Below are 57,001 nucleotides of genomic sequence, written 5' to 3'. Positions count from 1 at the left end.
CGATCACCCTGGACGAGTTCAACATCTCCGAGATCCCGATCAAGGTGCAGCTGCAGCAGACGGTGTGCTACCCGTGGTACGAGTACCCGTTCTACCGGTGCTCGACGGTGACCACGACGGTCTACAACGACAGCATCGGCGGCTGGACGATCAGCCCTACCACGCTGCTCTCGGAAACCGAGATAGCCGAAACCTTCGGCCAGACCTTCGATTTCCCGGGCAGCGGCACAATTGGCCCCTACACCTTCGGCTTTGCCTACCAACAGAATCCGGGCTATTTCAACACCTCGACGGACCCGTCGTCAGGATTCTTCAACTCCGGCGGTGGGGGTGCATCGGGCTTCTTCAACTCCGCCGACGGCGCGGCGTCCGGCTTGTTCAATGACTTCGCGGACACCTCAGGACTCAGCAACGACGGAGGACCGGGGAACTCGGGCTACCTGAACGACGGCCGACTGGCGTCGGGCATGGTCAATATCGGCGACACCCTTTCCGGTGTCGGGAACGTGGGCACCGAGCTGTCCGGATTCTTCAACAACTTCTTCTCGCGGTGAGCCGTGGACCTGTCTGATCCGGGTTTCACCGGAGCGAATTGGCGCCAGGCCGTTGTACATTTCGCAAAGGCAGTGTGCGCGGCTACGTTAGGTGACCCCATGAGAAGCCCAGATATCGAGCAGGTCCTGCGCAGACAGCGGTTGCGGTCATTACAGGGCTCATCACTGCTTCGTGTCGGTGTTCTCGTCATCATGATCGTCGCGATGCTGATCGCCGGCGATCCCGCCCGGCTGCCGGCCAAGGCGGTGTTGCTGAGCATGTACGGCGTGGTCACCGTGGCCGCGCTGTTGGTCGCATTCCTCGGTCCTCATCATTTCGAAGACGACACCGCCTTGATGACACTGGGCCTGGCCGACGTCGCCACCGTCTTCGGTTTCAAATTGCTGTCGCCCGGCGGCTACATGCCGCTGCTGATCATGGCTCTGTTGCCGCGCCTGGTGGCCGCCGAGTTGTCGCTGCGGCGCGCCGGAGCCGTATTGGCCGCCAGCCTCGCGGTGTTCACCGCGTCGCTGCTGCAGGACCCGGTGATCATGCCGCGGGTCGGCGCCTGGGAAGTGGCGCTGATCGTGATGATGTACGGGTTCGTTTGTGCCACAGCATTTTTGATGGTCATCTTCCGACTGCGCAACGTCGACGAGATGGCCCTGCTCACGACCTCCCGGGAAGAGTTGCTGGCTCAGACGATGACCGCCTCGCAGTCCGAGCGTCGCCAGATCTCGGAGTTCATCCACGACGGACCGCTGCAGGACGTGCTGGCGGCCCGTCGTGACCTCGCCGGGTTCCTCAAGGTCGCCCCGGACGCGCCGCTGGAAGAGGCCCTGGACAGTCTGCGGGAAGCGTCACAGTTGCTGCGCGAAGCCACCTTTGAATTGCACCCGGCACTGCTGGAACAGGTGGGTCTGGCTGCGGCGGTGGACAAGCTGGTCTCGGTTGCCGCGGCCCGCTCCGGCATCGCGATCTCGACCGACATCGACTACCCGGACCCCGATCCGGTCGACCCGATCCTGTTCGGGGTCATCCGTGAACTGGTGTCCAATGTGGCCCGTCATTCGCAGGCCAGTTCGGCGACGGTCAAACTGGCCGTGCACAGTGGCGTCGCGCGCGTCGACGTGGTGGACGACGGGATCGGGATCGCCAGCGACATCGCCGCCCGCCGTTTCGCCGAGGGGCACATCGGTCTGGCCTCGCACCGGGCGCGGGTTCAGGCCGCCGGCGGAGCTCTGACAGTCCTCGACGAACCCGGCGGCGCGCACCTGCGGGTGGAACTACCGCTGCGGGCCAGTGTCGCGCCGGAACGGGTGTCCGCCTGACCGCCTATTCCAGCAATCGACGCCGCATCGCCTCTGCGACGGCGGCACCACGGTCGGAAACGCCGAGTTTCTCGTAGAGGGTCTGCACGTGCGTCTTGATTGTGCTGCGCGCCAGATGAAGTCGCTCGGCGATCTGCGGCACCGACATGCCGTCGGCCATCATCGTGATCACCTGGGTCTCCCGCTCGGTCAGCGAGGTGGTCGCTCCCCTGCCGCGCCGTCTGACTTCCCCGGCCAGGCCACCCGCCACCCCGGCCGGTAGGTACGACTCCCCGCCGGCACACCGGAGCACGGCGTTCACGATCTCGTCGGCGTCCGATTCCTTCGTCAGAAAACCCGATGCTCCCTCGGCCAGAGCCTTGAAGACGACTGGACTGTCATCGAAAGCCGTCAGCAGCACCACGCTGGTGGGCACGCCGTCGCGGGCGATCGCGTGGGTCACCTCGAGGCCGTCCAGGCCCGGCATCTTGTAGTCGAGAAGTGCGACCGTCGGCCGGAACTTCCTGATGGCGTCCAATGCCGCACGCCCGTCGCCGACCTGCGCGACCACGTCGACCCGGCCGCTGGCCTTGAGCGCCCGCACGACGCCTTGTCGCATTACCGGGTGATCGTCGGCTACGACGACGGTGACGCGGTCGGTGGTGGTCATCGGCACTCCATGCGCTCTCGACGAAGCTCCTCGGTCCCCGCCCAGCCGCCGACGGGCACGGACGGGCGCCTCCTCATTGTTGCTGCCCAGACCGTCCGTGGCGATGATTTCCGGCTACCGAATCGGCGACGAAATCGGCCGTGCGGCCGTGCCATTGACGCCAGTGGCGAACCATGGCATGTCCCGCACCCGCGACACCCACCCACTCGGCGTCCAGCCCGCGCCGGCCGGCCCGCCGTGTCTGTTCGTAGGAAACGCGGGGGTCCGTCCTGGTGTCAGCGGTGCCGTGCAGTACCAGTAGCCGGGTGCCCTGCGGAATCAGATCGCCCTTGTCCCCCGCCCACCACGGTGCCAGGGCCACCACCGCAGCGATGCCTCCCTGGGCCGCGAGCTGCGCGGCCACCCGCCCACCCATCGAATGCCCAACCAGCACAACGATTTCCGGCTGCCACTCCCGCCGGCAGGCGCGCAGCGCGGCGTCGGCATCGAGCACCGGATCCCGCCGCGGGCTGTTCCATCCCCGCAACCGGTACTGGACCCGTCGCACCACGCCCTCCGACCCGAGCCGGCGCCGCAGGGCGCGTGCCAGCAACATCATCCGGAGGTTGGCCGGCTGCCACCAGCGCGACGGCTCCTCACTGCGCACCTTGCCGCCGGGCAGGACGAGCACGCACGCGCGCACGGGTTGGTGGCTTACGTCTGCTCGTATGTCGCGTGGATGACCGCCCGGGCGATCGCGTGCTGAAACAGGTTGAAGCCCAGGTAGGCGGGCGTGGCGTCCTCCGGCAGATCCAGTTTGTCGACATCGACCGCATGCACGGCGATGTAATAGCGGTGCGCACCGTGGCCCGGGGGCGGTGCGGCCCCGATGTAGCGGCGCTGCCCGGCGTCGTTGGCCAGGGTGAGCGCGCCACCGGGCAACTCGCTGCCGTCGCCGGCGCCGGCCGCCAGCTCGGTGACGTCGGCGGGCAGATTGGCCACCGCCCAGTGCCAGAATCCGGATGCCGTCGGGGCGTCGGGGTCATAGACGGTGACAGCGAAGCTGCGCGTCTCGGCCGGGAAGCCCGACCAGCTCAGCTGCGGGCTGACGTCCTCGCCCCCGGCGCCCATGATTCCGCTGACCTGCGAGTTGGACAGGGGTTGTCCGTCTGTGACCGACTCCGAGGTCAGGGTGAACGACGGCAGGTCGGGCAGCGCGTCGTAGGGGTTGGGCACTGTCATGGTCAGTCCTCTCGTGTCATCAGCAGTGAGTGAGAAAGTGCGCCAGCACTTCGGTGCCGAACCTCAGCGCGTCGATGGGTACCCGCTCGTCGACGCCATGGAACAGCGATGTGAAGTCCAGGTCCGGCGGCAGCCGCAGCGGGCTGAAGCCGAAGCACCGAATTCCCAGGCGCATGAACGACTTTGCGTCGGTGCCACCGGACAGCATGTAGGGCACGGTGCGGGCACCCGGGTCCAGGGCCAGTACGGCGGCGTTCATCGCGTCCACCAGCTCGCCGTCGAACGAGGTCTCATACGAGCTCAGGCTCCGGATCCATTCCCGTTGCACGTCGGGTCCGAGCAGCGCGTCCACCTCGGCTTCGAACGCCGCCAGACGGCCGGGGAGCACGCGGCAGTCGATCACCGCTTCGGCCGTGGCCGGTACCACGTTGGCCTTGTAACCCGCCTTGAGCATCGTCGGGTTCGCGGTGTCGTGCAGAACGGCCTTGAGCATCCGCGCCATCGGGCCGAGTTTGTCGATCATCCCGTCGAGGTCCGGTGAGTCGACGTCGAACGGCAGGCCGGTCTCCTCGCTGACGGCGGCCAGGAACTGGGCGACGGTGTCGGTGACCACCAGCGGGAACTGATGACGGCCGAGCCTGGCCACTGCCTCGGCAACGGCGGTGACCGCATTGTTGTCGTGCACCATCGAGCCGTGCCCCGCGCGTCCGCGCGCGGTCAGCCGCATCCACTGGATGCCCTTCTCGGCGGTCTCGATCAGGTACAGCCGCCGCTCTCCGCCGTCGCGGCGCGGCACCGTCAGTGAGAAGCCGCCGACCTCGCCGATCGCTTCGGTGACGCCGTCGAACAGATCCGGCCGGTTGTCGACCAGCCACTGCGCCCCGTACTTGCCACCGTGTTCCTCGTCGGCGACGAAGGCGAAGACCAGGTCCCGCGGTGGCACGATGCCGGTTCGCTTGAAATGCCGGGCCAGCACCAGCGTCATCCCGACCATGTCCTTCATGTCGACGGCGCCGCGGCCCCACACGTAGCCGTCCTCGATCGCGCCGGAGAACGGGTGCACACTCCAGTCGGCGGGTTCGGCCGGGACCACGTCGAGGTGTCCGTGAATCATCAGGGCGCCGCGGGTACGGTCCGCGCCGGCGAGGCGGGCGAAGACGTTGCCGCGGCCGGGGGCGCCGGACTCGACGTACTCGGTCTCGTAACCGACTTCGGCGAGCTGCTCGGCGATCCACTGCGCGCACTCGGCCTCGCCCTTGGTGGTCTCGAGTTCGCCGGTGTTACTGGTGTCGAACCGGATCAGCCGGCTCACGGTTTCGGCCACGTCGTCTGCCGGATTGAATGGGTTGTTGGGTTCAGCCGCGCTCGCACCGGTCACAGTCACCTTTCCTACCACGCCTGCGAGATGGCGGTGACGCGCAGCGGCCGGTTCCCGCGCGAGGCCGATTGGGCCGACGGGAATCGATCCGATAGCCTTAGCTGCCAACTCATGTGGTTGGTCGAGTCCGAGTGGCGGAATGGCAGACGCGCTAGCTTGAGGTGCTAGTGCCCTACTAATGGGCGTGGGGGTTCAAGTCCCCCCTCGGACACATCCGGCGACACGACTCAGGTCGGCAGTCGCCGTGACTCGCCGAAGATGCGGGTCGTAGTCGAGACGCAGGCCCAAGCTTGCGTACACCTCGGCGCGCTCAGCTCCGGTTGCCGCGCCGAGGATGACCGACAGTCCGCCTAACTCCTTAACTAACTCACTGATCTCGGCGGCACACATGGCGCGGGGCCGCTCCACTCGCTCAACGCGTGCCCTCAGCTCGTCGCGCTCGGCGGTACGTTGACGCAACGCAGCAGTTAGATCCTCAACGGCCACGCCAGACTCCACGGCGGTGATCAAGGCAGCCACTTTGGCATTCGCCTCGCTCAGCTGGCGCTGCAAGGCGGCGTAGCCAGGTCCGGCCGCCGGGTCCACGTCTTGCCCGCGTGCGAGGTCTTCTGGATCGGCCAGAGTGGCGATCCATTCGTCGAGTCGCGCTGTCACTGCGTCTTCGCGGAGATAGACGGTGCGCGGATGATCACTCAGGTCCACAGGTACAGAACGTGACTTGCCGAACTCACAACGGTAGAGGATCCGCGTTGTTTGCTTCCCCGGCCGGGCGGCGCCCTGCATTCGCCGTCCACATGCGGCGCAGAACAGCAGCCCACGCAGCGCATACGGCACTGTCGATTCTCTGCTGCACACGCGACCGGGACCACGCCGCGCCTGCATCCGGAGACGAACAGCCTGCGCCAGCTCATCAGGGATCAGCTCTTCGTGCGTGCGTCGATCGGGTGCGATCCAGTCGGCCCGATCGCGCCACCGCATGCGAGTCTCATATCCCGCGGCGACATCATCGGGGTTCAAAAGGACCTCATACTTCTCCTGCTTGCCCCAGACACGGATACCGCGGTACGCAGGGTTGTCGAGAATGGCGCGGATCGCCGAATGGGACCATCCACGTGGGTCACGATGCCGGTTCCGTGCCGGGTCGTATTGGCTCGGTGATGGCACTCCATCGTCGGTGAGCTGCTGTGCGATGAAGCGCAAGCCAGCACCATCGGCATACATGCGATAGATCCGCTCGACGGTCGGGGCGGTCTCGGGGTCAGGCTCCAGGCGGTGAAGACGCTGCCCAAGACTTGCCTTGGCGGGGTTTGGGTGCGGGCCGGCATCGACGAGTTGATAACCGTACGGTGGGCGACCGCCGAGGTATCTGGTTGTGTCCTGCGCGAGTGCCGACATCGCGGTACGCACGCGCATCTGGATTCGCGCACGTTCTCCCTTGCTCATTCCGCCAAAGAGCGTCATCACGAGGTCGTGTGCCTCGGATCCGGGATCAACCGCTCCGCCAACTTCAGGCACCCATAGGCCGACCCCGTAGTGCGTGAGCACCGGGAAGGTGAGCGCAAATTGCGGTCCGTAGAACGCGCGAGCAGGTTCCCCGATCACGACGGCATCGAAGCCACGGCCACGAGAAGTGACATCTGCGAGCAGACGTGAAGCCTCCGGCCTGCGTTTCCAGGGAAGCGACCGGCTCTGGCCTATATCGAAGTAGTCGGCGGCGAGGACGCCGCCATGCGGACTGATCAGATCGATGGCACGACGTTTCTGCCAGCTGCGGCTCGCCTCCGGATCTTGGGCGTCCTCGGTACTCACTCGGCCATAGAAGGCGAACCTGAGGCTCATGCCACTCCCCTCCCTGATCTAGGCGTCCGGTCCCGCATAGCCAGTATGACGTTTACCAGCGCGCGGTTGGCCTCGCGCGGGAGCCGATACCGGTTCGGCAGGTCAATTTCAACACCTCCCTCTGACATGTTCGGAGCATCGACTCGAACGTCACACTCGGAGCGAGCATGTGTCGTAGTCGGGCATCTTTCAGCCATCGCTTGCCCCTAGCGGATCCCATTGTTCGTTGTGGGCTTGGCGACGTGCTTCTACCAGTCCGATGAGGCGGGAGTGGATGCGTTGGAGGGCCGCGGAATAGACGAGACTGCGATCGCCGAGGCTGCCGAGGCCGGCACGTTCGAACTCCCACGCCACCAGATCATCGCGACCGGCGAAGTCACAGTTGGGATCGTATTGGTATGCAGTGCTTTTCAAGCGTTCTTCACGCGTCCAAATGGCGCGCTGTTCGCGCAGCACGGTCATGGTAGTGGAATAACGGCGGGATTTGCTGGTGATGTGGCCGCGGAATCCGAGGGTGTGCAACCACCGCCCGATGCCGGACAGTCCTTTGTCCGCGAGATCGCTGATGGTGGTCAGGATGGTCCGCACATGCTCTGACACGTCCAGGTCGGGTATGGCTTCCGTAGATAGGCGGCGCGCGCTGATTCCGAGGTCTACCAAGGATTTGGTGACATACTTGGCGAGATAGCGTGCCACCAGCCGGCCAGACATGGACCGTCCTGAGCCTGACCCTGGTTCTGGTTCTGGTTCTGGTGGAGCACTTTTCACTGGTTTTGCGGATGCGGCGAGGGGTTGGGTGTCGATCTGTGTGCCGAAACGCATCGTCCGCGCATCGGTATCAGCGGTCGGATCGTCGATGGTGAGCGTGACGGTGCGGGCGGCGTGTTGGATGATGGTGGCGAGTTCGACTGCACCGATGGGTGATTCCCAATCGGTCTGATCGGGGTCGTCTTGGGGGTCCAGGCGGATCAGGGCGTGGATGTGTGGGATGGCGCGGGCTTGCAGTTCGACGATTTTGATGAAGCTCACCCGCACCGCATCCGGATCCACACCGGTGGCTTTCAGTTCTTTGCGGAGGGTGCGCCGCATGGTGATGGTGAAGCGTCGCCACAGTTCGGGAAGATGCCAGGCGAACAGGACATGCCCGGCATAGTCGTAGCACTCCGGACAGAGCGGCTGACCGACCCGCTCGTCGCCATGATCATGGGACATGCTGCACCACAATTGTTTTCCATGCGGGCAGCGGCGGTAGCCGCCGATCCGGTGCTGGTCTCGGCATACCTGCGCTTTCTTGTCCCCCGACGTCGTGGCGGTGTGGACGGCCCCGAAGCTGGGGGCAGTCAGGGTGAGGAAAACTTGCGGATGATCGCCCACCGCGGTGGGCATGCCGTGGTGGCCTCCCGCAGCGCCGGCGTGCACGAGTTGCCAGGTGTCGCGGGCGTAGAGATCTGAACACGACGGGCAAATGTGGGCGCGACGGTTGTTGCACCGCGTCCACACCACCCGCTGACGCCCGTACTCATCGGTACCGATCAGCTGGATGGGGTGAGCGCAGAATCCGACGGATTCTGCTCGTCGCCACCAGGATTGGTATCCCATCGACGCGGCCCGGCGCACCATCTGCTCGACCACTCGGGTGGTATCAACTGTATCCGGAACACCCGGCAGGGCAAGCTGCGCCGATGTCATGGAGCTATTCACCGCTGCCCTCACCCACGGTGTGCCCGGTATCGGTGTTGTGTGGATGGTGGGTCTTGTTCGGTCGGCTCGGGGGTCGGCGGAACCGAGTGGCCAGCGCGGTGATGTCGTGGTCGGTGACGTGGAAGGCCCGCACCCGCTGGGCGTAGGCGGTGCCGTCAACCATCATGTAGCCAACACCCGGTGTCGCGTCGGGGATGCGGTCACATTCGGCGCCGGCATCGCGTGCTCCCTGTCCCAGGACCATAGTGGTTTGGGTGGCTTCAGTCAGGCGCAACCCGATCCGCACCGTGAACAGCTGCCTTAACGGCAGGGTGTCTTTGGCGGGGTCTTGCACCGCGGCGACGACGCTGATGCCGACTGCGCGGCCTTGCGAGAGCAGGAGGCCCAGGAGTTGTTCGATTTCGGTGCGGACCTTGCGGTCGGTCACATACGCACTCAGTGCTGCGATTTCATCGATCACTACCACGAACAACGGCTCCGACGTCGTGGGAGTGTGTAGTCGGGTGTGGCCGCGCAGACGATTCGCCCGGGCGTGCATCACCGTGACGAGCTGGCGTAGCAGCTCCAGGGTGGTGTCGGTGGCGTCGTGGGTGAACACGGTGAACAGGGGTGCTCCGGCACCGAGTTCCATGCCACCTTTGGGGTCGATGACACATAACCGCACCAGTCCGGTCTTCACCGCGGGGGCGATGCCGGCGATCAACGACCACAGCACTGAGCCTTTACCTGCGCCGGTTGCCCCGGCGATCAGCACATGGTGACCGAGCAGCGGCACTTGCCACCAATGCCGCGTTTCGGTGATCCCGACCCGCACCAGCGCCAGGTCCACCGGGGTTGCCGGGGCGGGCATGGGCAGGACGATCGGTTCAGCGAGCACGTCTGCCCGCATTAAAGTGATGCGCAGTTCGCCAGGCGAGGTGGCGGTGATGCTGATGCGGTCGGCGCGCCACGCGGCGGCCAGCGCGTCGGACTGTTTATGCCAATCTGCCACGGACTGGCCGGTGACGATGCGCACCGCCAGCACATCGGTGGTTTTACCGATTGTCACCGTGCGCAGGGTGGGAGTGAGGGTGCGGCCGCCGAGTGTGGCCGTCAGGCCGTGCAAGGTGCAGGTCGATTCCCAGGTGCGGGTGTAGCGCGACCACGTGAGCCAGCGCCGCCGTACCGGTTCGGTCACCCAGGCGCGAAATGACCCCGGTTGGAGCCAGGCCCAGCCCGCATACCCGGCACTGCACACGATCGCGCAGATCAGGCCCACGCGTGGGCCGTGGCTGATGGCAAGCACGAGGCTGGCGATGATGGGCACGTTGATCGCCGGGAACAGCACCGCCCACCAGAGCACATACCCGGCTGCGGTGAACAGCGACATGACCAGTTCTCCGAACCAGTCGTCATCGCCTGATCCACTGTTGGTGGTGTTCTTATTGTTCGATGTCATGAGAGATGCCCTCCGTGAGCGTGTGGTCAACAGCAATGCCCGGGGTGGCGGGGTGCGGTGATCGGTTCACCGCACCCCACACCCGCTTGGGGTTACTTCTGCGGGCGTGTCTGCTCACTCGGCGCAGCACCACTGGCGGTGGCGGGGGTGAGGGCATCAGCGCGGAACGCCACCCCGCTGCGATCACCTTGGGCCCACGGGATGGCCACCAGACCAACCACCGAAATAGACTGCGTGACTGTAACTTTGGGGTCTCCTGCCACGGTGACATTGAGTACTTCGCCGCCGGAGTCATCCAGCGCGAGGACCTGGGTGGCGTACATCGGCATCCCGGTGGCGGTGTCGACTTTCGGGGCGCCGGTTTCGAAGTTCAGCCGTGGCTCCGGAGCGCGGGTGACGATAAAACGAGTTCCAGACGTATCGATTCTCAAACGCATTGTCCTACTAGTCCTTTCGTGAGATGTTGACGCCGGTCCGGCGCTGGATTCAGTTCACGTGGACATCACGGACGTTGCGAGAGACATGTGCCGACATTTCCGACACATCCACGGGCATTTCGGACACGGCCGGACATACCCACGGACATCACACCGACACTATCGCCGCAGGGTGGCGGCAATCGCATGGCAAACTAGACACCACGCGCTGAAGGATGGATACGGACGACACGGGAAGATGTGCGCTGACACGATGGACGAGCAGGACGGCACCGAGGCCGCCATCACTCCCAACGATCGCCTCGCGCAGCGGCTACAGGCCAAAGGTCTGTCCTCGCAGCGGTTCGCCACCGCGGTGGGTGTCGATATCAAGTCGGTGCGACGCTGGCTGGCCGATAGCGACTACAGAATTCGCGAACACAACGCCCGCAGCGCCAGCGAGGTGCTCGACTGCACTCCGCATGACCTGTGGCCCAAGCAGTACCCGGCCGCTACCCCCCGTGCAGTGACAACAGCGTCTGCGGGTGGGCCATTCACCGCGACCCTGTATGCCAGCCGTACTCAGCTGCCGATCACGACGTGGCAGCAGCATTTCGCCGACGCCACCACCGGCATCGACATCCTCGTGCTCGCGGCCACGTTCCTGTTCGACACCCTCGACGGATTCCTCGACACCCTGCTCGCCGCCGCCGCCCGCGGTGTGTCGGTGCGGTTTCTCGTCGGGGATCCCGACACTGCGACCACGATCTTGCGCGGTGAGGAGGAAGGGATCGGCGAGGCTGTCATCGCCCGCTGCCGCACGTCGGTGGAGTTGCTCGCCCCTCACGCTTGTACCCCGGGGCTGGACATTCGCACCCACGACACCGCGCTCTACACGTCGATCTTTCGGGTCGATGACGCCATGATTGTCAACTTCCACATCTACGGCTCACCCGGGCGCAACAACCCTGTGCTGGTTCTGTCACGTCACCATGAGCCAAGGCTCTGGACCACCCTCGAAGACGCTTTCACCCAGGTCTGGAACCGCGCCAGACCGCTGACCGCGAAAGGCTGACCCCCGATGCGCACCGACTACTACAATGACCCCAACGCCCCGGCGCCCAACAGTGTCGTTCCGTCCGCCTCGGCCATCGTCACCGACGAACAAGGTCGTATTCTGCTGATCAAACGCCGCGACAACACCCTGTGGGCGTTACCCGGCGGCGGACACGACATCGGCGAAACCATCGCCGACACCGCCGTGCGGGAAGTCAAAGAAGAAACCGGGCTCGACGTCGAAGTCACGGGTCTGGTCGGTGTCTACACCAACCCCCACCACGTGGTCGCGTTCACCGATGGCGAAGTGCGCCAACAATTCTCGCTACTGTTCGCCACCACGGTGCTCGGCGGGACCCTCGCCATCGACCACGAAAGCACCGACATCGCCTGGACTGCCCCCGACGACATCGCTGGCCTGGATATGCATCCGTCGATGCGACTGCGCGTCGAGCACTACCTGCAACGCCGCGACAGCCCCTACCTCGGCTGACCGCTGGGCTACAGCCAGTCGCGTACTCGCCGGACCGCCGCCAACAATTCGTCGCGGCCCGCGTCGACCGCCCGGTGCACCGGGTCCTCGGATCCATAACGCGCCAACACGTCGCGTAGTCGATCTCGCGGTGATATCGGCGCCCCGTCAGGTCCAGTCGTCAGATCGCAAAAAGTCAACGCATCAAGGACATTGCTGGGCGGATCGCTGAACGCGGACAAACCCGACAAGCCCCGCTCGGCAGCCTCCGCGTGCGCTCCGGTATGAAAGGCCACCAAGGAAGCGACCAGCTCCCCGAAACCCGCCGATCGCACGAACTCCGCTCCATCAAGGGGATGAAAACCGGTCCGGCGCACCGACGGTGCGTAACCGATATCGTGCAACCACCCCGCCGCGACCAGACAGTCCGCCGTTTGAGCATCGAAACGCCGGCTCAACCGCTCGGCAGTCGTCGCGACCCCCCGGACATGCGCCAACCGCCGCGGCTGCTCAGCCAGCCGCGCCTCGGCCTCGCGCCGTGCACGCTGCGCCAAAACTACGCTCACAACCGCCAGCCTACGAGCCCCAGCACCATGCCGCAGCCCCGTCGCGGCTGATGGCGCAGATCCTGGACACCCGCGACCCGCAGGAACCGGCGGCCACCAGCAGGCTTCGCTACGCTCGCTCTGCTCCCGTCCGCTGGCGCTCCCGTCCGCGCCGCTCCCTGCGCTCCGCCCTCCGTCCGCCGCCACGCATGCATGCACCCACGACCGGCGCCGGAACTAAGTCGCAGGCCACAGCGCTGGCATCACGACGAGGCGCAGCTGCCCTCGCTGCTCGCCGCATCGAGACGCCGCGAGCGGCAGGCCGGACCAATAGCCTGACCGTCGCTGACCTGCGATGTGAGAACTTTCTTTACTGGTATCGAGACACCTGCTCGATACAGCGGCGAAGGCGTACTGGCAATGTCAACTTGACTTGGCCCCACTAGGACGGCTCGATTTGGCTCCGGCTGGTTTGGGGGGCTGGGTGGTTCGGGCGTGGGCCAGTCGGTAGGAGTGGCTGCCGGTTTCGATGATCTGGCCGGCGAAGGTGAGACGGTCGACGATGGCTGCGCAGAGTCGGGGGTCGGTGAAGGTCTTGGTCCAGGCCGAGAAGGGCTCGTTGGAGGCGATCGCGATCGCGGAGCGTTCCTCTCGCTCGGTGAGTACCTGGAACAGCAACTCGGCGCCGCGTCGGTCGAGCTGCAGGTATCCCAGTTCATCGATGAGCAGCAGGTCGACGCGGCCGTAGCGGGTGATGAGTTTGGTGAGGTGTTTGTCGTCGGCGGCTTCAACGAGTTCGTTGACCAGCTTGCTGGCCAGGGTGTAGCGGACGCGGTAGCCGGATTCGGCGGCGCGGGTGCCGAGGCCGATGAGCAGGTGGCTCTTGCCGGTGCCGGAGTCGCCGATCAGGCAGAGCGGGTAGCCGGCCTTGACCCAGTGGCAGCTGGCGAGTTGACCGATGAGGGCCGGGTTGATCGCGGGGTTAGCTTCAAAAGAGAAGTCCTCCAACCGTTTCGGGCGGGGAAACCCGGCGTCACGGGTGCGGCGTTCGGCACGGCGGTGGTCGCGGTCGTCGCATTCGGCGATGACCAGTTCAGCGAGGAACCCCAGGTAGGTGTGGTGTTCGCGTTCGGCGGTGGCGGCGATCTCGGCGAAGCGCTCACGAATGGTGGGCAGGCGCAGCACGCGGCAGCCTTGGTCGATGGCGGCGGTCGCGGCCGACTCGGTCATGCCGTGGCGTGCGGTCATGAGCTTTCCTTTCCGAGCAGGGCGTCGTATTTGTCCAGGCAAGGCAGCGCCCGGGTGTCAGCGGGCAACTCGGCGCGACGCCGGATGAGATCGACAACCACGTCGGTGTCCTGATCGTTGTGTGGGCTGGGTGTCCTGCCGCGGTGCTCGGCGGCCTTGCGGGCTTCCAGGGCCACGACGTCGGGGTTGACCGAACCCACGGCCAGGGCCGCGGTGATCCCGACCAGTACGTCGGCGTGGTCCAAGCGGCGATGCAGCAGCAGCACCTCGACCAGGGCGCGGGTCCCGGCGGCGTCGCCGTGGGCTCTGCGGGCCGCAGCCCAGAACCGGTCGTGGGTGGCAGTGAACACCCTGGCCGCCCGGGCCTGGGCCAGCGCGGTCGCTCCAGGCAGGGCGCCGGGTTTGCGCAGCAGGATTTCCAGATAGTGGTCCAGGTCAAGAACTTTGGCGCCCTTACCGATGGCCCGCTGGTGGCGGGCCACCACCTGGTTGCGGTCATAGGCGGTGACCGTGGAGGCCGACAGCTTGACCCGCAGCCGATGACCGATGAACCGGGCCGGCACCGAGTACTGGTTGCAGCGCACCATGATCTGGGCGTAGCGGTCCACCCGCGGGGTCAGGCTCAGGGCGGTATCGAACGGCTCTCTGGGCAACGGACCCAGCAGGGTTTTCTCCACCGCGAAGTCCTGGGCCACGCTGGTCGACCGGTTGCCGACCCGGCGAGCGTCATCGGCCTCATCAGCGGCGGCCAGCACAGCGTTGAGTTCGTCGATGGAGGCCACCACCGGCATCGGCACGCAATGGTTGCGGCGGAAACGCCCGCCTTCGCCCTCAACCCCGCCCTTCTCGTGGCTGCCCTCGTGGCCGGGCTGGCAGTACCAGGCCTCGAACCCGTAGTGGGAGCGAAACGCGATCCAGCGGTCGTTCTCCTGGCGGGATCGCCCGAACAGGACCGCCGTGACCGCGCTGTTGAGGTTGTCGTAGCGGATCTTGTCGGTCGGTACACCGCCGAACCGGGCGAAGGCGTATTCGTGGCCTTCCAGGAACGCCTCCTGCCCGGCGGTGATCGAGGCCCGGTGTGCTGCTCGCCCCGAGTAGGACAACCGCATCGTGAACAACGTGGTCTTGGTCTTGACTCCGGCCAGGATCACCCACAGGTCGTGGAAGTCGACCTCGGCCTGAGCGCCGGGCTCATAGGTCTGGGGCACATACCCCAACTCCAGGGGCCGACCCGCATCGGCCAGGATCTGCGGGCGGCGTTTGCGGACATGATCACGCACCGTCGAATACGACAAGCCCTGTGCGCCATGCTCATCGACCAGCCGGGCTAACACTCGCCGCGCAGTATGGCGTTGCTTCTTCGGGGCATCCAGATCGCTGAGCAACATGGCGTCGATCGCCGCCTTGAACGGCTCCAACCGAGGGGCCACCCGCGCCGCGGTCTTACGCGCCGGCGGCACCGCCGAGGCCAACGCCTGGCGCACCGTGCGCCGATGCACCCCGTGCTTGTCAGCCAACCCCCGGATCGAAAGCCCCTCGACCCGGTGATCCCGCCGGATCGCCTCGAACTGCTGCACCCGTGACACCCTTCGCACGCCTGACCTCCGCGACCGGTAATCCGGACCATCCGGACACCGACCACGCTGAGGTGGGGCCAAATCAAGCCGTCATAACCGACACGGCGTGTCACCGAAGTGGGGCCAAATCAGGCCGTCACAACAACACCCCGCGACCACCCGACCGGGGCCAAATCAAGCCGTCCCCCTGGGGCCAAATCAGACTGCCACGGCCAGGCGTACCGCCGCTAACAGGAAGAAGTGCAGGTCACGTTCAAGAGTTTGGAGTTCCACGTGGTCGGCGTGCCGCTTGTTGAAGCGTCGGTCGATGCGTCCTGATTGGAGCGCCACGGCGTTGATCCAGTTGGTTGCCTCGGTGCGAAGACGCTCGACAATGACGCCCTCTGATGGGGCATTGCGTTGACGTTCCGTTGCCCTCATTCTGTCCCTGCTGTGTGATCCATGGGGTGCGTTACACCGGGGAGGAAGTGGTGTCGGGGGCCGCTGGCCGCGTGCGGCAGAGCGATGAGGTGTGTGCCCGAAACCGCGGAGTCCGGTTGTTGGAGGTGGCTTCCGATCAGGTTGACGAGTGTGGCTGCGACCGCTACGAGGTCGGCTGCCGAGCCGTGGAATGTGGGGACCGAGCAGCCCCTGGTTGGTATAAGTTCGTCATCGCTGGGTTCTTGCCACAGCGTGTGGTAGAGCTCAAGTCCGCTGTCGCCCTGGATTGTTCGGCCAGCGTCTTGATCGATGCTGGAAACTGTCGCTGTTGCGCTTGCGGCGCACAGCACGGCTAGGCCGAGCGTGCCAGAGCGAGCGTCTGTGGCGACCTGAGCGATCAATGCCTTTCGCGTCGGCGCAGTTGCCAACGCATCGAGACAGCTCGTGATGCCGTTGTTCACTGTGGCGTCGATGATGAGATCCGCTGCCAGGCATGACGTGTGGTCTTCTGGGAGGTGCCCTTCTGCGACGGTGACCGTCAGGTCATCACGGATCGCGCGGAGCCGTCCAGCGAGTGCCTCGGCTTTGGAACGGCCAATGTCGTCTTCGACGTAGTTTTGTCGGACGAGCAAGCCGCCGGTGACGATGCCAGGGTCGCACACGGTGATCTCCGATGCTCCTGCGCGAGCGATGAATTCGGCGATCCATGATCCGAGCCCGCCGCAGCCCCAGATGTGGACAGTCTTTCGTTGAAATCCGTTCACGGGGCGGCCGTCGTCGCGGCGGGTTGTCACTTCGGGTCGTTCGTCGGACATCCTGCACCACTCAATCGGGATTTCAGTGTTGATCTTCGCGGGGTCGAGAACAACCCCCACACCCCGTTGCTGCGCGACCTCGCGGAGCGCATTCGCCGTTGGGGTGGGGAGCCGTCCGCCCAAGAGGTGGGGTGGGCCTCCAGCGGGGTGCGGCACGGCGAGGACGAAGTATTGCTCGGCGTCGTGGTGATTTCGTAACGCACTCGCCAGGAGGGCGGTGAGGAACGCCGGCGATTGCGGTGCGATCCGGGGAGCCCGTCCTTCGAGGCGGTCAAGGTAGGGGTCGTCCAGGAGAGCAAGCAGTAGCGCGAATGTGGATGCGGCACCGAACGGCAGCGCGGTGGCCAGGGTAATTACCGGTACGCGATGCCCGGCAGCTCCAGGCGAGTACGTCAGGTCGTATCGGTGCGTTGACCGGGCGATCAGGTGAGCCGTTTGGTGGCGCTTCGCCGGTCCGGGTTCTCGGGTAACGATCGTCGGTGTGTCATGTGCCTGATGCGGCACTCCGCCAACAGCGTGGTACATGGCGGTGGCGGCGTCGAAGTTTCCGGCGGCCGCGTCGACGAGCCAGTCCCAAAGGCGGGTGAGTAGGCCGGCCACACCAAGCGTCGGCTGCCATTCCCGTGAAGGATCCAAATAGATGCATAGTCGTTGACCCGCGAGCACATGGGGGTAGCCGAGAAACCGAGTGTGATCAACGTCGATAGCCGGTAGCGAGTACGAAGAGGGGCGAAGCTGAAGGATGAACTCCTCGGTCTCTTGAAGTTGCAGGCCACCCGGATGATGCGGGATGGCGGCCGTGCGTAGCGAGATGCGGAGCGACGCCTCGCCGCTAGCGTCGAGCGTGGGTCTTCCTCGGACCTGGATTTCGTTGGGACGTTGTTGCGCTAGCGCTTTGAGTTCGGCGAGGAGATGCTTCTGCCAGCCCGTCAGCGTGGGCTGGTGGCGTCTGGTCACCCTGCCCGACCAGAGCGCCCCACTGTTGAGTCCGCGGCAGAGGTGGCTGCTGGAAACTTCGCGCTAGCGGTTGTTGTGGCCGGCGCCTTGAATCCGTCGCCGAAGATGTTCTGCCACAGCTGGACACTGCGGTCTTTGTCTTTCTCCTCGTAGGCCGCTTCGATGTCGGCGGCATGCACGTGGATTCGGTCACGGAAGTAGCTGTAGGTCGCCTGAGCGCTCTCGGGGTCTGGTCCCCACCGGTGGTCGAACGTCACGCCGGAACCGGACGGGTCGGCGATGGAGGGCTTGATCGGGTTCGCTTGCAACCAGGTGTCGAGGTCTTGCACGACATGAAGAAGAGTTGTGGGGACGTTGCTGTAGTAACTCGGGTCCAGGAGCTTGCGCAAGTCTGTTACCTGCTCCCCCAGCATGGTGGTCAGCAGGACTGAACGTGTGCCGGTGAACGAATTCTTGTGATCACGAAGGTATTTCATGAGTCTGATCACTTTGCGTAAGTTCCCGCTGGCGATAGAGTCCTGTTTCTTCATCCAATCGGTGAAACCCTGCGGGTTCGTCAGCTCCCACTCGTTGTCGTCGCGGTTGACGATGACCTCTCGACCGTCGGCCAGGTTGAGGTGAGGGACGATGTCGACGTGCATGGAGTTGGCGTAGACGAGCCGCGCGCAGCGGCACTTACGTGAGTGCGGCATGGTGCCGTAGGTGCTGTGCCGATGCAGGGCTGCGTAGACCTCATCGATGTAGGTCTTGGGGTTGTCGGCCCAGTCCGGGTTCTGGCTCATGTCGAGCATGAAGTCGGCGTCGAACTCGTTGTCACCGACGGGGTTGATGATCGTGCGGTGTGCCCAGGAGCCTTGCGGCGTCTTGCCGGTGATCAGCGCACCGATTTCGACGTCGGCTTTGAGTGCCTTGTAGATGGCTTCGACGCGCTGGTTGAGTAGGTCCAGTTTGAACTGGCTGAGATTGACCGTGTCTTTCAGCAAGACGTTGAAGTGGTCAGCGAGTTGCATTGGGGGCCTCCGTGTGTGAAATGCTGCCCGGATCGTCGCGGTGTCGGCGTCCGTTCACCGGTGTGTATGCGGGCGCCTGGTGGTCAGCGAATTTCGCGGTGTAGCTAGGGCTGAGTTCTCGGCTGACTGAGGCAGCGAGGCCGGCCACGTCCTTTGGGTCCGCCGAGTCCAGTGCGTAGAGGCCGCCGGGCACTAGAGCGTCGAAGCGCGTGTAGTTGGATTTGCCGATCAAGTGTTCGGCGAGGCCCTGTCCGCCACGGCTGCTGGCGTTAAGGATCAGCGGGGCAATCGGTCTTGCCCAGTGTAAGAGTCCGCCGCGGTCCAAGCGCTTGGGGTGATCGGTCAGCTGATCAATGGTGCCGACGTTGAGGACGGTAATCGCGTCGAGAGGAACACCGAGCATGCTGACGGCCTCGGCGATCGCGACGACAGCCGGGTTGTTGGCCCATACTCCGCCGTCAATGAGCCTGTGTCCGTCGACGTACGCCGCGGGGAAGTACAGCGGCGCCGCCGAGGTCGCCAGTGCAACGTCCACCATCGGTATGCGCCAGTCGCGGGTCAGCCGTGTGTGGTGCGGAGTCTTGAAGATGTGCACGGCCCCGCGTTGTACATCCCACGCGGGAATGACGAGTCGCTTCGTGCTGTCGCCAAGGAGTCGGGCTCCGAGGACGCCGGTCAACGCTTGCCGCAGCGCCTCTGCGTCATAGATGGGCGATCTCAGCTGCCGTGGTCGGCGCCATCCTCGCCGCCTCGACGCCGGAAAGACTTTCTCGACCAGTTCTTCGTAGTGGGAGACAATCTCCTTCGGCGTGAGGCCCGCACCGAGACCCAGTGCGACGATGCCGCCCGCCGACGTGCCAGCAATGAGGTCGAAGGAATCGGTGATCCTAACGCCCAGATCCTGCTCCAGACGTGCAAGCACATGCGCAGTGAACAACGCCTTGGCGCCCCCTCCATCGAGAGCGAGGACCTGGAAGCGCTCGGGGCGCGGGCCAGCCGCCTCGCGCTCGGCTGCTGGATAGACCTGCGCGGCGAATTCGCCAGGTCCCGGCGAGGACGTACCATTATCAAGGTTGGCAGGCGTCGCGGGAACTACATCCATGTAACTAGACTACGCCGCTCCGCCGACAACGACCTAGCCGTTATTGCCACCGGCGTGGGGACCCGCGCAGCCAGCAGCCATGTCAATGCTCCGGCTCAGCATTTGCCGGCTCCGTCGAGACCGAAACCGTTTCGCTCGGCGTAGCCGCACGGAAACGAACGACTGTCTGCTGGTGCGTCATCGCGACACGATGGCGACATGGCGCCGGAGCAGCGCCCGCACTCTGGCCGGCACCCTCGTCGGCGGACTGGAGATCATCTGCGCTGCCACACGCGCAGCGTCGCCGCGCTCGCCGGCCTTTGTGATCTTGGGGTCGCCCAGGCGCCACGGCGAAGCGTGGTAATCGGGTTGTGACGCGACGATCTCCAGTAGTGTCTCGATATCCTGGAGGTCACGTTCGGAGTCGCGAACGGTACGTGCCAGCATCTTCAACACGAATGCTGCCTCGACGTCGGGAACCGGAATTTCGAACTCAACCGTGTCGCCGTCGGTGAGTCGGGCTGTGACGGCGACTTCGATCGGCGGTAGGGCGAGCGCCAACCGCAGCCCTGGCGCTCCGTCGAAGGCTCGTTCGCCGATGATCCGCTTGCCTGGTTTGGCTGCGGTGGGAACTAAGAGGTCGACCGCTTGCTCACCCCGCTCGTAGCGGTTGCCGCACTCAGCGGTGTACCCCAGTGCGGTGAGTCGATCGTGGAGGTTCCCGGTGGACGCCACGTTGACGTCGATCCCGGTGTCTGCGTCGGAGGTCAGTCGCGGTATGCCCGACACGTTGTAGACGTGCCGCAGCAGTCGCACCATGTGACCGCCGATGACGCGGTACTCGATGTCGGCAGTGACTGCGGCCACGTCACGCAGTGCACGCATTCCGTTGTCGTCGGCCACCGCAGTGCAGGCGATTTGCACCGATGCTGTTCCGGTCACCGGTGCACGATCCAGTCGCTGAGATGCTGCGGTGCACCGTCGCCAAGATCGGCACCGCCGCTGAGGTCCTGAAGCGCAATCACTGGATCCACAGTGATGATGTCGGAACGCTGCGTATCACGAACCCGCCGCCACCAGGCCGCGGTCGTCCAGACGGTCGGGTCGGCGGGAACCCGCACAGTCAAGGTCGCTTCCTCGGCGGTGGCCTCCACCAAACCGAACTCGGAGAGGTCGACCAGTTCTTTGGCATAGACCAGACCTCTGGTTGGTACCTGCCACGGTCGCAGGACGTCGGCGGCGACCTCGCCGCCAGCAAGGATCGGCACGGTGAGCTCGGCGCCGAGTCGGGTCGCACTGCGCACCTGCTCCACTACCGGATCCATTCCATACCAGTACGTTTCGACAAGTCCGCTGTCCGCAGGTACCAATGCCAGTTTCACCAGGAGCTCCCGGCGCGCAGCCTCGGTCATCGGCGTGTCCGGCAGCGGATCCTTCTCGGTCATTTTGGACACCGCCTGCTGGCTAACTCCGATGGCCGCGGCAATGTCGCGTTGGCGGAGGTGACCGCGCGTAAGCACACAGACCCGTTCAGCCGCCCGCCGCCGCCAGCTGCGCTCGCTGGCGGCGCGGGGCGGCCGTCCTGGTGTTGGCGTTCGGTAGGTTCGCCCGGAGAGCACCAGTTCGCCGGTGCTGCCGACGCTGAGATCCACGTCAGCCTGAGCCAGGAGCGCTGAACGTGCCTCATCTGAGATGGTCTCGCACACCACGAATACGCGGCGGCCTGGATGGCGGCGCACACGACTAAGGACTGCGGCCGGAGATGGCACACGTTCTGCCAGAACCAGGTCCGCTACTACGGCGCGGCCATCGATTCGGTATGTGATGCTGTGTGCATCACCAGTCACCATCCGCACGCCTGCGTCGACCAAGCGGGCAGGAATCGAAGCAGAGAGCACGTCTGTTACTCTACTCAGTGACTACTTGTCAAACAACCTATTGTCGATAAATAGCGTTCTGGTTGTTTGACTTCGACCAACCAGTGGCGTACAAACCGTCCATTGATCCGTCATACGCTGGTGGAGTTTAACGGGCCTAGCGTCGAGGAACCTGAGCAGATAGAGCTACTCTGACGTTTTCGCGGCGACGCCGGTAGCCCAGGCATCGCTGACAGCCGCTGACTCTTAATCAGCGGGTCTGGGGTTCGAAACCCTGACGGCGCACCATGCAAACGCAATGCTCAGGCAGGGTTGTTGTCGTTTCGGAGTGTTTGCTGCCTGTGACAGATGTGACCGATGTGACCGAAAGGTCTCCATATTGTCCCCGCGCTGCGGAAGCAGACCCACCACAGCAAACGGCGCGTCGGCGTGACATGTGAGACCGCCGTCCTAAGGTCGTGCCGTGTCTAATATGCCTCCCGACCCCGATGCATCTGACTCACGCGAGGACGGTGCACCTACCAAAGAGGCCTGTGCCAAGCTCTATCAGGAAGTGGGTCTGCTGCACGATCAGGTGACAATTTCGGTCACGCGGCCTGACTGGCCGTCGTGGTCATGATGGCTTCGTATTCGACGGGGGTCAACCGGCCGAGGGCGCCTTGGCGGCGACGTCGGTGGTAGGTGCGTTCGATCCAAGTGACGATGGCGATCCGCAGCTCCTCTCGGGTGGCCCAGCGGCGGCGGTCGAGGACGTTCTTCTGCAGCAGGCTGAAGAAGCTCTCCATCGCCGCGTTGTCGCCGGCCGCGCCGACACGTCCCATTGAGCCGACCATGCCGTGATGGTGCAGGGCCTGGACGAACTTTCGACTTCGAAACTGCGACCCTCTGTCCGTGTGAACCACGCAGCCGGCGACCACCCCACGGCGGCCGACCGCGTTGCGCAGCGCGGCGGTCGCCAGGCGTGACTTCATTCGGGAGTCGATCGAATAACCCACGATGCGGTTGGAGAATGCATCCTTGATCGCGCAGAGGTAGAGCTTGCCCTCGCCGGTATAATGCTCAGTTATGTCGCTGAGCCACAACATGTTTGGCGTTTCAGCGGTGAAGTCGCGCTGGACCAGATCGTCGTGCACCGGCGGTCCTGGTTTGCCGTTCTTGCCGCGCTTCTTGCCGAACACGCTCCACAACTGCTGCTGTGAGCAGATGCGCCAGGCGGTGCGCTCGGCCATCGGCTCGCCGGCCTCACGGGCCTCCTCGACGAGGTAGCGGTAGCCGAACTCGGGGTCCTCGCCGTGCGCGTCGAACAGGGCGTTGGCGCGGTATGCCTCGACGAGTTCGGCATTGGTGATGGGATTTGCCCGCCAGCGGTAGTAGGGCTGGCGGGCGAGCTTGAGTACCCGGCGCGTCACCGCGACGGGAATCCCGTCGGCGGCGAGCTCACTTACGAGCGGGTAGACCCTTTTCCCGGCAGATTGGCCTGCGACAAGTACGCCGCTGCCCGCCGTAAGACTTCATTCTCTTGTTCCAACAACCGATTTCGGCGTCGTAGCTCGCGCAGATCAGCGGAGTCATTGGTGCTCTTACCTGGCTTGGCGCCCTCGTCGACGTCGGCTTGGCGCATCCACTTGGTCAACGTCATCGGGTGCACGCCGAAATCGGTGGCGATCTGCTCGATCGTCACCCCGTCGTCGCGGTTACGGGCAACGCGGACGACGTCGTCGCGAAATTCACGGGGGTAGGGCCTAGGCACACTGACATCCTTCCAGCCCGCCCGCTTTGGGCAAGCCAACTCAGATGTCACCTATTGGTGCAGCAGACCCGATGATCGTGGGCTGGCGGGTAGCGTCGCACATGCGTACCACCATGGTGCTGGATGCGTTGGAGATGGCTCGTTGGTCACGCGGAAACACATTGCCGGGCTTGACATGTCACTCCGATGCCGGATCGCAATTCACCTCTATCCGCTATGGCGAACGGCTCGCCGAGATCGGAGCGGTCCGCTCGATCGGCACGATCGGAGACAGCTACGATAATGCCCTGGAGACGGTGAACGGCTACTACAAGGCGGAGCTGATCTACGGGCCAGTCCGCACCAGGCCGTGGAAGACCGTCGAGGACGTCGAACTCGCGACCCTGAGCTGGGTGTACTGGCACAACACCAGCCGCTTACACAGCTACCTTAATGACATCCCACCCACCGAGTTCGAAGCCGCGTTCCACGATGCACATGGGACCGACCAACCCCTGGCCGGAATCCAATAACCCGAGCCTCCGGGAAAGTCAGGGCGATTCAATCAAGTAGCTAGAGTCCGATACGTTTGGCGATGACCTCGTTCATGATTTCGTTGGTGCCGCCGCCTATTCCGAGAATTCGGCAATCTCGATAGTGTCTCTCGATCTCAGACTCACGCATGTAGCCCATCCCACCGAAGATCTGAACCGCCTCATTGACCACGTAGTCGCACGCATACACAGCGGTGTTCTTGGCCATCGACACCTCGGCAACGACATCCTCCCCCGCTAGCCACCTCTGCATGACCGCACGGGTGTAGGTGCACGCCACGTCGACCTGTCGAGCCATCTCCGCAAGCTTATGGCGAATGATCTGGCGCCCCGTCAAGGGTCTACCGAACGTTTCACGTTCCCGCGCCCAACTCTTGGCAAGGTCGAGAGCCCGACCCGCCGTCGCGTACGCCTGGACGGCGATGCCGAGCCGTTCAGCCTGAAATTGCTGCATGATCTGCAAAAACCCACTGTTCTCTGCCCCCACCAGGTTGTCAGCCGGTACGCGAACGTCGACGAAAGACAACTCGGCGGTGTCGCTACATCGCCACCCCATCTTGTCTAACCGGCGGGACACTTCGAATCCAGGCGAATTCTTGTCGATCACAAGCAATGAAACTCCACCGTAACCCGGTCCGCCGGTGCGTACCGCCGTAGTAACGAAGTCCGCTCGAACTCCGCTGGTGATGAACGTCTTTGCTCCGTTGACCACGTAGGTGTCCCCCTCGCGCACCGCGCGTGTGCGCAGATTCGCGACATCTGAGCCTGCCCCAGGCTCGGTAACGCCCAGCGAGCCGATCATCTTTCCTGCGAGCGTAGGACGGACATATCGTTGAATCAGGGCGTCGGAGCCATTGGCGGCAATGTGGGGAAGGGCAATGCCATGGGTGAACAAGGCGGCGCAGACGCCAGTGGACCCGCCTGCGGCCAGGATGGCCTCAGTGACCAGTGCAGAGTCAATCGCATTGCCGCCGCTGCCGCCGACTTCTTCCGGGAACCCGATTCTGAGAAGCCCCACCTCGGCAGCATTGAGATGCAGGTCGCGCGGAATCTCACCCACGTGCTCCCATTCCGCTAGCTTCGGCGCGATTTCACGTTCCGAGAAAGACCGCGCCATTTGGCTCAGCGCTCGTCGCTCCGGCGTGGTCCACACCTCCGGGGCGATAGCGAAACGAGCAGCCCCATCCCTGCTTGCCGTGGTCGTGCCAGCGTCCGTCATCTCAGCCTCCCAGAGAATGTGATAGATGATCGATGAGGTGTCTGATGCTTGCCGTCCTCACGACGGGAAAGAAGGACCCGACGCCAACCACCCAAGGGGCCCGGCCGCATGATCTGCAGCAACGCAAGGACATGGAGACCAGCAGTGGGCATGATGCTCTTCAGAACCGGACCAGCCCTCGGATATTTTTTCCTGAACGCATATCCTGGTAGCCCTCATTAATTTGGTCGAGGGAGTATTCGCGGGTGACCAACTCATCGAGCTTCAACAACCCAGCGGAGTACAGCTCGACCAGTCGCGGAATATCGTGCGGCGCATTGGATGAGCCATACAAAGCGCCACGAATCTGCTTCTCGTAAAGCGTCATTTCAAGCAGTGATCCTGAGATCGATGAGTCGTCGGGGTGCCCGATGGCCGTGACCACGACGCGCCCGCGCTTTCCGACCAAGGCCAGCGCTTCCGCGGTGTAGGAGGCCTCAGCCACATCGGTGGTGAGGATGCAGACATCAGCCAGCTTGCCCAGCGTCATATCGCTGACCAGCGACCAAGCTTCATCCATCGAGGCCGCGGTGTGCGTCGCACCGAACCCGCTCGCTTGCTCTCGCTTGAACTTCACCGGATCGACCGCCACAATCGCCAGCGCTCCCGCGATTCGCGCGCCCTGAATCGCATTCATTCCGATTCCGCCCGCTCCCACTACCACGACGGTGTCCCCGGCGCGCACCTCCCCAGTCCGCACCGCAGATCCGTAACCGGTCGTGACGCCGCAACCGATCAAGGCTGCCCGATCCAGGGGGATTCCGCCGTCAATCTTGACCACGGACGCCTGCGGCACCACTGTGTACTCGGAAAACGTCCCGAGCAAACACATCTGCCCGACGTCCTCGCCTCGTGCGTGAAAGCGATAGGTGCCGTCGATCTGCGGTCCCATCATGAGCGCCGCTCCCAACTCACAGAGATTGCCCATGCCGCGCGCGCAGTACGAGCAGCGCCCACACGAGGGAAGGAAGGTCAAGATGACAGAATCACCTTCGGACAGTTCCTCAACCCCTTCGCCGCACTCCACGACTGTGCCAGCACCCTCATGACCCCCCACTACCGGCAATGGGATCGGGAGGTCGCCGGTCACCAGATGTTCGTCGGAATGGCACAAGCCGGTGGCCGCCAGCCGCACGAGGACCTCCCCGGGACCTGGCGGATCCAAATCGACTTCTTCGACCTCCCACTTCTGCTCCAAGCCCCACAAAACAGCCGCACGTGTCTTCATGTTGAAGTCCCTTCTATCGAATTACGCTTCTCGAGTAGTTATCCCGACCGCGCACGGTGGTCGCGCGAACTGTCCTGGATGATCTCCGGGCACATCGCCCAGAGGCCCGCGCCGCTCACCCGGGCCCGGGCGCGGTACCGCACCGACATCACACATTGAGCAGGTCGTGACGCTTGTCGGCCTCAAGGATTGCCCGGTATTCCGGAAAGAGGTTCTTTGCCTGCGGTATGAGCTTGATCAGTTTGGTGACAGGACCTTTCGCTCGTACAGTTCCTTTCGCCATCGCCATGGTCAAGTTCACCTTCCCCAACCAGAACCTGTTGCCGGTATCCGCGGACATGAACAATTCGACATTCGGTGTAACGCCACTGTCCGCGCCGGTCTCTACGACCTTCTCCGGCATATCCACGGTTACTACCGCATCCGGATCGGTGTAGTGGATCCGTAACACCACCCCGGACCCGGCAAGTCTGTTCGCAAGGTCTTCGTTCTCCAAACCTCGTCGAAAGATGCCGGCGAGGTAGCGGTAAACCTCTTCCGCATCAGCGAAGACAGCCATCGTGATTCTCCCTTCCTATGACACAATTCAAAGCGCTCAAATAAATCTGCTGGGTCGCAACCAGTTCGGCTTGCTCCGAAGCAATCAGAACTCATAGGAGTAGATCTCCTGCCTCCCTCAGCGCCTCCGCGAGTCGACGTTCGGCTGTCGGCAATTGCGCAGCCACGGACGCGGCGCCGCTCGCTCTTCGGTGCGGATCTGCACCGCGGTCATAAGCGGCGTGCGCAACCGCGGTCCACAACTCAGATGCGGTCTTTGCAGCCTCCGCTGCTTTAAACGCAGGTTCGAAACTCAACTCTTCAGCGACGCGCCGACATCCACGTGCTTGCAGATCTCGGAACAGACCGCCTCCGGTTCCGGCTTTTTCGATGAAGGCGCTCAGCGCAAACAAGGCTCCGTCGAGGGTGTCGTCGTCAAAGATCTTCGGCCACCGCTTGAGATCCTCCACAAAAGTCGATACCCCTGGTAGCCCACGCACCTGAATTTCACAATCGGAGTCCTCGGTGATCGGCGCGCTCACACACGAACCCTGCATCGCGTCCGCGGACCTACGGAAGGCCGACCGGGCAGCATTGCCGAGATCTGGTGCCGCGCCGGGCCACTCGACTACGTAGGTGGTGTGCCGCGTGGGGACGGGAAATCCCGTCGATGCCCGCGCCTTCCGTAGATTCTCGTAAGGCACGGCTTGAGGTGTATCGCGATCGTTATCGACCACGAAGGCGAGTTCCTCGTCGTCGTCGTACCCTACGATCACGACATCGTGCCGGCTCATACTCAGACGCGTTCTCAGATAGGGCAATTCGGCGATGTCAGTCCACACCATGACCGGCGTACCGGCATCGATCTGTTCGGTCACCCATTTCCACCCGAGATCGGGGTCGTCTGTCGAACGACACTCGAAGCGCGCGCCCAACCGGGTCAAGTATTCGTCTTCGAGGTCCGCGCTGCGTCCAACGAGGTAGATCGGTGGACGTAGGTGGGCCGAGCGAACATACGAGAAGTCGAGGGCCCCGCCGAGAGCAAACACGATGCCTTCGTCCGGGGTGTCATCACCCCAACGGATCCCGGCCCATTCGGTCAAATCCCGAAGAGCCCCCGATCCGCAGTGGCCGCCCATGTCGTGGCGATACGGCACCACCATCGATGCCATCAGTCCTCCTCCTCTAGATGACTAACGTGCGGGCGGCAACTCCTCTGAGTCATAGGGAACGCGAGATGATTTCCTTCATCACCTCGTTCGTGCCGGCATAGATTTTTTGCACGCGCTGATCCACCCACAACCTCGAGATGGGGTACTCGGTCATGTAGCCATATCCGCCGTGAAGCTGCATACAGTCATCGAGTACCTTCATCGCTCGCTCAGTGGTCCACCACTTCGCCATGGCGACGGTCTGCACGTCGAGTTGACCCGCAAGGTGCAGGTCGATGCAGTAGTCGAGGAACACTCGTGCGATGCGCGTTTCTGTCGCGGCTTCAGCCAGCGTGAACTTGGTGTTCTGAAAGCCAAAGACAGGCCGACCGAACGCCTCCCGCTCACGCGTGTACTTGAGCGTCTGCTCCAGGGCAAGTTCCATCGCTGCGACAGCCCCCACCGCGACGATGAGTCGCTCTTGTGGCAGCTGCGTCATCAGCTGAATGAAGCCCTGTCCCTCAGACTGGCCCAGTAGATGCGAGCGCGGAACTCTCACTTCATCGAAGAACAACTCGGAGGTGTCCTGGCCGCGCTGGCCGATTTTGTCGAGAACCTTGCCGCGCCGGAATCCCGCCCGGTCAGCCTCGACAACGATCAAAGAGATGCCCGCAGCGCCCTGGCTCGGATCTGTCTTGGCAACAACGATGATGAGGTCGGCCTGTTGGCCGTTGGTGATGAAAGTCTTGGAGCCGGTGATCACGTACTCGTCACCGTCCAGGAGGGCTTTTGTCTTGACGCTCTGCAGATCGGACCCGGTCCCCGGTTCTGTCATGGCGATCGCCCCGATCATTTCACCGGACGCCATCTTGGGAAGCCACTGCGCGCGCAGCTCTTCAGTCGCGTACTGCAGGATGTAGTGGGCGACGATTCCGCTGTGCAGTCCCGCGCCCCATGAGCTGTCACCTATGCGGGCCTGCTCTTCAAGCACGACCGCTTCGTGCGCGAAAGTGCCACCGCCTCCGCCGTATTCCTCAGGTATAGACATGCAGAGCAGGCCCAGCTCGCCTGCTCGGTTCCACAGTTCTCGGTCGACGTGGTGCTGGTCTGCAAAGCGGTTCGCATGCGGCGCCAATTCGGCCGAGAAGAACTTCGCAGCGAGGTCACGAAGCTCGAGTAATTCGGCATTCATCCAGGGAGAGATTGGTGAGGACATGATTACCTTCCGACTGTTGGAATTCCAGGGATTTGACGTTATGACGTTTCGATTTCGATGAGGTATTCGCCGGCAGAGTGGCGCGCACGGATGACCTTTTTGTCGTACTTTCCGACGCTCGTCCTCGGAATATCGGACACGAAGCTCCATCGCTCGGGAATCCACCATTTGGCGACTTTGTCCGCAAGGAACGATCGGAGTTGGTCAATGTCAACGTCGGTTCCGGGGTGGACGACGACAAGCGCCAACGGCCTTTCCTGCCATTTATCGTCCGCGACGCCGACTACCGCCGCTTCGTACACGGCAGGGTGGCCGATCAGCGTGTTTTCCAGCTCCACCGAGGAGATCCATTCGCCACCTGACTTGATGACGTCTTTCGAGCGGTCGGTCAGTGTCAGATAGCCCTCGGCGTCGATCTTGCCCACATCACCGGTACGCAGCCATCCTTCGTCGAACTTCTCCGTATCGTTGTTTCCGAAATAGGACCCGGTGATCCAGGGACCGCGCGCCTGGATCTCCCCAACTGATTGCCCGTCCCACGGCACGTCTTTCCCGTCGTCGTCCCGCAACCGGATTTCGACACCGCAGATCGGTCGGCCCTGGGATGCGCGCAGCTCCCAGCGCCGCGTCGCGTCGGCTCTGTGAGCCGGACGTGCAACGGTCGCCAACGGAGAGGTTTCGGTCATACCCCAGGCCTGCACAATGGGCACGTCGTACTTCTCTTCGAATGCCCGCATCAACGAAAGCGGAACAGCAGACCCCCCGCACGCGACCAGCCGTAACGAAGAAATGTCCCGCTCAGGGTGCGAATCCAGATATCGGTCGACATCGTTCCAGATCGTCGGCACTGCACCGGCCAAGGTCGGTCTGGTGTCTTCGATGATCGACACCAACGGTTCGGCTTGGAGATACCGGTCAGGCAGTACCAGATCCGCACCGGACATCAACGCTGCGTAAATAAGCCCCCACGCATTGGCGTGAAACATTGGGACGATGGCCAGCACACGGTCGGCCTCGCTGACTGACAAAGCGTTAGCTGTGCAGGCGGTCAGGGAGTGAAGGTACGTCGAACGGTGGCTGTAGACGACGCCTTTGGGATCTCCGGTGGTACCGCTCGTATAACACATGGCCGCGGCGGACAGCTCGTCGAGCTCAGGCCAGTCAAATGATTCTTCTTGGCCGGCAAGCACTTCCTCGTAACGCAGAACGGTCTTCCCGCATCCCTGGAGCGGGGCAAGGTCGCCCTCTCCGGTGACGATGACGGTGTGCACCGACGCCATCGCTGGGAGCGCGCGCGCCAACAACGGGGCAACCGAAGCGTCGACTAGGACGATCTGATCGCTCGCGTGATTGGCGATGTACGCCAGTTGCTCTGGGGCCAAACGAATGTTGAGCGTGTGCAGGACCGCGCCCATGGAGGGAATCGCACAGTAGGCCTCCAGATGTTCCTGGTTGCTCCACTGGAAGGTGGCCACGCGTTGGTCTGCCGTGACGCCAAGACTGCGCAGCGCATTGGCAAGGCGAGCCACTCGCGCCAGCACAATGCGGTAAGGCGTTCTCCGATATCCATTTCCGGTCGGAGTGACGACCTCGCTGTCACCGTGTATGGCTGCCGCATGCTGGACGATCGCCGACACCGTGAGCGGAACATTTTGCATTGTGCTTTGCATCGTGTAGTGCCCTTTCAGGCGAAGAGGTCGGGACGGCTGTTCGGCTGATCGATGAATGTGCCGTAATGCGTTCTCAGTGCTTGCAGGATGTCTGCTAGGGGTAGATCGTCGTAGGCTCCCCGGTCGCGCAGATACTCCATGTGCTGGGTGCCGTCAGCGGTGAAACCATGGAGTAGCGCGTCGCTACGGCCGTCGAATTCGATCGGCGAGACACCGAAGCGTGCGCACAGCTCGCGATTGAACGCCGGGGTGGCCTTTACCCACGCACCGTTGAGGAACATGAGACTGTAGCCGTGGTAGACGAAAACGTCGCTACCACCCATCCGCTCGCGCAATGCCTTGGTCTGGAGGTGGTTTCGGACGTCGGCGAACCCCAGCCGCGCCGGGATTCCCGCCGCTCGGCACGCTGCAGTCAAGAGCACGGCCTTCGGGACGCAGTAGGCCCGTTCTGCGGTCGCGACGGTGCTGGCGCGATACGCGTGCGGGTTGTCGGTCACCGTGTAGGGGTCGTACCAAATGGAGTCACGGACCGCGGTGAAGATGGCGATGGCCTTCTCGGTGTCGCCGCAGGCACCACGGATCGCCGATGACACGAAGTCACGTACCGAATCTTGTTGCCAGTCAAGAAACTCCGTGGGTTCGAGGTAGGGGCTGTGGTCGACGGTCATCGGCGCTTCATCTCCAACGGAAGTCCGTCCACCGGAATGGGCAGCGAGGTGTTGTCCCATCGGACGTGATAGTTCTCCGGAACCTTCCAAGTGAACGAACGCAGCATCCTGTGCAGGATTGCTTTGACTTCGAGCGTCCCGAATTGCATGCCGATGCACTTGTGCGCTCCACCTCCGAACGGAACCCAGGCGAATCGGTGGTGTTGGTCTTCGCGCCGAGGCTCGTCGAAACGTGAGGGATCGAACCGCTCCGGATCACTCCAGATCGTTCGATCGAAGTGATTCACGGCAGGCGTTATAGCGCATAACGTGTTCGAGGGGATGTGATATCCATCGATGGCGACATCTCGAACCGTCTTGCGCATCACCAGCGGAACAGGTGCAAGCAGTCTGAGCGCTTCCTTGATCACGAGGTCGATGACCGTCATCTTCTCCAGGGCCTCGATGTCCGGCAACCCGTCACCGATGGCCGCGGCTTCCGCAGCCGCAGCCTCCTGCCACTGCGGATACTTGGCAAGGAAATAGGTGACCGCTGTGGTGGTGATCGTCGAGGTGTCGTGGGCCGCCATCATCAAGAAGATCATGTGATTCACCACATCCTCGTCGGAAAACCGCTCCCCGTCTTCGGTCGTGGCTTGACAGAGAGCAGCGAACAGATCCTCCGTTTCACCGGCTCGCGCGGCCGGCAGATGCCGGAAGAAGTAGTCCTCCAAAACGCGCCGCCCTTGCACACCAGCGCGGAATCTGGTTCCCGGAAGCGGAGCACGCACAAGGGAACTCGCCGCCCGGACCGTAGCGACGAACGCCTTGTTGACAGCATCGCTCTCGTCCTTGCCGCGGCCGCCCATGAAGACGTCGGTAGCGATGTCGAGGGTGAGTTCCTTCAACAGTGGGTAGATTCGAACCGACGGGCCCACCGGCCACGCAGGCACTGCCGAGCGAACGCATGGCGTTACCTGTTCGACGTATCCGGTCAGGCGCGGACGCGTAAACGCCTCCTGCATGATGCGCCGGTGCATCAAGTGCTCGTCGAAGCTCATGAGCATCAAACCGCGATGGAAGAAGGCGTCGATCAGGAAGGACCAGCCATCCTGAGAGAATGCTTTCGCTTCGCTCGTGAACGCCTCTCGAGTGGCGTCAGGGCCGGCGATGACCACCATCTTGGTGCCGAACGCGCCCATCCACGACACCGAACCCAGACGGTCGTAGCGCTCTCGACTGAAATCCGAGCCGAATCGGATGTAGTCGAGCGTGTGACCTACGAAGGGCAGTCCGGCATCCCCCCGGACGGCTTTCAATCCACTGCCCGCGGGTGCCGGTGCCAGTTCACGAACCGGCCAGTCCCGGCTCCATCGACGCCATCTGTCGTCGACGGCGTGAGGCGCGGGGACCATGATCACAGAGGACAACCGCTCCTTCACGTGGTGCGCAGGTGCGAGAAGGTGATTCGTCATGGTTCCTCCTGGACGCTGGGCCGCTTTGACGGCGTCCACCAGTCTTTACAAAGATGCCATTGATGTCAATATCTAGACATTATTGGCCTAGCGGTTAAGTGCGCGTCTCGTGCCCTTAGTCGGCCAGGCTCGGTTCTGCAGGGTCTCCGACCTTTAGACGCCCGACGTTTCTCAAGACGTAATCGCCGCTGTGCGGCTTCCGGGTAAGGAGTCGATAAACCAAGGTAGGCCCCGGCCAGTTCGTCGGGATTTCCCCGCTCGAGGTTCGATACCAGCTCGCACACAGCGCCCACACCGACCTCCGTAGTCGCCTTCTCAAGCGCGTGTTGTAGCGTTGCGCGCTCTCCGTCCTGACATCGATCGCATGACCCGGATGAGCAGCCACGGCTTTGATGAGCGTTGCGATGTGACGGACTTGTGACTCGATCATGTAGAGGATCGACCCCGAGCCCACATTCGTGTTGGGACCATAAAGCAGGAACAGGTTCGGGAACATGGGGACAGTGATGCCCAGATATGCGTACGCCTGGGTCTTCCACACCTCGGCCAAGGAGACTCCGCGAGAGCCGCGCACGGACATCGGGGCGAGAAAATCGGTGGCGCGAAACCCGGTTCCGTAGATCACGACATCTGCAGGACGAAACTCTCCATCCACGGTCTTGACACCGTTGTCGCAGAGCTCTGCGATAGCCTTCGGCACCAACGACACGCGATCACTCGCGATTGCTGGATAGTAATCATTCGAGAACAGCACTCGCTTGCACCCTGGCGCGTCCGAAGGCATCAATTGCTCGCGCAAAGATGGGCTAGCAACCTGCCGATGTAGGTGGCGGCGCGCGATCGCACCGAGGACGCGTGAGAGGGGCTTCGCGTCGACTAGCGTCACAGCGAGCAACTCGAAAATTAGCCATACCGCGAAACGCTCGAGGCGCAGCGCCATCGGCAATAACTCGCTCACCCTGTCGTGAAGGACTCCATACCTGCTGTCCCACTTCGGCAAGATCCACGGAGCCGTGCGCTGATATAGCGTGACATGCTCCGCCTCCTGGGCGATGTGTGGCACGAATTGGATGGCACTAGCTCCTGTGCCGATGACGGCTACTTGCTTGCCGCGAAGCGAAACCGATCGGTCCCAACGCGCCGAATGAAAGCGCGGCCCCTGGAAGGTGTCTGCGTCGGCAATAACGGGTACGTGGGGCAAGGAGAGCTGACCCACGGCCGAGACGACGACATCGCAGGTTATTGTCTCGTTCGAGTTCGTAACCAGGGTCCAACGCCCTAGCTGGTCATCGAAGGTCATTGCGACAACTTCGGTCTGGGTACGCAGATGCGCGGCCAGTCCGCCACTCTCCACGAGTTGTTGGAGGTACTTGAGTATCTCGGGTTGCTCGGCATATCGCCGTGACCAACGAGGATTGGGCTTGTACGAGAGTGAGTACAACGCTGACGGCACGTCGCAGGCCGCTCCCGGATAGGTGTTGTCACGCCAAACACCCCCGATGTCTGCAGCCTTTTCCAGGATCGTGAAGTTCGTGAACCCGTCCTTCTTCAGCCGGTGGGCCATCGCAACCCCGGCGAAGCCGGCCCCGATGATCACGATCGACGGATCGTATGCGCGACAGGCCGTCGCGAAGTTGCTGCTCATGAGGCAGAGACGACTGACTTCACGCTGCGGCGGTCGAGGTGGTGTAGGTGTAGGAGCATTGCCTGTTCGGACACTTTCACCTGACTTCCGAGGCTTCAAGGAAGCGTCCCGCTCGATGAATCGCGTCTCGGGCTTCGGGAAGAATCCGGAACATAGCCTGGAATACATGGATCTGTCCCCGGTATACCTGGATCTCGACGTGGGATCCAGCTGATTGAAGTCGCTCGGCGAGACGGCGCGAGTCATCGATCAACATTTCTCTCCCGCCCACCTGAATGAGGATCGGCGGCATCGAGGTGAGGTCCGCGTCAAGCACGCTGAGGCGCGGATCTCCGCGATCTGCGCCACCTACGTAGAGGTCAAGAGCGCGCGCCGCTGATTGAGCGGAGGCAAAAGGATCCCGGCGGCGAATTTCACGCGCTCTGGCAAGTTCGCACCTGAGATCCAGGACGGGAGACATCAGCAGCATCGCATCAGGGAGCGGCAATCCAACTGCACGTGCGCCCAAGGCCGTGGCCATCGTGAGCTGACCGCCCGCTGAATCGCCGGCAACCGCGACGGTGCGCTGACAAGAACCCGGGGACCCTCCGCTGGTAAGCCAGCGATACGCATTCAGCGCATCGTCCGCGGCTGCGGGATAGGGATACCGCGGGGCAAGACGATACTTCACTGCGAAGATGGGGCGCCCGCTCGCCGAGGCGAGTTCACCAAGAAGACCGCGGTGCGTCTCCGGCGAGCACATAGAATAGGCGCCGCCGTGGATGTACAGCAAAGGGTTGGCATGCGGATTAATGGCAGGCGTGGTGATCCAGTCCCCACGAACCGGGCCTCCGGCGAATACAGTGTCAACCTTGCGCACTGTGACGCCGCGCCGAGGCCGTGAGGCTACGAGCGCTGTTCGAAGCACGCGATCCATCACCGCAAGTCCGTAGGCGTTTGATGGCATCAGCTGCGCCAGTGGCCGCAGCGTGGTTCGCGAGGACATCGCGACGAGATGACTGGCAAGACTGGGCTGCCAGTCAGGGGCATCCATTCTGGTCACCGGGGACACACCTCTTCGGGCCGATTCTCGAATCGGTAGTCCGAGAGGCGAAAGGTGCGGCTCCGCCAATAGGTCTCCAGAGTCGTTGATGGACGGAGTGGAACGTCACCGTGCCTGTCGAAGTAGTAGCTGTTGGCATTGGAACAGCTCGGCTGCCAGAAAACCTGTCTGTGACGCCGCCTTAGCACTTCGGCGAAATAACGGTCGTTCGCCTCCTTCTTGACCTCCACGCAGTTAGCACCCAGCGCCCGCGCGCGACGAAGACACCGGACGATGTGCCGACTCTGCGCCTCGATGAGCGTGAAGTACGAGGAACCGTTGTAGCCGTACGGGCCGAAGATGTTGAAATGATTCGGAAATCCCGGGACGCTCACCCCTTCGAAGGCCTGCAGTCGATGCTCGTCCCACCATGTAGCCTGCTCCAGCCCGCCGCGTCCCTTCAATACGTAAGTTGGCATGTTGCCCGACTCCATCACTTTGAAGCCGGTGGCCAGGATCAAGACGTCAATGGGATGAGCTTTGCCGTCTCGAGTATGGACGGATGCATGGTCGATATGGGTTATGCCGCTCGTCTCGAGCGAAACGTTGGACCGGTTGTACGTTGCGAGATAGGAATTGTGGAAGCTGGGTCGTTTACAGCCCAACGAGTAGCGCGGAATGAGTTGTTCTCTCGTCGTCGGGTCATGGACCTCACGCCGCATGTACCGCTTTGCGGCGCTCTCCATGACATCGGCGAACGGTATCACCGTATGAAAGTGAGCGGCGATTGGGAAAGTGATTTCCACGAACGCCTGGCTGGCGGTCCGGGTCGCCAATTGTGCCCCCGGCAGGAAATGTAGAAGCCTTCCACCCCACGTCGGTATGGGGAAGTCTGGCTTCGGCAGACAATAAATTGGAGTTCGCTGAAATACCGTCAGACTCTCTGCTTTCTTTGCGACTTCGGGTATCAGTTGCACCGCCGATGCACCGGTACCGATTACTGCAACCCTCTTCCCGCTGAGATCTTTGGCATTGTCCCATCTAGCCGTGTGGAGCGTAACGCCGGCGAAATCTCGCACCCCCTTGATTTCAGGCCACTTTGGCCGACTGAGAACGCCGGAGCAATTTATCACGAAGCGTGCCGTGAACTCCTCACCATTGGCACTGGTCAAATGCCACCGTGTTGCGTTCTCGTCGAAACAAGCCTCGGTAATGGTTGTGTTGAAACGAATATGGTCCCAGAGCCGATACTTTTCAACACATCGCTCGGCATAGGCTTTGAGCTCATTGCCGTGGGCGTACGTGCGCGACCAAGAGGGCCGCATTTCGTATGAGAATTGATAACTGAACGACGGTATATCGACAGCGATACCCGGGTAGGTGTTCCAGTGCCACGTACCACCTACGCCATCGGCGTCATCAACCATCAAGAAGTCGGTAAATCCCGCCTTCATCAAGCTAATGCCAGACCCGATGCCGGAAAATCCAGCTCCTATGATAATTATCTCGTAATTACGGTCGGACTTGCGATCCATTCCTGTATTTCACCGTTCTGACGGTCAGCCTTGCAAACTTGTATTCAGAGTGATTGCGTCAGCTCGACGTGTGTATCGTCGCGCCGGGTTATCACGTAATCATGAGGATCCAAGCGGGATAGTTCTCTCATAAACTGGGTCGCGAAACCTGGGTACATCGTGCCGTTGTAGCCGTCCTCGGTCAAATACCAACTGCTGCACCCCGAATTCCAAGTCGTTCGTCGAAGGCGGCGCTGAATTTCGGAGTGATAGCGGTCCTGACGATCCTCCCTCACATCCAAAGTGCCGATGTCATTTTGCTGAAGGAGCTTGATCGCCTTGACTATATAGTCAATTGCAGCCTCCATATATACGAGCGCCGAGTTGTGGCCTGGCCCGGAATTCGGTCCGAAAGTGAAGAATAAGTTCGGATACCCGGCCACGCTCACGCTCTTGAAGGCAAATGTCCCCTGAGACCATTCATCGCCGAGCTTCCGACCGCCGAGGCCGCTAATCGGGAACGGGGTGCCACGTTTGGCCACATCGAAGCCAGTGGCAAATACGATACAGTCCACTTCGTGCTCGACACCGTCGGCGGTCCGAACACCGTTGGGTGACAATGTGGCGATCGGCCAGCTGATCAGCTTGCAGTTATCCGCCTGTAGCGCAGGGTAATAATCACTGGTCATGAGCATGCGCTTGCATCCAGGCCTGAAATGGGGCGTCAACTGACGTCTCAACCAGGAGTCTTTCACCTGCCGACGGAGATGAGCCTTGGCCGCCAGCTGTATCGCGGACGTCGCGGCGGTGTTCCAGACCATACCCACTGCCATCACTTCGTGGGCCCAAAACCACGCGTCGCGGAGCGCTTGTTCGCTCACCGGCAGGTGTGTGAAGGTCGAACGCGCCCAGGCCGGATGCCTGAAGTTCACCCTGGGCAACACCCAGCCGGGCGTTCTCTGGAAGACTTTGACCGAGGCAGCCGACTTTACGAGCTCGGGAATGATCTGAACCGCGCTCGCGCCTGTCCCGATGACTGCAACCCTCTTACCGCCGAGATCGTAGCCATGGTCCCATCGAGCGCTGTGGATCTTTTTTCCACCGTACGAGTCAATACCCCGAATATCGGGAAAGCTGGCGTTGGCAAGTGGTCCACTGGCCATCACAACTGACCGGGTGTGATACCGCTTTCCATCTGCCGTGTCGGCCATCCAGATGCCGGCACTCTCATCGAATTCCAAGGCAGTCACGTCGGTATCAAACTGGATGAACCGGGCAAGATCGTACTTGTCGACCATATCGTCGATATATTCGAGGATCTCAGCGCTCCCCGAGTAGGTACGAGTCCAGCCCGGATTCGGCTCGAACGAGTAGGAGTAGAGAAGCGAGGGAATATCGCAGGCCGCACCGGGATAAGTATTGTCTCGCCAGGTGCCTCCGACGCGATCTGACCGTTCCAGGATGACGAAGTCATCCGTGCCCTCTTGAAGCAGTCTGATCGCCGCACCGATACCTGCGAACCCGGCGCCGACGATCAACGTCGTCGTGGTGCCTGTCATTTGGCAACCGGTTCGTAGGTCAGTTCGTCCGTCCAGGATGGCGGCCGACCGAAAATCTGAACAGGGAAAACATCGATCGCATTGCCAAGGCGCTGAGACACGAAGTGCAGAGGCTGGGACCGCTTGATGGACGACGACATGTGCGCCTTCAAGATGTGATAGCCGGGCACCCTCCGCGTATGCTCACTGCGATCGCCGACATTGGCATACCGCGTCACTGCGTTGTATAACTTCTCCTCGGACAGACCCATAGCGTTGAGATTCATCAACATGCGCGTCAGGAGCGGGATATACAGCAACGCGCCGGTGAGAATGCGCGGGTCGACAAGAGCACCCGCAGTTTGAATGGCGTGGATTCGCATCGGGCTGGCGCCCAGGTCATTCAAGACCTGGAAGCCAACCGCGAGATGCCTTGATTCGTCGCTGTTGACCTTGTTGAACACCTCCCCGCACACAGGGTCGTCAACCTCATCGAGGAGAAACTTCAGCAGCGCTCCATCGAGCGCAGTCTCCAGTGCCGGAATCGCGGCCCCGATGACGGTCAGGGGCAGGGCTTCCGCATAACGGTCCAGCCATTCGATGACCAGCCGAATATTCTTGTTCGGGACCGGTTTCTCGCCTTCCTCGAGCATGCCCCAGCGACGCATCAAGGCAAGTTCGGCATTGGCGTGACGCTGCTCCTCGGCGTGAAAGTAACGGTAAATGTCTCCGAGCGCTTCGAATGGCGCCTTTGGAGCCATCGCGGCGAAGGCACGTGCTCCAACATGCTCAATCCACACCACGTCGGACATGAATTGCTTGAGTTTGGGACGCTGTTCATCGGTGATCAGTTCCGCGCCAGGGGCGTTCCAATCGATATCGGCAAGAGCCCATTGCTTGTTTTTGATTGTCTCGAGCATGTCACTGTATGCGAAAGCCATTTTCCCTGCTCCTCTACTCGGCTGAATCGTTCCATGAGGCCATGCGCTCCACGAGGCCCAGCGTGCGAGTAAAGGGGCCGGGTAGGGCTCTCTTGAGTTGCCACAAGACTTTGGCATCGAGTTGGGGTACTACATAAATTTGTCCGCGATCGTGCGCGTTCAACGTCGTTCGAGCAACGTGCTGTGGCGAAATGCCGGTCCATTTCATCAGGTTGGCCGCGAGTCTTGCAGCCGCCTCGTCGATTTGAGGATTGTTGACGATGTTCGTCTTCACGAAGGTGGGGCAAAGCACTGTGACGTTGATGTCAGTACCGCTCAGTTCGGCCGCCAATGTCTCCGACAGAGCGAGCACCCCGGCCTTGCTCACGTTGTAAGCCGCCATCCGAGGGGCCGAGCCAAAGCTCGCTGCCGACGCCACATTGATGACTCCGCCATGCCCATTGCTGCGGAGCCGAGGCACAAAAGTCTCGCAGCCGTAGATAACGCCCCAGAGGTTGACAGAAATCGCCGCGTTCCAGTCCTCGATCGACGTCGCGCCGATGCGGTTGCCGCCCGCACCGATTCCGGCGTTGTTGATGACGAGGCTCGCAGCCTTCTCGAACCAGTCTTCGCTCACATCAGCGAGGTTGCGGACCTGCTCAAGATCGGTGACATCGCATTCGATGTCGAAGCCCTCGCCGCCAGCCTGCCTCACCAACTCTGCCGACTCTTTTGCAGTGACGGGATCTTTGTCGGCGCACACCACGCGTCCACCTCGGCGCGCAAGCTCCACGGCGAATGCGCGGCCGATACCGCTTCCTGCGCCCGTGACGACTGCATCGGCGCGGTGCGTTCTGCCTGGTGCGCCGCCGAAGGGCAGCAATCTCATCCGTCTGCCTTTCGGGTCGCGACATGGACGTCTGCTGTGGGGAAACTCTCATCTGGGGGCACCAGCCACCATTGGTGTCGCATGCCACCAGTTTGGTGGTGGAACGAGCACCTTGTCAAGATGGAGAGGTGCGGTCGAGAAACAAGCGCTGGGGTGGTCGGACCGGGGCCGAGCGTCGTGCCGAGCGACGGCAGCAATTGATCGAGGCCGCAACCGAGATTTGGAGTGAGAGCGGTTGGGCCGCGGTCACTATGCGCGGCGTATGCGCCCGCACAGGGCTGAACGATCGATACTTCTACGAGGGCTTCAAGACGCGCGATGAGCTGCTCGTTGCTGCGTGGGATGGCGTCCGCAATGACATGCTCGGCGAGGTCGCCGCGCTCTTCAACGAGCGTGCGAATCGGCCGCCGATCGAAACCATCACCGCGGCGATCACCATCGTGGTCGACCGGATCGCACGCGATCCCGGCCGGGCACGCATCCTCCTCGCTCAGCATGTCGGTAGCTCACCGCTACAAGACCGCCGCGCCGTGGCGCTACAGGAAGCAACGCAGTTGGTCGTTGAGGCAAGCCGGCCACACCTCCGACAAGATGCCGACGAGATAGCCCTTCGCATGGACACCCTGATCGCTGTCGGGGGATTCGTCGAAGTCATCACCGCCTGGCACTCCGGTTTGCTTGCGGTGACCGAGAAAGAAGTGGTCGCGCACACCAGCAGACTTGCTGAAACCCTGGCTCAACGCTATGTCATCAGCGACTGATCGAGGCTCACAACAGGCCAGCCAGCCCCGTGGCGATCGCTGCGAACCGCATTTGCGGGTCCGACCGCCACCTTCACCGGCCACCGAGCACCGAATCCGTGAGTCACCGACGCGTCGCACCCTGTTCGGAAGGAGCGACGCAGGAACGGTGCTCCTGCGTCGCCGCACTTCCGCATCTTTGCTATCCCGACGAAGCGATAACTCGCTGTGAACCGTCTTGGTCGAACAGTTCTTTGCTCCAATGCTCCAGGACCGCGGCGCTGTCCCAATCATCAGGATGGAAACCCGGGCGATTGTAGGAACGGAAACGCCGCAGCGCATCGGCGGTGAACATCGGGGTGCGACTAAAGCGGTACAGACTGCGCACCAGGGTGACCGGGTTATATGAGGCTCTATCAGCGGCCATAGACAAGGCAGTCTGCAGAATGAGCTCGCCGAACAGAATTACTGAAGCGATCCGCATGCCCCGTACACGGGTGCGCTCGGTTGCTCCCACCAGCCGATAGACATCAAAGGCAACCGCTTTGTGCTCCGACTCCTCGAAGGCATGCCACAGCAGAATCGGTCGAACCTCTGTCTGGCCGATGAGCTTCTGGGCGTCTTCGCTGGTAAGAATGATTTCTGCCAGCGTAGCGGTGTAGTGCTCCAACGCGGAGGTCATGGACAGCCGCATTTCCGGCGAAAAGCGCCGTTCCAATCGCTTGATCAAGCGTCCGACATGACGGTCGATTCGCGCGGTCGGATAACCCATGACCTGGAGTCGCTCGTTTAGGAGACGATGCTGGTGTCGATGTGTGGCCTCTTGTCCGATGAAACCCTTGACCGCTGTCTCTAGTTGGGGATCGTCGATGGAACTCTGGAAGTTCCTGACCGAGCGGATGAAGAAATCCTCGCCTTCCGGGAACGTCGCAGAAAGCACCGAGATGAAATGGCTCATCACCAGGTCGCCATCGACAAAATGTTGCCGCTTCGTGGAGGTCGGCATCGGAAACCGAACGCGCCTGGGTTTTGGCAGCACCCGGGTCGGGGTCGGGGCTTGATCGTCCGACATTTGAGGTCCTTCCTCGAAGTTTGGATCTGACTTTATGCCTTGTCAGATAAGACTGCCAGACTGTAGGACATGAGTCCAGCACGTGTCTATGGCGGGCTGTCCGCAACTCAACGCGATGCACAGCGTCGCGTGATGTTGATTGATGCCGCGGTCTCAATCATGGGCACCCACGGAGCTACCGCGTGCACCGTGACCGCCGTGTGTGCGAAATCAGGAGTGACGAGCCGGTACTTCTACCAACAGTTTCGCGATCGAGACGCGCTCTTGCGTGCGGTATTTGCCAAGATCTCCACTACCTTCCAAGCGGTGATAACCAGCGCCATTCCGGACGACACGGTTGCTCCTCAAGAACTGGCTTACGCTCCGATCAAGGCCCTGGTTCAGGTGATCGAGAACGATCCCCGCATGGCCCGCATACTGTTTGTCGAGTCGGGCGCAGAACCCCTCCTTCGGCAGCTGCGAAGCGATCTGATGACCGATTTTGCGGAGCTGGTGCTCAGAGAGGCCCGCTTGCACCTCGATATACCCAGCGATGTGCTCCAAGTCGCAGATCTCGCCGCTACCTACGGTGTCGGGGGCCTGTTCGAGATACTCCGTCGCTGGATAGATGGACAACTGAACCTCTCGACTGAAATGCTCATCGAGCACTGTGCGGGTTTTCTCGGCATTCTCGGCCTGTATACCCTCGGACAGGCGCCTGATCAGGCCGCTCCGCCGCTGGCCAAAGCCGAGGAGACCCGATAGATTCTGGCCGACCGGCGTTATGCACTACTCGGTTGGCTGAAGGGCATGGCGCGACACTGACAATCGCTGCGGGTGTTCACCCGAGATCGCGAACCGTAGACTCCACGCGCGCCGGACGAGGAACTCGATACGACCTCGCACGGGCCCTGTGTGCCGTCCCTCCCCAGTCAATTCCTTCGATCGCTCGATCTGCAGCGAACGCACCGCTTCGATCCTCGCCATTCGACGGAACCACGGCGCGGAACAAATCCGACGCCCGCCTGCGCCGTTGTCACCTGATGTTAATTGCGGCTAACATCAGCGCCTAGTAGATCGACGTCGATGCTCGCCCGGAAGGAAAACTTTGGTACAGGTCCTGCCCGATCGGGTCGACGACACCGCGCCCGGCTATCTCAAGAACCGCGAAGGACTGAGCGCGCAACTCGACACCATCGCGGAGCAACTGGCGCTGGTCAACGGCGGCGGCGGCGCGAAATACGTTGCGCGCCACCGTAAGCGGGGCAAGCTGCTTGTCCGCGAGCGCATCGAGCTGATGCTCGACCCCGACACGGCGTTCCTCGAACTATGCCCCTTCGCCGCCTGGGGCAGTAAGTTCCCCGTCGGCGGTAGCGTGGTGGTAGGCATCGGCGTGGTCGAGGGCATCGAGTCGATGATCATCGCCCACGACCCCACCGTCCGCGGCGGCGCATCGAACCCTTATACCTTCCGCAAGGTGTTCCGCGGCATGGCCATCGCGCGGGAGAACCGACTGCCCATCATCAACATCGTCGAATCTGGCGGCGCCGACCTGCCCACACAGGCAGAGATCTTCGTGCCCGGCGGACAGCTGTTCCACGACTTGACCCAGCACAGCGCAGCGGGGCTGCCGACACTGGCCCTGGTCTTCGGCAACTCGACCGCGGGAGGTGCGTACGTCCCGGGCATGTGCGACTACGTCGTGATGGTGCGCAACCGTTCCAAGGTGTTCCTCGGCGGTCCGCCGCTGGTCAAGATGGCCACGGGCGAGGTCTCCGATGACGAGTCGCTCGGCGGCGCCGACATGCACGCCCGCACCTCGGGGCTGGCCGATTACATGGCCGAGGACGAGCAGGATGCGATCCGCATCGGCCGTCGCATCATGGCGCGGCTCAACTGGCGGAAGAACGGCCCCGGACCCACCACGCCGCCGCACCCACCGGTGCACGACCCCGATCAGCTGCTCGGCATCGCGTCGGTCGATCCGAAGGTGCCCTTCGACCCCCGCGACGTCATCGCCCGAGTGGTCGACGGCTCGGCCTTCGACGAGTTCAAACCTCTCTACGGCACGTCACTCGTCACCGGCTGGGCCTCGATCCACGGCTTCCCGGTCGGCATCCTCGCAAACGCACGGGGCATCCTGTTCAGTGAGGAGGCCGAGAAAGGTTCGCAGTTCATCCAACTGGCAAATCAGATCGACACCCCCCTCATCTTCCTGCAGAACACCACCGGTTTCATGGTCGGTGCCGAGTACGAACAGGGCGGCATCATCAAGGACGGCGCCAAGATGATCAACGCCGTATCAAACAGCACGGTCCCCCACGTGACCATCACCATGGGTGCGTCCTACGGTGCCGGGAACTACGGCATGTGCGGGCGATCGTACTCACCGCGTTTCCTATTCGCTTGGCCTAACTCGAAGTCGGCCGTGATGGGTCCGGCGCAACTGGCCGGAGTGCTGTCCATCGTGGCGCGCGAGTCCGCCGCCGACCGCGGGCTGCCCTTCGACGAGCAGGCCGACGCCCAGATGCGCGCCGCCGTCGAGGAACAGATCGAGCGCGAATCCGTCGCACTGGCCAACAGCGGCCGACTTTACGACGACGGGATCATCGATCCCCGCGATACGCGGACCGTTCTCGGGTTCTGCCTGTCGGTGATCCACAACGGCGAGGTCCGTGGCCAGCGTGGCTACGGCGTGTTCCGGATGTGATGGCGATGCCCAAGATCCGCAAGGTCCTGGTCGCCAACCGTGGCGAGATCGCGCGGCGGGTGTTCCGCACTTGCCGCGATCTCGGGATCGCCACCGTCGCGGTCTATTCCGACGCCGACGCCGACGCGTGGCACGTCGCCGACGCCGACGAGGCCGTGCACCTTCCCGGCTCGTCTGCCGCCGAGACCTACCTCGACATCCACCGGATCATCGCCGCTGCCTCGCTCACCGGCGCGGACGCAGTACACCCCGGCTACGGCTTCCTTTCGGAAAACGCCGGGTTCGCGCGCGCCTGTGCCGCCGCCGACCTCGTCTTCATCGGTCCGCCGCCCGGGGCGATCGACGCGATGGGCTCGAAGCTGCAGGCCAAGAAGACGATGTCCGACGCGGGGGTGCCTGTGCTGCCCGGTGGCGACACGACGGGGCTATCGGCCGAGCAGCTGGCGAAGCTGGCCGCCGACGTCGGCTACCCCGTGCTGGTCAAGGCCAGCGCCGGCGGCGGTGGCCGAGGCATGCGCATTGTCGCGTCGCCGGACGAGCTCGACGAAGCGGTCACCTCCGCTTCGCGTGAGGCCGCCGCCGCGTTCGCCGACGGCACCGTCTTCCTCGAGCGTTACGTCCAGCGCCCACGCCACGTCGAGATCCAGATCATGGCCGACACGCACGGAAACGTCGTCTCTCTGTTCGAGCGCGAGTGCTCCGTGCAGCGTCGACACCAGAAGGTGATCGAGGAGGCGCCGTCACCGGTCGTCGACGACGCGTTGCGCGCTCGGATGAGCGAGGCCGCCATCGCCGCCGCGCGCGCCGTCGGCTACGTAGGCGCCGGGACGGTCGAGTTCGTCTACGACGCCGCTCAGGATGGCAAAGCCGACTCCTTCGCCTTCCTAGAGATGAACACCCGGCTGCAGGTCGAGCACCCGGTTACCGAGCTGATCACCGGCCTCGACCTGGTGCGTGCCCAGCTGCTCGTAGCCATGGGCCGCCCGCTGCCTGAGGAGATGCACAACCCGCGAATTCGCGGTCACGCGGTCGAGGCCCGGCTGTGCGCCGAGGATCCGGCCGATGACTACCGGCCCTGTACCGGCACCCTGCGCACCTTGGATGTCCCGGCGCTTGCCGGCGTGCGGGTTGACTCGGGTTTTCGTGCCGGTTCGGTCATCAGTCATTACTACGATTCGCTGCTGGCCAAGGTCATCGCGTGGGCACCAACGCGCGACGAGGCACTTGCCAGCCTCTCGGCGGCGCTGGCCGGCGCCCGTATTCACGGCGTGACCACCAATCGCAACCTGCTTGTTCGCGTCCTGCGCCATGACGAGTTCGCCGGGCGGGGCACCGACACTGGGTTCCTTGACCGACACGACGTCGCCCAACTCGGCGCTGCCCTCCCAGACACGCAGTCCGAGCGCCTGCACGCCGTCGCGGCGACCGTGGCCGGGGTGGCCGCGCGGCGTGCCGTCGCAACTCTGCAGGCCACGTTGCCCGCCGGCTGGCGCAACAACCCTTCGCAGCCGCAGACCACAACCTGGCAGACCCAGGGCGGGCGCGAAGTGCGCGTCGGGTACACGTTAGGTTCGACAGGGACCTGCCTGCAGGTCGACGACGAGCCGTTGGCCGACGTCGAGGTTGTCGAGGGCAGTAGCGAGCGGGTGGTGCTGCGCGTCGACGGGGTGCGCCGCACTTATGATGTCGTCCTCGACGGCGATGTTGCCCACCTCGACTCGGTCGCCGGCTACTCCGCCCTGCGGCTGGCGCCACGCTTCGTCGACCCGAGCACTCTGAACCCGCCCGGGTCGCTCACCGCGCCGATGCCGGGCTCGGTGATCCGACTACCGGTCGCCGAGGGCGAGACGGTGTCAGCCGGTCAAACGCTCGTCGTCCTGGAGGCGATGAAGATGGAGCACACCGTCGCGAGCCCGATCGACGGGGTGCTGAGCGCCCTGCCGGTCCAGGTCGGCCATCAGGTCTCGAGCGGTGACGTCCTCGCCGTGGTCGAGGCGGTGGACGGCGGTGAAGTGGCGTCGGACGCCACGGAGCTCTAATGAAGCCGGCGCGCTCCCGATCGGTGGCGCGTCGATACCGATGTGAGGAGTGTCATGGAATTGCACGAGACAGAGGAACGTCAGGACCTGCGCAAGGCGGTCGCCGAGATCGCCAAGGACTTCGGACACGAGTACTACCTGGAAAAGTCGCTGGCCGGCGGGAAGAGCACCGAGCTGTGGCAGGCCGTGGGCAAACAGGGCTTCCTCGGGGTGAACCTTTCCGAGCAGTACGGCGGCGGCGGCGGCGGCATCTACGACATGCAGATCGTCGGTGAGGAGCTCGCCGCGGCGGGCTGCCCGCTGCTGATGACCGTCGTCTCGCCGACCATCTGCGGCACGATCATCCAGGCATTCGGCAGTGAGGAACTCAAGCAGCAGTGGCTGCCGGGCATCGCCAGCGGCGAGACGATCATGGCATTCGCGATCACCGAGCCGGACGCGGGCTCGAACTCGCACAACATCTCCACGACCGCGAAACGCGACGGCGACGACTGGGTCATCAACGGCACCAAGTACTACATTTCTGGTGTCGACGAAGCCGAAGCGATCCTGGTCGTCACCCGAACGTCTACCAACGACAGTGGTCGCGGACTACTCAGCTTGCTCGTCGTGCCCACCGATGTCCCCGGGCTCACCAAGTCACTCATCCCGGTGCAGGCGGTCACTCCAGAGAAGCAGTTCACTCTATTCTTCGATGACGTCCGCGTGCCGGCCGCCAACCTTATCGGCGCGGAGAACGAGGGCCTGCGCCAGGTCTTCATGGGCCTGAACCCGGAGCGAATCATGGGGGCGGCGCTCGGCAACGGCATCGGTCGCTACGCGCTGGATAAAGCCGCCGATTACGCCCGCAACCGCCACGTGTGGGGAACGCCGATCGGCTCGCACCAAGGCGTATCGCACCCGCTCGCCCACGCCAAGATCCAGGTTGAGCTGGCCCGGTTGATGACTCAGCGTGCCGCCTCCCTGCACGACGCCGGCGATCCGGGGTCGGGTGAGGCGTCGAACATGGCGAAATATGCCGCAGCCGAGGCGGGCATCCTGGCGCTCGACCAGGCGATTCAAACCCACGGCGGCAACGGCATGGCCACCGAGTACGGCCTCGCCACGTTGTGGGGTCCGGCCCGGCTCATGCGCACCGCGCCGATCAGCCGCGAAATGATCCTCAACTTCGTGGCGCAGCACAGCCTGAAACTGCCCGCGTCCTACTGAGTCGCCGCGGAATGAAAGGGAATCGAATGCAACTCGGCATCGGTCAGTGGGTGAGCCGGCGCGCCTTCCTCAACGGCGGGCGCACCGCGTTGATCAGCAACGGCGCGCACATCACCTACGCCGACCTCGATCGGCGCACCAACCAGGTCGCCGCCGCACTCATCGCCCTCGGCGTGCGCAAGGGCGATCGGGTCGCGATGCTGCTGGTCAATTCGACCGAGTTCATCGAGGTGCTGCTGGGCTGCGCCAAAATCGGCGCACTTGCAGTTCCGCTCAACGTGCGCCTTGCCGGACCCGAGATCGGCTACATCCTGGCCGACTCAGGCGCCGATGTTCTGGTCTTCCACGAGCCGTTCGCCGCGCAGGCCAGGAGCGCCGTCACCGAGTCCGGAGTCCGCGTGCGCCATGTCGTGCGCGCCGGTGGGGTGCCGGCGCCGGGCGAGCTCGGCTACGAAGACGTCGTCTCGGGCGCCGCGCCCGAACCGCTCAACGGTGACGTCGACGGCCGCGACCCCGCGTTCATCATGTACACGTCGGGGACGACGGGCCGACCCAAGGGCGCGATCCTCACCCACGACAACCTGCTATGGAACGCGATCAACGTCCTCGGCACCGACATCGGCCTGCGGGGCGAGGACGTCACCGTCGCGGTGGCGCCGATGTTCCACATCGGCGGGCTGGGAGTACACACCCTGCCGCTGTTGTACGTCGGCGGCACCAGCGTGATCATGCCGTCCTTCGAGCCGCGAGCGACGTTACAGGCGATGGCCGACCACCACGTCACGGTCCAGTTCATGGTGCCGGCCATGTGGACCGCACTCACACAGGTGCCCGACTTCGACTCCTTCAACCTGTCTGCGCTGCGTTTCGCCATGGGCGGCGGGTCGCCCGTCCCCCTCACGGTCATCGACTTCATGCGCGAGCGAGGCGTGCCCTTCACCGAGGGCTTCGGCATGACCGAGACCGCTCCCTTGGTGACCGTCCTCGACGCCGAGAACGTCAGCACGCGGGCCGGGTCGATCGGCCGCGTCGCAATGCATGTCGACGCCCGCATCGTCGACGACGACGACCGCGACGTCGCGACCGACACCGTGGGCGAACTGATCGTGCGCGGCCCGAATGTGTTCACCGGCTACTGGATGAAGGCCGAGGCGAGCGCCGAGGCGTTACGCGGGGGCTGGTTCCACACGGGCGACCTCGGGCGCATGGACGCCGAGGGCTTCATCACCCTCGTCGACCGCAAGAAGGACATGATCATCTCCGGCGGCGAGAACGTCTACCCGATCGAGGTCGAGCAGGTTCTCTTCCGCCACCCGGCGGTGTTCGACGCCGCCGTGATCGGCGGTAAGGACGCGAAGTGGGGCGAACGCGTCGTCGCGGTCGTGGTCGCCGACCCGGCGACACAGGCGCCGAGCGCCGAGGAGATCGTAGCGTGGTGCCGGGAGCGGCTGGCACACTTCAAGTGTCCGCGTGACGTGCACTTCGTCGCCGAACTGCCGCGCAATGCCACCGGCAAGCTGCTCAAGACCGAGCTGCGCGCGCAGTTCACGGGCATCGAGGGCGGAGTCGTTTTGCGCTGAGTCGTGCCGCTGCACATCGCGGGTTCGAAGCAGGGCCCCTAAATCATGAACTGAGAAGAGGATGCGACAGCATCGGCGGGGGCTAGCGGTTTCGTTCACCTCCCTTGATTTGGTGCGGCGGGTGCCGACGCAGGCAACCCCAGCGCCGGTAGGATCCCAGCCCGGCCCAGCGGATCGGACGGCGAACAACGTAACCACAAATCGACAGGAGGCCTGAAAGTGGCCGGTTTGCGCCGCAAACTGCTCCTCGAGGCCGCCGCCGACCTGTTCGCGCGGCAAGGCTTTCACGCCGTGGGCATCGACGACATCGGTGCCGCAGCAGGGGTGAGCGGGCCGGCCGTCTACCGGCACTTTCAGAACAAGGACGCGATCCTGCGCGAGTTATGCGACGCCGCCATGACTGAGCTGCTGGCCGGCGCCCGGCGCGCCACCAACGCCGGCACACCGACGGAGGTCCTGCACGCCCTTGTCGACCTACACGCGGCCTTCGGCGCGCGACGACGCGGCCTGTTGGCCGTCTACGCCCGCGAGCACCGCTCGCTGTCGCCGCTGGCGACCCGTGCCCTGCGACGCCGACAGCACAGGTACGAGTCCTTCTGGGTCGACGCGCTCGTACGAGCACGGGGCGATCTGGACCGTGAGCGCGCACAGGGCCTGGTCGCCGCCGTGCTGTCATTGCTCAACGCGTCCGCGTACATGCCGGCGTCGCTGGACGACGCGACGATTGAGGCGATGCTGGCCGCCGCGGCCGTTGCGGCGCTGTTCAGCCGCGCGGTTACACAGCAGGTAGACGGCGCCCCGCACCGGATTTAGTGTGTGTCGAGCAGCGATTCGGGAACGTCCACCACTCGGGATCGCACGTACTCCCCGAGCCCCTTGGCCTGCGCGTCCGGCCGGGTCGAGGAGGCCACCCCGTCACCGAGCAAGCCGTGCACCACCACGTTGAGCGCGCGCAGGTTCGGCAGTTCGAAGCGCTCGATGCGCAGGTGCGCCGTCTCCGGCCCGAGCAGTGTGCGCAGCCGCTCGACGCTCAGGTACTCGCGCGCCCACGCGTAACCGGGGTCGTCGCGTGCCCACAGTCCGAGGTTGGCGTTGCCGCCCTTATCTCCGGACCGCGCACCGAGTACCGACCCGAGCGGCGCGAGCCGCGTCGGCCCGGATGGCGCCGGCAGCTTCGCGGGCGGGGCGATCCCAGCCGGCGGGACCGCACCGGTCGGCGGGTCAGGGATCACGTGCCGATTGCCGTCGGCGTCGACGAGCACGTGCGTGAGGGCCGAGCGCGGAACGTAGGCCGGCCGGTAGACGCCGAACGCGGTCTCCGAGGACGGTGGCGTGGTGGTGTGGAAGCCGGCGAAACCAGCCAGGGCGATCTCCATGACCCCGCCGGAGAAGGCTCGGCCCACCTTTCGCGGGTCGGCGTCCTTCACCGTCACACGCAGGTGCGCGCAGGCTTGCTCGTTCGTCGGCGCATCGGAGACGTCGAAACGCAACAGTCGCACGTCGACTTCGTCGAAGGCGTCGCGTCCGCCGAGAACGTCGAAGAGCTGCTGTTCGGCGAAGGCCGCCTTGGCCTCGATGTCGAGGCCGGTGAGCACCATGGTCATCGTGTTGCGGAAGCCGCCCACCTCGTTCAGCGCCACCTTCAACGTGTCCGGCGGCGGACTGCCTTTCGTACCGCTGATCGCGACACGGTGCTCACCCTGTTGAGCCAGGCGAATGGTGTCGAAGTGGGCGACGACGTCGGGGCCGAGGTAGGCAGGTTCAGCGATCTCGTAGAGCAGCTGGGCGGTGACCGTGCCGACTGAGACCAGTCCCCCGGTGCCGGGATGCTTCGTGATCACCGAAGAGCCGTCCTCGGCGACCTCGGCGATCGGAAACCCCGGGTAGCGGCGGTCGGTGATCTCGTCGAGGAACGCGTAGTTGCCGCCCGTCGCCTGAGGGCCGCACTCGATCACGTGCCCGGCGACGACCGCACCCGCGAGCCGATCCCAGTCGGCGCGTGCCCAGGCGTGCCACCAGGCCGCGGGACCGACCACGAGGGATGCGTCGGTGACCCGGCCGGTCACGACGACGTCGGCGCCCGAATGCAGCGCCTCGGTGATGCCCCAGGCGCCGAGGTAGGCGTTGGCCGACACCGGTTTGATGTCGCCGACGGGCGGCGTGATTGCGTGGAGGTCGCCACGTAGGTCGTCGCCCTCGACGTGCGCGACGCGCGCGGTGAGGCCGAGACGTGCGGACAGCTCGCGCAACGCGGCGGCCAAGCCGGCGGGATTCAGCCCGCCCGCGTTCGCGACGACCTTGATGCCACGATCGAGACAGGTGCCCAGCACCTGTTCCATTTGGGTGAGGAAAGTCCGCGCGTACCCGCCGGACGGGTCTTTGGCCTGGGCCTTGGCCAGGATGAGCATGGTCAGCTCGGCCAGATAGTCACCGCACAGGACGTCGATCGGTCCGCCCTCGACCATCTCGCGGGCTGCGGCGATGCGGTCGCCGTAAAAGCCGGAGCAGTTGCCGATGCGGACCGGGACGCTCACCGCTGACCCCCTGCGAACTGGCCCGCCACGCGCCCGCCGCCAGGGGGCCCCGCGAAGGCCTGGGCGATCGCGAGCCACTGGTCGGCCAGCGGTCCGTCGGCGACCAAAGCGGTGTCGTCGCGGTGGCGGCGTTGGGTCACCAACAGGCAAAAGTCCAGCGCCGGCCCGCTCACGCGGTTGGCGGCGTCGGCTGGCCCCCACGTCCAGACGCTGCCGTCCGGAGCGGTCAGCTCGACGCGTACCGGGTCCGCGGGGAGGTCCAGACCGTTGGCCAGGTAGCTGAAAGCGCGCGCACCCACCCCGATGTGGGCCACGTGCCGCAGCCGTGCCGTGGCCTCGCGGGTCGCGCCGAGCGCGTCGACGATGTCCTGGCCGTGCGCCCAGGTCTCCATGAGTCGCGCTGTCAGCGACGAGACCGCGCTCATCGTCGGCCCGAACCACGGCAGGCGGGTCGCCGGGGCAATGTCCGCGAACGCCGCAACGAGGGCTGCACGCGACGTGTCGAACCACGCGAGCAGGTCGGCAGCCGGCATTTGACGGTAGCGCTCAGCGATGACGTCGGGTGAGATGCTTCCGTCGGCCATCATCGGCAGGTAGTCGCTGCTGAAACCGTCGGGGTCGGTGGCCGAGCGCACCGCCACGTCGTCGAAGAACGCCAGATGGCTGATCTGGTCGCGGATCGCCCAGCCCACGGCCGGAGTCGGCGCGTCCCAGCCGCGCGGACCTTCGGGCAGCGGTGCGATGAGTTCGCGCAACGCGGCCGTTTCGGCTTCGATGTCGGCGATTACCGACTGCATGGTCACCGCCATGTCAGCGTCCCTTCCACTGTGGTGCGCGCTTCTCGCGGAACGCCGTCGGGCCTTCCTGCGCGTCGTCGCTCAGATAGACCGGCTCCCATATCTCGTCGGCCAGGTCGTAGGCGGCGGCGAGGTGGTGCTGTGCCGAGAGGTACACGGTGCGCTTGGACGCAAGCACCGATAGCGGTGCGTTCGCGGCGATGCTGAGCGCCAACTGCCGGGTACGCTCGCGCAACTGATCGGCCGGCACCACCTCATTGACTAAGCCGACCTGGTGGGCGCGCTCGGCGGTGATCGGGTCGCCGGTCAGCAGGATCTGCATGGCAACGCGTGGGGGCACCAGCCACGATAGCGGTGCCGCCCACGGCGACCCGCGGCCGACTTTGACCTCGCTGACGGCGAAGGTCGCGTGTTCGGCAGCCACGACCAGGTCGCACTGCTGCGCGAGCAGGAAGCCCCCGGCGAACGCGACACCGTTGACGGCCGCGATCGTCGGCTTCGCGACATCGATGTTGCGGCCGAACTGCGGAGCGAAGTCCTTCGGGGGCACCTTGAGCGCGTTCTGCGCCATCTCCTTCAAGTCCCCGCCGGCGCAGAACGCCTTATCGCCCACGCCGGTGAGGACGAGCACCTTCGCCGCGTCGTCGTCATTGAAGCGGCGTACCGCGTCGAAAAGCCCCGTGCGCACAGCGTTGTTCAGCGCGTTGCGCGCCTCGGGCCGGTTGATCGTCAGCCAGGCCACGCTGTCGACGACCTCGTAGCGAACCGGTTGCTCGGCCACCGAGCCTCCGTCCCTCACCGTCGCCTCGCATGTGAGTGGCAGCTCACCCCGGCACCTCGACAAACGGGTCGGCCAGCTCAACGGTGGCTTCACTCGGCACGCACGGACCATCTTCGCTCGAGACGAGCAACTCGAGGTCGACGAGGCGCCGTCCGCCATCGTCGCGTTTGGCCACGACCTTGCCGCTCAGGGTTGCGGTCTGGCCCGGATAGATCGACCGGATCATTGAGATTCTGCGGCGCCGGATGAGCGCGTCGGGTCCGGCCCATTCGTTGAGGCCGCGGTCGATGAAGCCATGGAAGAAGAGGGTTGACAGGTAGATCGTGCGCTGGCCCTGGCTGCGCGCGTAGTCGGGGTCGTGGTGACCGGGGAACCAGTCCCATGTCGAAGCCGCGTTCATGCAGATGCGCTTGTAGCTGATCTCGATCGAGACGGGCGTCAGGGTGTCGCCGACGGCGATGTCCTCGAACCGCACGGGGACGCGGACCATGCTGCGCTCGGTGGAGTCGTTCATGATGCGCCTTCACTATCGGCGGTGTCGTATCGGAAGAGCACGTTGGTGTTGCGGCCGATGACCTCACCGTGCTGGTCGGAGAAGGTGCTCACCGTGGTGATGAACACACCGGTGCCCACCCGCGTCGTCTTGGGCTCGGAGATCGAGGCGATCTCCTCCACGATCGACACGTGATCGCCTACCCGGGGCCGGCGTTCGAACTCCGTCGTCGTCGAGGCGTTGATGATGTGGTGGCCCGGCAACGGGACGCTGAGCGCGAACATCATGTCGGCACGCGCTAGGTACCCGGGCACCCACTGCGGCGCGAAGCCGAGGCTCATCAGCAGCCCGGGCGGGCAGTCCTCACCCTCCCAGTAACGGGGGTTCGCGTCCTCGACGAGCGAGCAGTAGTACAACACCATCGAGCGGTCGATCGGGAACCACGCATGCCGCGGTTCGGAGCGATGACCGACCCACGCCCGGCCTTCGTCGAAGGTCCCGAACGTCATCCCGAGGCCGGTGACGTCGCTCGTTGGCGCGCTCACCGGGTCACCTGCACGACGGCGCTCCCCTTTATCGCGGGTTCGCCGGTCTGGCGCGTGACCACGAGTTCGAGGTCTGCCACCTGCTGCCCTCCGGCCTCGCGCACGCCGGTGACCCTGCCGCCGAAGCTGAGCAGGTCACCGGGCCATACCTGACCGGTGAACCGGATGCGGAACGAGCGGATGTTGGCCAGCCCCACCCAGGCGGTCAGCCGCTGCGCGAGCACACCGCCGTGCAGCAGTCCCATGCCGAACACACCGGGCATGCCGGCCGCGCGGGCGAACTCTTCGTCGTGGTGGATCGGGTTGAAGTCGCCGCCGGAGCCGGCGTAGCGAACGATGTGCGAGCGCGTCAGCGGGCCGAACTGTGAGGTCGGCATCTCGTCGCCGATGGCCAACGCCACCGGCGCGGGGGATGTCGTCATTGGGTGGAGCCTCCGGTTTCGATCAAGACGTCGGTCTGGCGCACGACGAGTTCGTCGCGCTGGTTGGTGAAGTCGGTCTCGATCGTCACGATTGTCATGATGCCGCCGCGCTTCCCCTCGCGGCTGGTCACGTTCGACACCCGACGAGTCTCGGTGAGCTCGTCGCCGACGAACACCGGCGCGAAATACTCCCAGCCGCACTCACCGTGCAGTACGCGTCGCAGGTCGAGCCCGAGGGCGCCGAACATGTCGTCGTCGGCGCGCCAGTGAGCCGAGGAGACGACGAAGGTCGGAGGAGCGGGGATCGCGCCGAAGCCGGCGGCGCGGGCGGCCGCGACGTCCTGGTAGATCGGGTCGCGGTCGCCGAGCGAAAGTGCGAACTCGCGCACTTTGGACCGGTCGACGGGAAACGTGGTCCTCCCGAGTTGCGTCCCGATGAGCGATGCGTCAGCCACTCTGGTCACCTTTCCCGCCGGCGAAGGCCGGCGCACAATCGCGAATGAGGCTGCCGAGGTTCTCGGCGATGCGCTCGGGCGCGAGACCAATCGAGGGTGAGTAGAGAACGATGTGGTCCAGCACGCCCTCGTAGCGGCGCAGCCCTTCTCGGACCTCGGCGGCGGTGCCGGCCACCGCCATCGCGTCGATCATGTCGTCGGTGACCGCGGCGAACATGGCCGGCAGGTCACGCCGTGCGAACGCGTCGCGGATGGCCGCTGCCTGCCTGGCGAAACCGCTGACGTCGAGCACGTGCTCGTAGGTCTTCACCGAGGAGTAGAACGCGATCTGCTGCGCGGCCTCACGACGTGCGATCTGTGGGTCGTCGTGCACCGCGCAGATGACCATCGAGACGATCTCAATGTCGGCGGGATCGCGTCCGGCCCGCTCCGCACCGCGCACGACGGCTGGGCGGGCGACCTCCTCGACGTAAGTCGTGGTGAACAGCGGATGACCAGCCAACCCGTCGGCTACGCGCCCTGCCACCTCGCACATCCGCGGACGCACGCCCGCGGTGATGATCGGGATCGCTCGCTTCGGCGGCGCGACGTCGCCGGTTGGGACGAGATTCATCCGGTAGAAGCGCCCCTCATGGCGCACGGGGCCCTCGTGCAGGTTCCAGATCCGACGCACGAGCGGGACCAGCTCCTCCATGCGCAGAGCGGGAGCGGAGGTGTCCTCCACGCCGTGCCAGTCGCTCATCATGCGGCGTGTACCGTTGCCGAGCCCGAGTACGACGCGCCCGCCTGAAAGCTCGTCGAGGTCACGCGCCTCGGTGGCGAGCACGAGCGGGCTGCGCCCGACGCCATACAGGATCGACGACCCGATGCGGCAGCGCTTTGTGCGCGCGGCCATCGCGGCCATCGAGATCGAGCCGGAGCGCGAGTAGAACTCCGAGGCCCAGGCGGCGTCGAAGCCGGCGAGGTCGGTAGCCTCGGCGGTCTCGACAAGGGTGGCCAAGTCCGCGCCGAGCACCGAGACCCCGTACGTGGTCACGACGCCGCCAGCCTGAATCGGACCAGCCCAAGGTCCTCGTTCACCCGCTCGA

The 57,001-nt window shown here is 63.9% G+C and carries 53 protein-coding genes, 1 tRNA gene and 1 pseudogene (2 of these 55 only partly in view); 13 read left to right on the top strand and 42 right to left on the bottom strand.

The window, feature by feature from the left end; translation table 11 throughout:
• Both ACNQS7_RS32920 and ACNQS7_RS32915 read left to right on the top strand, forming a co-directional pair.
• Positions 1 to 554 carry the 3' portion of a PPE family protein gene (locus ACNQS7_RS32920; RefSeq protein ID WP_418015809.1) on the top strand. It extends 7,987 nt beyond the left edge of the window, so the window shows 554 of its 8,541 coding nt (coding positions 7,988–8,541); its start codon lies beyond the left edge, outside the window; the stop codon is at positions 552 to 554.
• A 99-nt stretch (positions 555 to 653) separates the two neighbouring features.
• Entirely contained in the window at positions 654 to 1,865 is a 1,212-nt protein-coding gene (locus ACNQS7_RS32915; protein ID WP_418015808.1) for a sensor histidine kinase, read from the top strand.
• A gap of 4 nt (positions 1,866 to 1,869) precedes the next feature.
• Here the strand turns inward: ACNQS7_RS32915 and ACNQS7_RS32910 are convergent, their stop codons facing one another.
• The 4 genes from ACNQS7_RS32910 to ACNQS7_RS32895 form a co-directional block, all read right to left on the bottom strand.
• Positions 1,870 to 2,514, bottom strand: a complete 645-nt coding sequence (locus ACNQS7_RS32910; RefSeq protein ID WP_418015807.1) for a response regulator — start codon at positions 2,512 to 2,514, stop codon at positions 1,870 to 1,872.
• A 73-nt stretch (positions 2,515 to 2,587) separates the two neighbouring features.
• Positions 2,588 to 3,196 (bottom strand): alpha/beta hydrolase, encoded by a 609-nt coding sequence (locus tag ACNQS7_RS32905; RefSeq protein WP_418015806.1) that lies wholly within the window; start codon positions 3,194 to 3,196, stop codon positions 2,588 to 2,590.
• An 11-nt stretch (positions 3,197 to 3,207) separates the two neighbouring features.
• Positions 3,208 to 3,735 carry a YbhB/YbcL family Raf kinase inhibitor-like protein gene (locus ACNQS7_RS32900; RefSeq protein ID WP_418015805.1) on the bottom strand — a complete coding sequence of 176 codons (528 nt, stop codon included), beginning with the start codon at positions 3,733 to 3,735 and terminating at the stop codon, positions 3,208 to 3,210.
• A gap of 19 nt (positions 3,736 to 3,754) precedes the next feature.
• Positions 3,755 to 5,113, bottom strand: a complete 1,359-nt coding sequence (locus ACNQS7_RS32895; RefSeq protein ID WP_418015804.1) for a M20/M25/M40 family metallo-hydrolase — start codon at positions 5,111 to 5,113, stop codon at positions 3,755 to 3,757.
• A gap of 125 nt (positions 5,114 to 5,238) precedes the next feature.
• Between ACNQS7_RS32895 and ACNQS7_RS32890 the strand changes: the two genes are divergently transcribed.
• Positions 5,239 to 5,324 (top strand) — tRNA-Leu (locus tag ACNQS7_RS32890).
• Here the strand turns inward: ACNQS7_RS32890 and ACNQS7_RS32885 are convergent.
• From ACNQS7_RS32885 to ACNQS7_RS32870, 4 genes are all read right to left on the bottom strand, one after another.
• Positions 5,306 to 6,952 (bottom strand): recombinase family protein, encoded by a 1,647-nt coding sequence (locus ACNQS7_RS32885; RefSeq protein WP_011560558.1) that lies wholly within the window; start codon positions 6,950 to 6,952, stop codon positions 5,306 to 5,308. The genes ACNQS7_RS32890 and ACNQS7_RS32885 overlap by 19 nt on opposite strands.
• Before the next feature lie 189 nt (positions 6,953 to 7,141).
• Positions 7,142 to 8,641 (bottom strand): replication initiator, encoded by a 1,500-nt coding sequence (locus tag ACNQS7_RS32880; RefSeq protein ID WP_011560559.1) that lies wholly within the window; start codon positions 8,639 to 8,641, stop codon positions 7,142 to 7,144.
• A gap of 4 nt (positions 8,642 to 8,645) precedes the next feature.
• Entirely contained in the window at positions 8,646 to 10,091 is a 1,446-nt protein-coding gene (locus ACNQS7_RS32875) for an FtsK/SpoIIIE domain-containing protein (protein WP_011560560.1), read from the bottom strand.
• 92 nt (positions 10,092 to 10,183) lie between these two features.
• Entirely contained in the window at positions 10,184 to 10,528 is a 345-nt protein-coding gene (locus ACNQS7_RS32870) for a hypothetical protein (RefSeq protein WP_011560561.1), read from the bottom strand.
• 253 nt (positions 10,529 to 10,781) lie between these two features.
• Here ACNQS7_RS32870 and ACNQS7_RS32865 point away from each other — a divergent pair, with 253 nt between their 5' ends.
• Together ACNQS7_RS32865 and ACNQS7_RS32860 are read left to right on the top strand one after the other, a co-directional pair.
• Complete coding sequence (locus ACNQS7_RS32865; protein WP_011560562.1) at positions 10,782 to 11,582, top strand: hypothetical protein; 801 nt, start codon at positions 10,782 to 10,784, stop codon at positions 11,580 to 11,582.
• 6 nt (positions 11,583 to 11,588) lie between these two features.
• Positions 11,589 to 12,056, top strand: coding sequence for an NUDIX hydrolase (locus ACNQS7_RS32860; protein ID WP_005110618.1), 468 nt, complete (start codon positions 11,589 to 11,591; stop codon positions 12,054 to 12,056).
• An 8-nt stretch (positions 12,057 to 12,064) separates the two neighbouring features.
• Here ACNQS7_RS32860 and ACNQS7_RS32855 read toward each other — a convergent pair whose 3' ends face one another.
• The 10 genes from ACNQS7_RS32855 to ACNQS7_RS32810 all read right to left on the bottom strand — a co-directional run bounded on the left by ACNQS7_RS32855 (position 12,065) and on the right by ACNQS7_RS32810 (position 23,315).
• Positions 12,065 to 12,601 (bottom strand): HD domain-containing protein, encoded by a 537-nt coding sequence (locus ACNQS7_RS32855; protein ID WP_005110615.1) that lies wholly within the window; start codon positions 12,599 to 12,601, stop codon positions 12,065 to 12,067.
• A 402-nt stretch (positions 12,602 to 13,003) separates the two neighbouring features.
• Complete coding sequence (gene istB / locus ACNQS7_RS32850; protein ID WP_025239092.1) at positions 13,004 to 13,828, bottom strand: IS21-like element helper ATPase IstB; 825 nt, start codon at positions 13,826 to 13,828, stop codon at positions 13,004 to 13,006.
• Entirely contained in the window at positions 13,825 to 15,414 is a 1,590-nt protein-coding gene (istA, locus tag ACNQS7_RS32845) for an IS21 family transposase (protein ID WP_100522084.1), read from the bottom strand. Before istA ends, istB begins: the two co-directional genes overlap by 4 nt.
• A gap of 189 nt (positions 15,415 to 15,603) precedes the next feature.
• Entirely contained in the window at positions 15,604 to 15,825 is a 222-nt protein-coding gene (locus tag ACNQS7_RS32840) for a hypothetical protein (protein WP_025239365.1), read from the bottom strand.
• Positions 15,822 to 17,597, bottom strand: coding sequence for a ThiF family adenylyltransferase (locus ACNQS7_RS32835; protein WP_011768281.1), 1,776 nt, complete (start codon positions 17,595 to 17,597; stop codon positions 15,822 to 15,824). Before ACNQS7_RS32835 ends, ACNQS7_RS32840 begins: the two co-directional genes overlap by 4 nt.
• Complete coding sequence (locus ACNQS7_RS32830; RefSeq protein WP_005110610.1) at positions 17,594 to 18,607, bottom strand: SMODS domain-containing nucleotidyltransferase; 1,014 nt, start codon at positions 18,605 to 18,607, stop codon at positions 17,594 to 17,596. The genes ACNQS7_RS32835 and ACNQS7_RS32830 overlap by 4 nt, the downstream gene beginning before the upstream one ends.
• Positions 18,594 to 19,709, bottom strand: a complete 1,116-nt coding sequence (locus tag ACNQS7_RS32825; RefSeq protein WP_011560565.1) for a CBASS cGAMP-activated phospholipase — start codon at positions 19,707 to 19,709, stop codon at positions 18,594 to 18,596. The genes ACNQS7_RS32830 and ACNQS7_RS32825 overlap by 14 nt, the downstream gene beginning before the upstream one ends.
• A 177-nt stretch (positions 19,710 to 19,886) precedes the next feature.
• On the bottom strand, positions 19,887 to 20,630 hold the full coding sequence (locus tag ACNQS7_RS32820) for a nucleotidyl transferase AbiEii/AbiGii toxin family protein (RefSeq protein WP_011560566.1): 744 nt from the start codon (positions 20,628 to 20,630) through the stop codon (positions 19,887 to 19,889).
• Positions 20,627 to 21,538: a hypothetical protein gene (locus ACNQS7_RS32815; protein WP_017205323.1), complete on the bottom strand. Its 912-nt coding sequence runs from the start codon at positions 21,536 to 21,538 to the stop codon at positions 20,627 to 20,629. Before ACNQS7_RS32815 ends, ACNQS7_RS32820 begins: the two co-directional genes overlap by 4 nt.
• A 614-nt stretch (positions 21,539 to 22,152) precedes the next feature.
• A protein-coding gene (locus ACNQS7_RS32810; RefSeq protein ID WP_225323256.1) for an IS3 family transposase occupies positions 22,153 to 23,315 on the bottom strand; the annotation gives its coding sequence in 2 pieces (ribosomal slippage) (positions 22,153 to 23,028 and positions 23,031 to 23,315; 1,161 coding nt in all).
• Positions 23,316 to 23,383: 68 nt separating this feature from the next.
• On the opposite strand from ACNQS7_RS32810, the pseudogene ACNQS7_RS32805 reads away from it, so the two are divergent.
• Positions 23,384 to 23,827: pseudogene (locus tag ACNQS7_RS32805) on the top strand (DDE-type integrase/transposase/recombinase); the annotation flags it as partial.
• A 40-nt stretch (positions 23,828 to 23,867) separates the two neighbouring features.
• Here the strand turns inward: ACNQS7_RS32805 and ACNQS7_RS32800 are convergent.
• From ACNQS7_RS32800 to ACNQS7_RS32735, 14 genes are all read right to left on the bottom strand, one after another.
• Positions 23,868 to 25,067, bottom strand: a complete 1,200-nt coding sequence (locus tag ACNQS7_RS32800; RefSeq protein ID WP_011856018.1) for an acyl-CoA dehydrogenase family protein — start codon at positions 25,065 to 25,067, stop codon at positions 23,868 to 23,870.
• Between the two features lie 160 nt (positions 25,068 to 25,227).
• On the bottom strand, positions 25,228 to 26,334 hold the full coding sequence (locus ACNQS7_RS32795; protein ID WP_011560572.1) for an NDMA-dependent alcohol dehydrogenase: 1,107 nt from the start codon (positions 26,332 to 26,334) through the stop codon (positions 25,228 to 25,230).
• Between the two features lie 148 nt (positions 26,335 to 26,482).
• Entirely contained in the window at positions 26,483 to 26,893 is a 411-nt protein-coding gene (locus ACNQS7_RS32790; protein ID WP_005110592.1) for an SCP2 sterol-binding domain-containing protein, read from the bottom strand.
• Positions 26,894 to 26,984: 91 nt separating this feature from the next.
• Positions 26,985 to 28,043, bottom strand: a complete 1,059-nt coding sequence (locus ACNQS7_RS32785) for a BtrH N-terminal domain-containing protein (protein WP_005086581.1) — start codon at positions 28,041 to 28,043, stop codon at positions 26,985 to 26,987.
• Between the two features lie 49 nt (positions 28,044 to 28,092).
• Positions 28,093 to 29,238, bottom strand: a complete 1,146-nt coding sequence (locus ACNQS7_RS32780; RefSeq protein WP_005086582.1) for an acyl-CoA dehydrogenase family protein — start codon at positions 29,236 to 29,238, stop codon at positions 28,093 to 28,095.
• A 38-nt stretch (positions 29,239 to 29,276) separates the two neighbouring features.
• Positions 29,277 to 30,896 carry a fatty acid--CoA ligase gene (locus ACNQS7_RS32775; RefSeq protein WP_017205326.1) on the bottom strand — a complete coding sequence of 540 codons (1,620 nt, stop codon included), beginning with the start codon at positions 30,894 to 30,896 and terminating at the stop codon, positions 29,277 to 29,279.
• Positions 30,897 to 30,922: 26 nt separating this feature from the next.
• Complete coding sequence (locus tag ACNQS7_RS32770) at positions 30,923 to 31,576, bottom strand: transglutaminase-like domain-containing protein (protein WP_011560574.1); 654 nt, start codon at positions 31,574 to 31,576, stop codon at positions 30,923 to 30,925.
• Entirely contained in the window at positions 31,573 to 33,030 is a 1,458-nt protein-coding gene (locus tag ACNQS7_RS32765) for a cytochrome P450 (protein ID WP_011560575.1), read from the bottom strand. Before ACNQS7_RS32765 ends, ACNQS7_RS32770 begins: the two co-directional genes overlap by 4 nt.
• A gap of 115 nt (positions 33,031 to 33,145) precedes the next feature.
• Complete coding sequence (locus ACNQS7_RS32760; RefSeq protein ID WP_011856019.1) at positions 33,146 to 34,675, bottom strand: flavin-containing monooxygenase; 1,530 nt, start codon at positions 34,673 to 34,675, stop codon at positions 33,146 to 33,148.
• Positions 34,676 to 34,751: 76 nt separating this feature from the next.
• Positions 34,752 to 35,717 carry an alpha/beta hydrolase gene (locus ACNQS7_RS32755; RefSeq protein WP_012296509.1) on the bottom strand — a complete coding sequence of 322 codons (966 nt, stop codon included), beginning with the start codon at positions 35,715 to 35,717 and terminating at the stop codon, positions 34,752 to 34,754.
• Entirely contained in the window at positions 35,714 to 37,231 is a 1,518-nt protein-coding gene (locus ACNQS7_RS32750) for a flavin-containing monooxygenase (RefSeq protein WP_011560579.1), read from the bottom strand. The genes ACNQS7_RS32755 and ACNQS7_RS32750 overlap by 4 nt, the downstream gene beginning before the upstream one ends.
• Before the next feature lie 44 nt (positions 37,232 to 37,275).
• On the bottom strand, positions 37,276 to 38,769 hold the full coding sequence (locus ACNQS7_RS32745) for a flavin-containing monooxygenase (RefSeq protein ID WP_011560580.1): 1,494 nt from the start codon (positions 38,767 to 38,769) through the stop codon (positions 37,276 to 37,278).
• Positions 38,766 to 39,689 carry a hypothetical protein gene (locus ACNQS7_RS32740; protein ID WP_005086594.1) on the bottom strand — a complete coding sequence of 308 codons (924 nt, stop codon included), beginning with the start codon at positions 39,687 to 39,689 and terminating at the stop codon, positions 38,766 to 38,768. Before ACNQS7_RS32740 ends, ACNQS7_RS32745 begins: the two co-directional genes overlap by 4 nt.
• A gap of 13 nt (positions 39,690 to 39,702) precedes the next feature.
• Positions 39,703 to 40,557: an SDR family NAD(P)-dependent oxidoreductase gene (locus ACNQS7_RS32735; protein WP_011560581.1), complete on the bottom strand. Its 855-nt coding sequence runs from the start codon at positions 40,555 to 40,557 to the stop codon at positions 39,703 to 39,705.
• 197 nt (positions 40,558 to 40,754) lie between these two features.
• On the opposite strand from ACNQS7_RS32735, the gene ACNQS7_RS32730 reads away from it, so the two are divergent.
• The gene (locus tag ACNQS7_RS32730) at positions 40,755 to 41,318 is read left to right on the top strand and encodes a TetR/AcrR family transcriptional regulator (protein WP_005131302.1); all 564 of its coding nucleotides are present in this window, start codon (positions 40,755 to 40,757) and stop codon (positions 41,316 to 41,318) included.
• A 181-nt stretch (positions 41,319 to 41,499) separates the two neighbouring features.
• On the opposite strand, the gene ACNQS7_RS32725 is transcribed toward ACNQS7_RS32730, so the two are convergent.
• A complete protein-coding gene (locus tag ACNQS7_RS32725) occupies positions 41,500 to 42,369 on the bottom strand; it encodes a metal-dependent hydrolase (protein WP_011560583.1) in 870 nt (289 codons plus the stop codon).
• Positions 42,370 to 42,438: 69 nt separating this feature from the next.
• Here ACNQS7_RS32725 and ACNQS7_RS32720 point away from each other — a divergent pair, with 69 nt between their 5' ends.
• The 6 genes from ACNQS7_RS32720 to ACNQS7_RS32695 all read left to right on the top strand — a co-directional run bounded on the left by ACNQS7_RS32720 (position 42,439) and on the right by ACNQS7_RS32695 (position 50,699).
• A complete protein-coding gene (locus ACNQS7_RS32720) occupies positions 42,439 to 43,113 on the top strand; it encodes a TetR/AcrR family transcriptional regulator (RefSeq protein WP_011560584.1) in 675 nt (224 codons plus the stop codon).
• A 343-nt stretch (positions 43,114 to 43,456) separates the two neighbouring features.
• Positions 43,457 to 45,058 (top strand): acyl-CoA carboxylase subunit beta, encoded by a 1,602-nt coding sequence (locus tag ACNQS7_RS32715; protein ID WP_011560585.1) that lies wholly within the window; start codon positions 43,457 to 43,459, stop codon positions 45,056 to 45,058.
• 5 nt (positions 45,059 to 45,063) lie between these two features.
• Positions 45,064 to 47,097, top strand: coding sequence for a biotin carboxylase N-terminal domain-containing protein (locus ACNQS7_RS32710; protein WP_005116476.1), 2,034 nt, complete (start codon positions 45,064 to 45,066; stop codon positions 47,095 to 47,097).
• 54 nt (positions 47,098 to 47,151) lie between these two features.
• On the top strand, positions 47,152 to 48,306 hold the full coding sequence (locus ACNQS7_RS32705; protein WP_011560586.1) for an acyl-CoA dehydrogenase family protein: 1,155 nt from the start codon (positions 47,152 to 47,154) through the stop codon (positions 48,304 to 48,306).
• Positions 48,307 to 48,332: 26 nt separating this feature from the next.
• The gene (locus tag ACNQS7_RS32700) at positions 48,333 to 49,886 is read left to right on the top strand and encodes an acyl-CoA synthetase (protein ID WP_011560587.1); all 1,554 of its coding nucleotides are present in this window, start codon (positions 48,333 to 48,335) and stop codon (positions 49,884 to 49,886) included.
• Positions 49,887 to 50,105: 219 nt separating this feature from the next.
• A complete protein-coding gene (locus tag ACNQS7_RS32695) occupies positions 50,106 to 50,699 on the top strand; it encodes a TetR/AcrR family transcriptional regulator (RefSeq protein WP_011560588.1) in 594 nt (197 codons plus the stop codon).
• Here the strand turns inward: ACNQS7_RS32695 and ACNQS7_RS32690 are convergent.
• The 9 genes in view from ACNQS7_RS32690 to ACNQS7_RS32650 are tightly spaced (at most 43 nt apart) and all read right to left on the bottom strand, a layout consistent with a single transcriptional unit that may run on beyond the window.
• Positions 50,696 to 52,420, bottom strand: a complete 1,725-nt coding sequence (locus ACNQS7_RS32690) for an acyclic terpene utilization AtuA family protein (protein ID WP_011560589.1) — start codon at positions 52,418 to 52,420, stop codon at positions 50,696 to 50,698. The genes ACNQS7_RS32695 and ACNQS7_RS32690 overlap by 4 nt on opposite strands.
• On the bottom strand, positions 52,417 to 53,229 hold the full coding sequence (locus tag ACNQS7_RS32685) for a TIGR03084 family metal-binding protein (RefSeq protein WP_011560590.1): 813 nt from the start codon (positions 53,227 to 53,229) through the stop codon (positions 52,417 to 52,419). The genes ACNQS7_RS32690 and ACNQS7_RS32685 overlap by 4 nt, the downstream gene beginning before the upstream one ends.
• Before the next feature lies 1 nt (position 53,230).
• Complete coding sequence (locus ACNQS7_RS32680) at positions 53,231 to 53,998, bottom strand: enoyl-CoA hydratase/isomerase family protein (protein WP_011560591.1); 768 nt, start codon at positions 53,996 to 53,998, stop codon at positions 53,231 to 53,233.
• 43 nt (positions 53,999 to 54,041) lie between these two features.
• On the bottom strand, positions 54,042 to 54,512 hold the full coding sequence (locus ACNQS7_RS32675) for a MaoC/PaaZ C-terminal domain-containing protein (RefSeq protein ID WP_011560592.1): 471 nt from the start codon (positions 54,510 to 54,512) through the stop codon (positions 54,042 to 54,044).
• The gene (locus tag ACNQS7_RS32670; protein WP_017205330.1) at positions 54,509 to 55,000 is read right to left on the bottom strand and encodes an FAS1-like dehydratase domain-containing protein; all 492 of its coding nucleotides are present in this window, start codon (positions 54,998 to 55,000) and stop codon (positions 54,509 to 54,511) included. The genes ACNQS7_RS32675 and ACNQS7_RS32670 overlap by 4 nt, the downstream gene beginning before the upstream one ends.
• Before the next feature lie 32 nt (positions 55,001 to 55,032).
• A complete protein-coding gene (locus ACNQS7_RS32665; protein ID WP_011560594.1) occupies positions 55,033 to 55,458 on the bottom strand; it encodes a dihydroxy-acid dehydratase in 426 nt (141 codons plus the stop codon).
• The gene (locus ACNQS7_RS32660) at positions 55,455 to 55,913 is read right to left on the bottom strand and encodes an FAS1-like dehydratase domain-containing protein (RefSeq protein WP_011560595.1); all 459 of its coding nucleotides are present in this window, start codon (positions 55,911 to 55,913) and stop codon (positions 55,455 to 55,457) included. The genes ACNQS7_RS32665 and ACNQS7_RS32660 overlap by 4 nt, the downstream gene beginning before the upstream one ends.
• Entirely contained in the window at positions 55,906 to 56,949 is a 1,044-nt protein-coding gene (locus ACNQS7_RS32655) for an LLM class flavin-dependent oxidoreductase (RefSeq protein ID WP_014382413.1), read from the bottom strand. Before ACNQS7_RS32655 ends, ACNQS7_RS32660 begins: the two co-directional genes overlap by 8 nt.
• Positions 56,946 to 57,001, bottom strand: the 3' portion of a protein-coding gene (locus ACNQS7_RS32650) for a Zn-ribbon domain-containing OB-fold protein (protein WP_011560597.1). 382 nt of this gene lie beyond the right edge of the window; only the last 56 of its 438 coding nucleotides appear in the window; the start codon falls outside the window, past its right edge; its stop codon occupies positions 56,946 to 56,948. Before ACNQS7_RS32650 ends, ACNQS7_RS32655 begins: the two co-directional genes overlap by 4 nt.

This window comes from Mycobacterium sp. 23 (assembly GCF_048287075.1).
Taxonomy (GTDB): Bacteria; Actinomycetota; Actinomycetes; order Mycobacteriales; family Mycobacteriaceae; genus Mycobacterium; species Mycobacterium gordonae_B.
This window is presented reverse-complemented; position numbering and strand designations above follow the sequence as displayed.

Excerpts from the sequence above, each read along its gene's own strand:
- ACNQS7_RS32875 (WP_011560560.1), bottom strand. The coding sequence starts at position 10,091 with ATGACATCGAACAATAAGAACACCACCAACAGTGGATCAGGCGATGAC.
- ACNQS7_RS32740 (WP_005086594.1), bottom strand. The coding sequence starts at position 39,689 with ATGGCTTTCGCATACAGTGACATGCTCGAGACAATCAAAAACAAGCAA.
- ACNQS7_RS32770 (WP_011560574.1), bottom strand. The coding sequence starts at position 31,576 with ATGACCGTCGACCACAGCCCCTACCTCGAACCCACGGAGTTTCTTGAC.
- ACNQS7_RS32705 (WP_011560586.1), top strand. The coding sequence starts at position 47,152 with ATGGAATTGCACGAGACAGAGGAACGTCAGGACCTGCGCAAGGCGGTC.
- ACNQS7_RS32700 (WP_011560587.1), top strand. The coding sequence starts at position 48,333 with ATGCAACTCGGCATCGGTCAGTGGGTGAGCCGGCGCGCCTTCCTCAAC.
- ACNQS7_RS32710 (WP_005116476.1), top strand. The coding sequence starts at position 45,064 with ATGCCCAAGATCCGCAAGGTCCTGGTCGCCAACCGTGGCGAGATCGCG.
- ACNQS7_RS32750 (WP_011560579.1), bottom strand. The coding sequence starts at position 37,231 with ATGGATCGCAAGTCCGACCGTAATTACGAGATAATTATCATAGGAGCT.
- ACNQS7_RS32785 (WP_005086581.1), bottom strand. The coding sequence starts at position 28,043 with ATGGCATCGATGGTGGTGCCGTATCGCCACGACATGGGCGGCCACTGC.
- ACNQS7_RS32765 (WP_011560575.1), bottom strand. The coding sequence starts at position 33,030 with ATGACGAATCACCTTCTCGCACCTGCGCACCACGTGAAGGAGCGGTTG.
- ACNQS7_RS32815 (WP_017205323.1), bottom strand. The coding sequence starts at position 21,538 with ATGGTGACTGGTGATGCACACAGCATCACATACCGAATCGATGGCCGC.
- ACNQS7_RS32865 (WP_011560562.1), top strand. The coding sequence starts at position 10,782 with ATGGACGAGCAGGACGGCACCGAGGCCGCCATCACTCCCAACGATCGC.
- ACNQS7_RS32760 (WP_011856019.1), bottom strand. The coding sequence starts at position 34,675 with ATGAGCAGCAACTTCGCGACGGCCTGTCGCGCATACGATCCGTCGATC.
- ACNQS7_RS32735 (WP_011560581.1), bottom strand. The coding sequence starts at position 40,557 with ATGAGATTGCTGCCCTTCGGCGGCGCACCAGGCAGAACGCACCGCGCC.
- ACNQS7_RS32885 (WP_011560558.1), bottom strand. The coding sequence starts at position 6,952 with ATGAGCCTCAGGTTCGCCTTCTATGGCCGAGTGAGTACCGAGGACGCC.
- ACNQS7_RS32830 (WP_005110610.1), bottom strand. The coding sequence starts at position 18,607 with ATGCAACTCGCTGACCACTTCAACGTCTTGCTGAAAGACACGGTCAAT.
- ACNQS7_RS32860 (WP_005110618.1), top strand. The coding sequence starts at position 11,589 with ATGCGCACCGACTACTACAATGACCCCAACGCCCCGGCGCCCAACAGT.
- ACNQS7_RS32720 (WP_011560584.1), top strand. The coding sequence starts at position 42,439 with ATGAGTCCAGCACGTGTCTATGGCGGGCTGTCCGCAACTCAACGCGAT.
- ACNQS7_RS32825 (WP_011560565.1), bottom strand. The coding sequence starts at position 19,709 with ATGGATGTAGTTCCCGCGACGCCTGCCAACCTTGATAATGGTACGTCC.
- ACNQS7_RS32670 (WP_017205330.1), bottom strand. The coding sequence starts at position 55,000 with ATGACGTTCGGGACCTTCGACGAAGGCCGGGCGTGGGTCGGTCATCGC.
- ACNQS7_RS32800 (WP_011856018.1), bottom strand. The coding sequence starts at position 25,067 with ATGACGGACGCTGGCACGACCACGGCAAGCAGGGATGGGGCTGCTCGT.
- ACNQS7_RS32775 (WP_017205326.1), bottom strand. The coding sequence starts at position 30,896 with ATGCAAAATGTTCCGCTCACGGTGTCGGCGATCGTCCAGCATGCGGCA.
- ACNQS7_RS32675 (WP_011560592.1), bottom strand. The coding sequence starts at position 54,512 with ATGAACGACTCCACCGAGCGCAGCATGGTCCGCGTCCCCGTGCGGTTC.
- ACNQS7_RS32900 (WP_418015805.1), bottom strand. The coding sequence starts at position 3,735 with ATGACAGTGCCCAACCCCTACGACGCGCTGCCCGACCTGCCGTCGTTC.
- ACNQS7_RS32915 (WP_418015808.1), top strand. The coding sequence starts at position 654 with ATGAGAAGCCCAGATATCGAGCAGGTCCTGCGCAGACAGCGGTTGCGG.
- ACNQS7_RS32840 (WP_025239365.1), bottom strand. The coding sequence starts at position 15,825 with ATGAGGGCAACGGAACGTCAACGCAATGCCCCATCAGAGGGCGTCATT.
- ACNQS7_RS32795 (WP_011560572.1), bottom strand. The coding sequence starts at position 26,334 with ATGAAGACACGTGCGGCTGTTTTGTGGGGCTTGGAGCAGAAGTGGGAG.
- ACNQS7_RS32790 (WP_005110592.1), bottom strand. The coding sequence starts at position 26,893 with ATGGCTGTCTTCGCTGATGCGGAAGAGGTTTACCGCTACCTCGCCGGC.
- ACNQS7_RS32780 (WP_005086582.1), bottom strand. The coding sequence starts at position 29,238 with ATGTCCTCACCAATCTCTCCCTGGATGAATGCCGAATTACTCGAGCTT.
- istB (WP_025239092.1), bottom strand. The coding sequence starts at position 13,828 with ATGACCGCACGCCACGGCATGACCGAGTCGGCCGCGACCGCCGCCATC.
- ACNQS7_RS32880 (WP_011560559.1), bottom strand. The coding sequence starts at position 8,641 with ATGACATCGGCGCAGCTTGCCCTGCCGGGTGTTCCGGATACAGTTGAT.
- ACNQS7_RS32665 (WP_011560594.1), bottom strand. The coding sequence starts at position 55,458 with ATGACGACATCCCCCGCGCCGGTGGCGTTGGCCATCGGCGACGAGATG.
- ACNQS7_RS32870 (WP_011560561.1), bottom strand. The coding sequence starts at position 10,528 with ATGCGTTTGAGAATCGATACGTCTGGAACTCGTTTTATCGTCACCCGC.
- ACNQS7_RS32685 (WP_011560590.1), bottom strand. The coding sequence starts at position 53,229 with ATGGCGGTGACCATGCAGTCGGTAATCGCCGACATCGAAGCCGAAACG.
- ACNQS7_RS32745 (WP_011560580.1), bottom strand. The coding sequence starts at position 38,769 with ATGACAGGCACCACGACGACGTTGATCGTCGGCGCCGGGTTCGCAGGT.
- ACNQS7_RS32910 (WP_418015807.1), bottom strand. The coding sequence starts at position 2,514 with ATGACCACCACCGACCGCGTCACCGTCGTCGTAGCCGACGATCACCCG.
- ACNQS7_RS32725 (WP_011560583.1), bottom strand. The coding sequence starts at position 42,369 with ATGTCGGACGATCAAGCCCCGACCCCGACCCGGGTGCTGCCAAAACCC.